At 72.7% G+C, this 54,762-nt stretch carries 54 protein-coding genes, 1 tRNA gene and 1 pseudogene (1 of these 56 only partly in view); 31 read left to right on the top strand and 25 right to left on the bottom strand.

The features are described from left to right. Together topA and EFE23_RS00285 are read left to right on the top strand one after the other, a co-directional pair. A protein-coding gene (gene topA / locus EFE23_RS00290) for a type I DNA topoisomerase (protein ID WP_123238811.1) crosses the window boundary here: on the top strand, positions 1–1,097 show its 3' portion. Its footprint begins 1,726 nt before the window's first position; the window shows 1,097 of its 2,823 coding nt (coding positions 1,727–2,823); its start codon lies beyond the left edge, outside the window; its stop codon occupies positions 1,095–1,097. A 74-nt stretch (positions 1,098–1,171) separates the two neighbouring features. Continuing rightward, positions 1,172–2,404: a CapA family protein gene (locus EFE23_RS00285; protein ID WP_233600789.1), complete on the top strand. Its 1,233-nt coding sequence runs from the start codon at positions 1,172–1,174 to the stop codon at positions 2,402–2,404. Here EFE23_RS00285 and EFE23_RS00280 read toward each other — a convergent pair. Then, a complete protein-coding gene (locus tag EFE23_RS00280; protein WP_123238810.1) occupies positions 2,356–3,684 on the bottom strand; it encodes a D-arabinono-1,4-lactone oxidase in 1,329 nt (442 codons plus the stop codon). The genes EFE23_RS00285 and EFE23_RS00280 overlap by 49 nt on opposite strands. A 225-nt stretch (positions 3,685–3,909) precedes the next feature. On the opposite strand from EFE23_RS00280, the gene EFE23_RS00275 reads away from it, so the two are divergent. Further along, positions 3,910–4,485 carry a TetR/AcrR family transcriptional regulator gene (locus tag EFE23_RS00275; protein ID WP_123238809.1) on the top strand — a complete coding sequence of 192 codons (576 nt, stop codon included), beginning with the start codon at positions 3,910–3,912 and terminating at the stop codon, positions 4,483–4,485. Positions 4,486–4,607: 122 nt separating this feature from the next. Here EFE23_RS00275 and EFE23_RS00270 read toward each other — a convergent pair whose 3' ends face one another. Next, the gene (locus EFE23_RS00270; protein ID WP_123238808.1) at positions 4,608–5,816 is read right to left on the bottom strand and encodes an amino acid deaminase/aldolase; all 1,209 of its coding nucleotides are present in this window, start codon (positions 5,814–5,816) and stop codon (positions 4,608–4,610) included. A 308-nt stretch (positions 5,817–6,124) separates the two neighbouring features. Between EFE23_RS00270 and tmk the strand changes: the two genes are divergently transcribed. The 6 genes from tmk (at position 6,125) to EFE23_RS00240 (ending at position 12,085) form a co-directional block, all read left to right on the top strand. Beyond that, positions 6,125–8,188, top strand: a complete 2,064-nt coding sequence (gene tmk, locus EFE23_RS00265) for a dTMP kinase (RefSeq protein ID WP_233600797.1) — start codon at positions 6,125–6,127, stop codon at positions 8,186–8,188. Next, positions 8,188–9,516 carry a DNA polymerase III subunit delta' gene (locus EFE23_RS00260; RefSeq protein ID WP_123238806.1) on the top strand — a complete coding sequence of 443 codons (1,329 nt, stop codon included), beginning with the start codon at positions 8,188–8,190 and terminating at the stop codon, positions 9,514–9,516. Before tmk ends, EFE23_RS00260 begins: the two co-directional genes overlap by 1 nt. Positions 9,517–9,629: 113 nt before the next feature. Continuing rightward, positions 9,630–9,959, top strand: coding sequence for a YbaB/EbfC family nucleoid-associated protein (locus EFE23_RS00255; protein WP_099162865.1), 330 nt, complete (start codon positions 9,630–9,632; stop codon positions 9,957–9,959). A gap of 1 nt (position 9,960) precedes the next feature. After that, entirely contained in the window at positions 9,961–10,266 is a 306-nt protein-coding gene (locus EFE23_RS00250) for a hypothetical protein (RefSeq protein ID WP_123238805.1), read from the top strand. After that, on the top strand, positions 10,266–10,934 hold the full coding sequence (locus EFE23_RS00245; protein WP_123238804.1) for a hypothetical protein: 669 nt from the start codon (positions 10,266–10,268) through the stop codon (positions 10,932–10,934). Before EFE23_RS00250 ends, EFE23_RS00245 begins: the two co-directional genes overlap by 1 nt. A 296-nt stretch (positions 10,935–11,230) precedes the next feature. Next, the gene (locus EFE23_RS00240) at positions 11,231–12,085 is read left to right on the top strand and encodes a PSP1 domain-containing protein (protein WP_123238803.1); all 855 of its coding nucleotides are present in this window, start codon (positions 11,231–11,233) and stop codon (positions 12,083–12,085) included. Positions 12,086–12,174: 89 nt separating this feature from the next. Here the strand turns inward: EFE23_RS00240 and EFE23_RS00235 are convergent, their stop codons facing one another. Next, a complete protein-coding gene (locus tag EFE23_RS00235; protein WP_123238802.1) occupies positions 12,175–13,911 on the bottom strand; it encodes a metallophosphoesterase family protein in 1,737 nt (578 codons plus the stop codon). A gap of 134 nt (positions 13,912–14,045) precedes the next feature. On the opposite strand from EFE23_RS00235, the gene EFE23_RS00230 reads away from it, so the two are divergent. The 3 genes from EFE23_RS00230 to EFE23_RS00220 all read left to right on the top strand — a co-directional run bounded on the left by EFE23_RS00230 (position 14,046) and on the right by EFE23_RS00220 (position 15,091). Continuing rightward, positions 14,046–14,119 (top strand) — tRNA-Thr (locus tag EFE23_RS00230). Between the two features lie 224 nt (positions 14,120–14,343). Beyond that, on the top strand, positions 14,344–14,766 hold the full coding sequence (locus tag EFE23_RS00225) for a hypothetical protein (protein ID WP_123238801.1): 423 nt from the start codon (positions 14,344–14,346) through the stop codon (positions 14,764–14,766). Positions 14,767–14,797: 31 nt separating this feature from the next. Next, the gene (locus EFE23_RS00220) at positions 14,798–15,091 is read left to right on the top strand and encodes a hypothetical protein (protein WP_123238800.1); all 294 of its coding nucleotides are present in this window, start codon (positions 14,798–14,800) and stop codon (positions 15,089–15,091) included. An 87-nt stretch (positions 15,092–15,178) separates the two neighbouring features. Here the strand turns inward: EFE23_RS00220 and EFE23_RS00215 are convergent, their stop codons facing one another. Beyond that, complete coding sequence (locus tag EFE23_RS00215; protein ID WP_123238799.1) at positions 15,179–16,039, bottom strand: hypothetical protein; 861 nt, start codon at positions 16,037–16,039, stop codon at positions 15,179–15,181. Continuing rightward, positions 16,032–16,571 carry a SigE family RNA polymerase sigma factor gene (locus EFE23_RS00210; RefSeq protein WP_373683946.1) on the bottom strand — a complete coding sequence of 180 codons (540 nt, stop codon included), beginning with the start codon at positions 16,569–16,571 and terminating at the stop codon, positions 16,032–16,034. Before EFE23_RS00210 ends, EFE23_RS00215 begins: the two co-directional genes overlap by 8 nt. Positions 16,572–16,706: 135 nt before the next feature. Here EFE23_RS00210 and EFE23_RS00205 point away from each other — a divergent pair, with 135 nt between their 5' ends. From EFE23_RS00205 to EFE23_RS00190, 3 genes are all read left to right on the top strand, one after another. Beyond that, a complete protein-coding gene (locus EFE23_RS00205) occupies positions 16,707–16,886 on the top strand; it encodes a hypothetical protein (RefSeq protein WP_199736872.1) in 180 nt (59 codons plus the stop codon). 152 nt (positions 16,887–17,038) lie between these two features. Then, on the top strand, positions 17,039–18,004 hold the full coding sequence (locus tag EFE23_RS00195) for a helix-turn-helix domain-containing protein (protein WP_123238798.1): 966 nt from the start codon (positions 17,039–17,041) through the stop codon (positions 18,002–18,004). A 163-nt stretch (positions 18,005–18,167) separates the two neighbouring features. After that, positions 18,168–20,813 (top strand): S8 family serine peptidase, encoded by a 2,646-nt coding sequence (locus EFE23_RS00190; RefSeq protein ID WP_123238797.1) that lies wholly within the window; start codon positions 18,168–18,170, stop codon positions 20,811–20,813. A 399-nt stretch (positions 20,814–21,212) separates the two neighbouring features. Here EFE23_RS00190 and EFE23_RS00185 read toward each other — a convergent pair whose 3' ends face one another. After that, positions 21,213–21,833 carry a pyridoxamine 5'-phosphate oxidase family protein gene (locus EFE23_RS00185; protein ID WP_123238796.1) on the bottom strand — a complete coding sequence of 207 codons (621 nt, stop codon included), beginning with the start codon at positions 21,831–21,833 and terminating at the stop codon, positions 21,213–21,215. Positions 21,834–21,994: 161 nt separating this feature from the next. Between EFE23_RS00185 and EFE23_RS00180 the strand changes: the two genes are divergently transcribed. From EFE23_RS00180 to EFE23_RS00170, 3 genes are read left to right on the top strand one after another with little or no spacing between them, the layout of a single operon-like run. Then, a complete protein-coding gene (locus EFE23_RS00180; protein WP_123238910.1) occupies positions 21,995–22,501 on the top strand; it encodes a DUF2231 domain-containing protein in 507 nt (168 codons plus the stop codon). Then, positions 22,498–23,037, top strand: a complete 540-nt coding sequence (locus tag EFE23_RS00175; protein WP_123238795.1) for an Hsp20/alpha crystallin family protein — start codon at positions 22,498–22,500, stop codon at positions 23,035–23,037. Before EFE23_RS00180 ends, EFE23_RS00175 begins: the two co-directional genes overlap by 4 nt. A gap of 7 nt (positions 23,038–23,044) precedes the next feature. Further along, complete coding sequence (locus EFE23_RS00170; protein ID WP_123238794.1) at positions 23,045–24,217, top strand: glycosyltransferase family 9 protein; 1,173 nt, start codon at positions 23,045–23,047, stop codon at positions 24,215–24,217. Here EFE23_RS00170 and EFE23_RS00165 read toward each other — a convergent pair. Then, the gene (locus EFE23_RS00165; RefSeq protein WP_123238793.1) at positions 24,177–25,028 is read right to left on the bottom strand and encodes a glycosyltransferase family 2 protein; all 852 of its coding nucleotides are present in this window, start codon (positions 25,026–25,028) and stop codon (positions 24,177–24,179) included. The two genes, EFE23_RS00170 and EFE23_RS00165, sit on opposite strands and share 41 nt — an antisense overlap. Further along, a complete protein-coding gene (rfaE2, locus tag EFE23_RS00160) occupies positions 25,025–26,812 on the bottom strand; it encodes a D-glycero-beta-D-manno-heptose 1-phosphate adenylyltransferase (RefSeq protein WP_123238792.1) in 1,788 nt (595 codons plus the stop codon). Before rfaE2 ends, EFE23_RS00165 begins: the two co-directional genes overlap by 4 nt. A 128-nt stretch (positions 26,813–26,940) precedes the next feature. Here rfaE2 and EFE23_RS00155 point away from each other — a divergent pair, with 128 nt between their 5' ends. Beyond that, positions 26,941–27,498 (top strand): type 1 glutamine amidotransferase domain-containing protein, encoded by a 558-nt coding sequence (locus EFE23_RS00155; RefSeq protein WP_123238791.1) that lies wholly within the window; start codon positions 26,941–26,943, stop codon positions 27,496–27,498. Positions 27,499–27,558: 60 nt separating this feature from the next. Next, positions 27,559–29,235 (top strand): MDR family MFS transporter, encoded by a 1,677-nt coding sequence (locus EFE23_RS00150; protein ID WP_123238790.1) that lies wholly within the window; start codon positions 27,559–27,561, stop codon positions 29,233–29,235. Positions 29,236–29,940: 705 nt separating this feature from the next. Here EFE23_RS00150 and EFE23_RS00145 read toward each other — a convergent pair. After that, the gene (locus tag EFE23_RS00145; RefSeq protein ID WP_123238789.1) at positions 29,941–30,432 is read right to left on the bottom strand and encodes an NUDIX domain-containing protein; all 492 of its coding nucleotides are present in this window, start codon (positions 30,430–30,432) and stop codon (positions 29,941–29,943) included. An 83-nt stretch (positions 30,433–30,515) separates the two neighbouring features. Between EFE23_RS00145 and EFE23_RS00140 the strand changes: the two genes are divergently transcribed. Then, on the top strand, positions 30,516–32,165 hold the full coding sequence (locus tag EFE23_RS00140; RefSeq protein ID WP_123238788.1) for a fatty acid--CoA ligase: 1,650 nt from the start codon (positions 30,516–30,518) through the stop codon (positions 32,163–32,165). Between the two features lie 179 nt (positions 32,166–32,344). Here the strand turns inward: EFE23_RS00140 and EFE23_RS00135 are convergent, their stop codons facing one another. The 6 genes from EFE23_RS00135 to EFE23_RS00110 form a co-directional block, all read right to left on the bottom strand. After that, positions 32,345–33,361, bottom strand: coding sequence for an NADPH:quinone reductase (locus tag EFE23_RS00135; RefSeq protein ID WP_123238787.1), 1,017 nt, complete (start codon positions 33,359–33,361; stop codon positions 32,345–32,347). 290 nt (positions 33,362–33,651) lie between these two features. Continuing rightward, a complete protein-coding gene (locus tag EFE23_RS00130) occupies positions 33,652–34,401 on the bottom strand; it encodes a MerR family transcriptional regulator (RefSeq protein WP_199736871.1) in 750 nt (249 codons plus the stop codon). An 82-nt stretch (positions 34,402–34,483) separates the two neighbouring features. Then, on the bottom strand, positions 34,484–35,620 hold the full coding sequence (locus EFE23_RS00125; protein WP_163599575.1) for a glutathione-independent formaldehyde dehydrogenase: 1,137 nt from the start codon (positions 35,618–35,620) through the stop codon (positions 34,484–34,486). Positions 35,621–35,661: 41 nt separating this feature from the next. Further along, a complete protein-coding gene (locus tag EFE23_RS00120; RefSeq protein WP_123238786.1) occupies positions 35,662–36,315 on the bottom strand; it encodes an HAD family hydrolase in 654 nt (217 codons plus the stop codon). Positions 36,316–36,353: 38 nt separating this feature from the next. Further along, complete coding sequence (locus EFE23_RS00115; RefSeq protein ID WP_199736876.1) at positions 36,354–37,196, bottom strand: SCO6745 family protein; 843 nt, start codon at positions 37,194–37,196, stop codon at positions 36,354–36,356. Positions 37,197–37,330: 134 nt separating this feature from the next. Continuing rightward, positions 37,331–37,987, bottom strand: a complete 657-nt coding sequence (locus EFE23_RS00110; RefSeq protein WP_233600788.1) for an FKBP-type peptidyl-prolyl cis-trans isomerase — start codon at positions 37,985–37,987, stop codon at positions 37,331–37,333. A gap of 157 nt (positions 37,988–38,144) precedes the next feature. Between EFE23_RS00110 and EFE23_RS00105 the strand changes: the two genes are divergently transcribed. Further along, a complete protein-coding gene (locus EFE23_RS00105; protein WP_123238783.1) occupies positions 38,145–38,537 on the top strand; it encodes a PPOX class F420-dependent oxidoreductase in 393 nt (130 codons plus the stop codon). 60 nt (positions 38,538–38,597) lie between these two features. Here the strand turns inward: EFE23_RS00105 and ku are convergent, their stop codons facing one another. Further along, positions 38,598–39,629: a non-homologous end joining protein Ku gene (gene ku, locus EFE23_RS00100; protein ID WP_123238782.1), complete on the bottom strand. Its 1,032-nt coding sequence runs from the start codon at positions 39,627–39,629 to the stop codon at positions 38,598–38,600. A gap of 85 nt (positions 39,630–39,714) precedes the next feature. Here ku and ligD (EFE23_RS00095) point away from each other — a divergent pair, with 85 nt between their 5' ends. Both ligD (EFE23_RS00095) and ligD (EFE23_RS00090) read left to right on the top strand, forming a co-directional pair. After that, positions 39,715–40,656, top strand: coding sequence for a non-homologous end-joining DNA ligase (gene ligD, locus EFE23_RS00095; RefSeq protein ID WP_123238781.1), 942 nt, complete (start codon positions 39,715–39,717; stop codon positions 40,654–40,656). Continuing rightward, complete coding sequence (ligD, locus tag EFE23_RS00090; RefSeq protein ID WP_123238780.1) at positions 40,646–41,563, top strand: non-homologous end-joining DNA ligase; 918 nt, start codon at positions 40,646–40,648, stop codon at positions 41,561–41,563. Before ligD (EFE23_RS00095) ends, ligD (EFE23_RS00090) begins: the two co-directional genes overlap by 11 nt. Positions 41,564–41,569: 6 nt before the next feature. On the opposite strand, the gene EFE23_RS00085 is transcribed toward ligD (EFE23_RS00090), so the two are convergent. Then, positions 41,570–41,941 (bottom strand): DUF4267 domain-containing protein, encoded by a 372-nt coding sequence (locus EFE23_RS00085; protein ID WP_123238779.1) that lies wholly within the window; start codon positions 41,939–41,941, stop codon positions 41,570–41,572. 194 nt (positions 41,942–42,135) lie between these two features. Here EFE23_RS00085 and EFE23_RS00075 point away from each other — a divergent pair, with 194 nt between their 5' ends. Then, on the top strand, positions 42,136–42,891 hold the full coding sequence (locus tag EFE23_RS00075; RefSeq protein WP_123238778.1) for a TIGR03089 family protein: 756 nt from the start codon (positions 42,136–42,138) through the stop codon (positions 42,889–42,891). A gap of 199 nt (positions 42,892–43,090) precedes the next feature. Further along, the gene (locus EFE23_RS00070) at positions 43,091–43,963 is read left to right on the top strand and encodes a GNAT family N-acetyltransferase (RefSeq protein ID WP_123238777.1); all 873 of its coding nucleotides are present in this window, start codon (positions 43,091–43,093) and stop codon (positions 43,961–43,963) included. 248 nt (positions 43,964–44,211) lie between these two features. On the opposite strand, the gene EFE23_RS00065 is transcribed toward EFE23_RS00070, so the two are convergent. Both EFE23_RS00065 and EFE23_RS00060 read right to left on the bottom strand, forming a co-directional pair. Next, on the bottom strand, positions 44,212–44,478 hold the full coding sequence (locus EFE23_RS00065) for a hypothetical protein (RefSeq protein WP_123238776.1): 267 nt from the start codon (positions 44,476–44,478) through the stop codon (positions 44,212–44,214). Then, a complete protein-coding gene (locus tag EFE23_RS00060) occupies positions 44,475–44,714 on the bottom strand; it encodes a DivIVA domain-containing protein (protein ID WP_123238775.1) in 240 nt (79 codons plus the stop codon). The genes EFE23_RS00065 and EFE23_RS00060 overlap by 4 nt, the downstream gene beginning before the upstream one ends. 388 nt (positions 44,715–45,102) lie before the next feature. On the opposite strand from EFE23_RS00060, the gene EFE23_RS00055 reads away from it, so the two are divergent. Next, positions 45,103–45,330 (top strand): winged helix-turn-helix domain-containing protein, encoded by a 228-nt coding sequence (locus tag EFE23_RS00055; RefSeq protein ID WP_199736870.1) that lies wholly within the window; start codon positions 45,103–45,105, stop codon positions 45,328–45,330. Positions 45,331–45,810: 480 nt separating this feature from the next. On the opposite strand, the pseudogene EFE23_RS00050 reads toward EFE23_RS00055, so the two are convergent. The 4 genes and pseudogenes from EFE23_RS00050 to EFE23_RS00035 all read right to left on the bottom strand — a co-directional run. Beyond that, a pseudogene (locus EFE23_RS00050) lies at positions 45,811–46,131 on the bottom strand (DNA repair helicase XPB); the annotation flags it as partial. A gap of 4 nt (positions 46,132–46,135) precedes the next feature. Beyond that, the gene (locus tag EFE23_RS00045) at positions 46,136–46,579 is read right to left on the bottom strand and encodes a type II toxin-antitoxin system HicB family antitoxin (protein ID WP_123238773.1); all 444 of its coding nucleotides are present in this window, start codon (positions 46,577–46,579) and stop codon (positions 46,136–46,138) included. A 13-nt stretch (positions 46,580–46,592) separates the two neighbouring features. Continuing rightward, positions 46,593–46,748, bottom strand: a complete 156-nt coding sequence (locus EFE23_RS27975; protein ID WP_148058392.1) for a toxin-antitoxin system, toxin component, HicA family protein — start codon at positions 46,746–46,748, stop codon at positions 46,593–46,595. A 270-nt stretch (positions 46,749–47,018) separates the two neighbouring features. Further along, positions 47,019–48,698: a DNA repair helicase XPB gene (locus EFE23_RS00035; RefSeq protein ID WP_123238772.1), complete on the bottom strand. Its 1,680-nt coding sequence runs from the start codon at positions 48,696–48,698 to the stop codon at positions 47,019–47,021. 174 nt (positions 48,699–48,872) lie between these two features. Between EFE23_RS00035 and EFE23_RS00030 the strand changes: the two genes are divergently transcribed. Beyond that, the gene (locus EFE23_RS00030) at positions 48,873–49,742 is read left to right on the top strand and encodes a L,D-transpeptidase family protein (protein ID WP_123238771.1); all 870 of its coding nucleotides are present in this window, start codon (positions 48,873–48,875) and stop codon (positions 49,740–49,742) included. Positions 49,743–49,823: 81 nt separating this feature from the next. Continuing rightward, positions 49,824–50,060 (top strand): hypothetical protein, encoded by a 237-nt coding sequence (locus tag EFE23_RS00025; RefSeq protein ID WP_123238770.1) that lies wholly within the window; start codon positions 49,824–49,826, stop codon positions 50,058–50,060. A 4-nt stretch (positions 50,061–50,064) separates the two neighbouring features. Here the strand turns inward: EFE23_RS00025 and EFE23_RS00020 are convergent, their stop codons facing one another. Next, on the bottom strand, positions 50,065–52,539 hold the full coding sequence (locus EFE23_RS00020; protein WP_123238769.1) for a helicase-associated domain-containing protein: 2,475 nt from the start codon (positions 52,537–52,539) through the stop codon (positions 50,065–50,067). Between the two features lie 61 nt (positions 52,540–52,600). On the opposite strand from EFE23_RS00020, the gene EFE23_RS00015 reads away from it, so the two are divergent. Beyond that, on the top strand, positions 52,601–53,224 hold the full coding sequence (locus EFE23_RS00015) for an HAD family hydrolase (RefSeq protein ID WP_123238768.1): 624 nt from the start codon (positions 52,601–52,603) through the stop codon (positions 53,222–53,224). Positions 53,225–53,255: 31 nt separating this feature from the next. Further along, a complete protein-coding gene (locus EFE23_RS00010) occupies positions 53,256–53,642 on the top strand; it encodes a cold-shock protein (RefSeq protein WP_088997128.1) in 387 nt (128 codons plus the stop codon). Here EFE23_RS00010 and EFE23_RS00005 read toward each other — a convergent pair. After that, positions 53,603–54,433, bottom strand: a complete 831-nt coding sequence (locus EFE23_RS00005; RefSeq protein ID WP_123238767.1) for a 1,4-dihydroxy-6-naphtoate synthase — start codon at positions 54,431–54,433, stop codon at positions 53,603–53,605. The two genes, EFE23_RS00010 and EFE23_RS00005, sit on opposite strands and share 40 nt — an antisense overlap. Positions 54,434–54,762: the final 329 nt, after the last annotated feature.

The raw sequence follows: 54,762 nt of genomic DNA, 5'->3' as shown, positions 1-54,762 counted from the left end.
TGGACGAGATCGCCGGTGGCGACCACGCGGCGGTGGACTTCCTCACCTCCTTCTACTTCGGCAGCGCCAACGGCACCGGCGACCAGGCGATCGCCCACGCCGGCGGGTTGAAGAAGCTGGTGACGGAGAACCTCAGCGACATCGACGCCCGCAGCGTCAACTCGATCCCGCTCTTCACCGACGACGAGGGGCGTGAGGTGGTGGTGCGGGTCGGCCGGTACGGCCCGTACCTGCAGCGGGCGCTGCCCGGCGAGCAGCCCGCGCCGGCCGGTGAGGGCGAGGAGGGCGGCGCCCAGGGTGACCGGGCCCCGATCCCGGAGGGGCTGGCCCCGGACGAGCTGACCCCGGAGAAGGTGCACGAGCTGTTCCTCGGCGGCGGGGGCGAACGCAAGCTCGGCGACGACCCGGCCACCGGCGAGCCGATCCTGCTCAAGTCCGGTCGGTTCGGCCCGTACGTGGCCAGCGGCGAGCGGAAGTCCTCGCTGCTGCGGTCGCAGTCGCCGGACTCGCTCACCCTGGACGAGGCGCTGAAGCTGCTCAGCCTGCCCCGGCTGATCGGCACCGACGCCGAGGGCCACGAGGTCGTCGCCAACAACGGCCGCTACGGCCCGTACGTCAAGCGCGGTGACGAGTTCCGCTCGCTGGACTCGGAAGACAAGATGTTCACCGTCACGCTGGACGAGGCGCTCGCGCTGCTGGCCGCCCCGAAGACCCGCCAGCGGCGGGCCGCCGCGCCGCCGCTGCGGGAGATGGGTGCCGACCCGCTCACCGAGAAGCCGCTGGTGATCAAGGACGGCCGGTTCGGGCCGTACGTCACGGACGGCGAGACGAACGCGTCGCTGCGGCGCGGGCAGACTCCGGAGGCGCTGACCCTGGAGGAGGCCTCCGAGATGCTCGCCGAGAAGCGGGCGAAGGGGCCGGCCCCGAAGAAGAAGGCGGCGAAGAAGGCCGCCCCGGCCAAGAAGACGGCGGCGAAGAAGACCGCCGCCGCCAAGTCGACGGCCGCCCGGAAGACGACCACGGCGAAGGCGACGACCGCGAAGAAGGCGCCGGCGAAGAAGGCGGCCCCGAAGAAGGCGAGCAGCACGGCCGAGTGACGGCTGTTCCCCGAAGGGGTTGATCGTCCCTTTTCCGGCCCGCCGGCTCGGCGGCGGCCGCCTAACGTGAGGGCATGTCGCTACGCGCAGTGCCGCGTCGGGCACTGCTCGGCGTCGGCGTGGTCCTCGTGCTGCTGGTGGCGGCCCTGCTCGGCGCGCGGGCACTGGACCCGGCCAACCCGGTGGCCCGGAACGCCGGGCCGTCGTCCGGACCCGCCACGGCGGCCGCTCCCACGTCGACCGGGAAGGGCGCGCGGCCCCGGGTGCTGCGCCTGGTGGCCGCCGGTGACGTGCTGGTCCATCCGGAGGTCACCGCGCAGGCGCGCCGGGACGCCGCCCGCACCGGCCGGCCGGGCGGTCTGGATTTCGGCCCGATGTTCGCCGGGGTCGCCCCGGTCGTCGGCGGCGCCGACCTCGCGCTCTGCCATCTGGAGACACCGCTGGCCGACCCGGCCGGACCGTTCTCCGGTTATCCGTCCTTCAACGTGCCGCCGCAGGTGCTCGGCGGGGTGCGGCAGGCCGGCTTCGACGGGTGTTCGACCGCCTCGAACCACACCCTCGACCAGGGACCGGACGGGGTGGCCCGGACGCTGCGGGCGCTGGACGCGGCGGGGCTCGGGCACACCGGCAGCGCCCGGAGCGCCGCCGAGGCGGCCACCCCGCGGATCTACCAGGTCGGCGGGGTCCGCGTCGCGCACCTGGCGTACAGCCTGAACTTCAACGGGCTGACCCGCCCGGCCGGCCAGGAGTGGCTGGCCAACCTCATCGACCCGCCGGAGATCCTGGCCGCCGCGCGCCGGGCGCGGGCGGCCGGCGCCGACATCGTCGTGCTCAGCCTGCACTGGGGTACGGAGTACCAGCACCTGCCCGACGCCGACCAGCAGGCCTGGGCCCGGCAGCTCATCTCCTCGCCCGACGTGGACCTGATCCTCGGCCACCACGCCCACGCGGTGCAGCCGTTCCAGCGGTTCGGGGACAAGTGGGTGGTCTTCGGGATGGGCAACGAGCTGGCCCGGCACGCCGAGCCGGTGGCGGACAACCGCGAGGGGGTGATGGCCCGGGCGACCTTCACCGAGGTGCGCCCCGGGCACTGGACCGTGACCCGGATGGAGGCGTTGCCGACCTGGACCGACCTCGCGCCGGAGCTGCGGCTGGTCGACCTGACGGCGGCGCTCACCCACCCCGGCACGGCCCACCCCGAGTACCGGGCCGCGTACGACCGGGTGCTGGGGTACGTGGGCGCGCTCGGGGTCGGCGCTCAGGCGGTCGCGCCGGACGGCGCCCCGCCGAGCACCCGGTCGAGGTAGGCGTTGGTGAAGAGCCGCTCGGGGTCGAGGCGGTCGCGGACGGCCAGGAAGTCGCCGAACTTCGGGTACGCGGGGGCGAGCGAGGCCGCGTCGCGGTAGTGCAGCTTGCCCCAGTGCGGCCGGCCGCCCAGGTCCGTCGCCACCTCCTCGAAGGCCCGGAAGTACGGCTCGTAGGGCACGCCGACGTACTGGTGGATGGCGATGTACGCGGAGTCCCGCCCGTAGGAGTGGGAGAGCCAGATGTCGTCGGCGGCGGTGAACCGCACCTCCACCGGGAACTGCACCTTGAACGGCAGACCGGCCACGATCCGGCGCAGTGCGGCCAGTGCCTCCGGCAGGGCGGCGCGGGGGAGGCCGTACTCCATCTCCACGAAGCGGACCCGGCGTGGGGTGCAGAACACCCGGTCGGAGCGGCCGGTGTAGCTGCGTTCGGTGAGCGCCCGGGCGGAGACCGCGCTGATCCCGGGGACGAGCGCGGGCACGGCGCGGCCGAGCCGGCAGGCGCCCGCGAAGACGGTGTTGGCCAGGAACTCGTCGTCCAGCCAGCCGCGCCACCGGGGCAGCGGCCGGTCGTCGGCGGGCGTCCGGTCGTTGGTCTTGACCTGGACCCGGGCGGTGTACGGGAACCAGTAGAACTCGACGTGGTCGTGCTGCTCGACCAGCCCGGGCAGGTCGGCCAGCACCGCGGCGAGGGCCGCCGGGCGTTCGTGCGCGCGTAGCACGAAGGCGTCGACGCAGCGCAGGGTCAGGTCGACCAGGATCCCGACCGCGCCGAGCCCGACCCGGGCGGCGGCGAACACGTCCCGGTGCTCGTCGGCGGAGCAGTGCAGCACCTCGCCGGTCCCGGTCACCAGGGTCAGCCCGACCACGAAGGTGGAGAGGCAGCCGAGCTTTCCGCCGGTGCCGTGGGTGCCGGTGGAGAGCGCCCCGGCCACCGTCTGGGCGTCGATGTCGCCGAGGTTGGGTAACGCCAGGCCGTGCGTGGCGAGCAGTTCGTTGAGGGCGTGCAGAGTCATGCCAGCCGGTACGGTGACCAGTCGACGGGCGGTGTCGACGTGGACACCGGTGTCCAGGTCGGTCAGGTCGATCCGGTGTCCGTCGGTGAGGGCCGTCCCGGTGAACGAGTGCCCGCTGCCCGCTGCCCGGACCGTCCGGCCGGCGTCGGCGGCGGCGCGGACCGCCGCGGCGACCTCCTCGACGGTCCGGGGCCGGACCACGAGGGCGGCGGTGCTGCGCTGATTGCCGGCCCAGTTGGACCAGACTGCTGGCGTACCGGACATGCGCGCTCCTCGAGATGAATGTGAACTGACTTCATATCAGGAACGTTCTTACTGGTAAATACCGCAATCGGTGTCCGCTCGTTGTACCGGTAGTCACGGTCTCGTGACGTGCAGATATGTTCATCCGTCGAAGGGGGGTGGCGCCGAGTGTCCACACCAGCCGCCACGACCGGGCCGCTGCGCCGGGTACCGGTGCAGGGTCGAAGTGTCGCGCGCGTCCAGCGGATGTTGGACGCCTGTGCAGAGCTGGTCGACGAGGTGGGGTACGAGGGGCTGACCACGACTCTGCTCGCCGAGCGCGCCGAGGTGGCGATCGGGTCGGTCTATCAGTTCTTTCCGGACAAGCGGGCGATCGTGCAGGCGTTGACCCTGCGCACGATGGAGTCCTACCTCCAGCGGCTCGACGAGCGGTTCGCCTCCGACGACCTGACCCACTGGTGGGACGGTGTCGACGCGGCGATCGACGAGTACATCTCGATGCACCGCACCGTCCCGGGGTTCCGTACCCTGCACTTCGGCGACGTCGTCGACATGCACCTGCTCGATGAGCAGCGGGACAACAACGGGGTCATCGCCGACCAGTTGGCCCGGGTGCTCACCGAGCGCTTCGGCCTGGCCGGCGTGCCCGACCTCCAGTTCCACCTGGAGGTGGCGGTGGAGGCGGCGGACGCGCTGATCAAGCTGGCGTTCCGGCGCCGGCCGGAGGGCGACGAGCGGGTGCTGGTCGAGGCGAAGGCGCTGGTCCGGGAGTACCTGCACCGGCAGGTCGACGAGCGGACCGAGGCCGCCCGGCCGAGCTGAGCGGTGCGGTCGCCGCCGGCACCGGGGCGGCGACGAACGAAAGGTGCGATGCCCGGGGGCGACCGGGCAGACGACGAACGGCGGGTTCCCGAGGTGCGCCGGGGCCCGCCGTCACCGTTTGCTCACAGGAAGGCGTGGCCCTCGCCGCGGTAGGTTGGCACGGTCGCGACCACCGTGTCCCCGTCGACTAGGTGCATCTCGTTGACCCGCTCGCACAGCTCGCCGGCCTTGGCGTGCCGGAACCAGACCCGGTCGCCCACCCGCAGCCTGGTCGCCGCCGCGCCGGTGAGCGGGGTCTGCACCTCGCCCGCGCCCTCTGCGCCGAGCAGCTTCAGGCCCGCCGGCAGCCACGGCCGGGGCAGCCGGCTGTCGGCGGCCGGGCCGGAGGCGATCCAGCCGCCGCCGAGCACGGTGGCCAGCCCGGGTCCCGGCCGGCGGACCACCGCGCAGGCGAAGAACGCCGCCGGGGTCGGGCGCCAGGCCCGGTACGCGTCGAAGAGCGTCGGGCCGTACAGACCCGATCCCGCGGTGATCTCGGTGACCGCGGGGTCGGCGCTGGTGGCGGCCACGCTCCCGGTGCCGCCGCCGTTGACGAACTCCAGGTCGGCGTGCTCGCGTACCGCGGCGACCGCCGCCGCGCGCCGGGCCAGCAGTTCCCGGTACGACCCGCGCTGGGCGACCCGGATCGCGGTGCCGAGGACCGCCTGGCCGGGCGGGGCGTCGCCGAGCCCGGCGATCTGCGCCTCGTACGACATCAGTCCGACCAGCCGGAAGCCCGGCCGGCCGGCGACGGCGGCGGCGAACGCGCCGGCGGCCCGGGGGCTGTGCACCGGGGAGCGTCGGACCCCCACGTGCATCCGGCCGCCCATCGGTCGCCAGGAGGCGTCCAGGTCGAGGCAGACGCGCAGCGGTGGCCGGCGCCCGGGCGGGCACACCTGGTCGACGAGGTCGAGTTGGGCGGGGTCGTCGACCATCAGGGTCACCGCGTCGGCGAGCGCCGGGTCGGCGGCGAGTTCGGCGAGGGCGTTCCGGTTGGCGGTCGGATAGGCGACCAGCACGTCGTCGCTGACGCCGGCGCGGACCAGCCAGACCGCCTCGGGCAGGGTGAACGCCATCACGCCGTGCCAGCCGGGGCGGTCCAGCACCCGGGTCAGCAGGTCGCGTACCCGGACGGACTTGCTGGCGACCCGGACCGGCTTCCCGGCGGCCCGGTTGACCAGCGCGTCCGCGTTGGCGTCGAAGGCGGCGAGGTCGACCACGGCGTACGGCGGGTCGAGGTGGGCGGTCGCCCGTTCGAGACGATCGCGAAGTTTGTCACTGTCGGTGGCCACGTTTGCACGCTAACTGTCTGGACGTCAATGCGAAATACCCTCGCGTCTGTCCGGGCTGCGGTCGGCGGCTCCCGCGGCCTAGGCTCAGCGAGCAGGCGAATGTCGCGGAGGGGGACGCTTCTCGCCGCGACTAGAGTGTTCCACCGGAGAGGCCCAGCTCTGGGCCGGCACGTGGAGGTACGGCCATCGAAAGCCAGAAGAACGGCGAGTCGCCCGGCGTGTCGTCGTCCGGGGCGCAGGCCGACCGGTCCGGCGCCGCCGCCATCCGCTCGGTGCTGCGCATCCGGCCGTTCCGCCGGCTCTGGATCGTGCTCGGCGCGGCCTCCTTCGGCGACTGGCTCGGCCTGCTCGCCACCTCCGTCTTCGCCGCCTCGCAGGTGTCCGGCGACACCGCCAAGGGCGCCGCCTTCGGCACCACGATCGCGATCCGGCTGCTGCCGGCGCTGCTGCTCGGCCCGGTGGCCGGCGTCTTCGCCGACCGGTTCGACCGGCGCTGGACGATGGTCATCTGCGACGTGCTGCGCTTCCTGCTCTTCGCCTCCATCCCACTGGTCGCCCTCACCGGCGCCAGCGGCGGGATGGTGGTCACCTGGGCGCTGGTGGCGACCTTCCTGATCGAGACCATCACCCTGATGTGGATCCCGGCCAAGGAGGCCGCGGTCCCCAACCTCATCCCGCGCGCCCGGCTGGAGACGGCCAACCAGCTCACCCTCATCACCACGTACGGCCTCACCCCGATCGCCGCCGCGATCGGCCTGGCCGTGCTGGACCGTAGCATTCGCGGGGTCACCGGCGGAGTGATCCCGTCCTGGGCCGAGCCGGCGCAGCTCGCGCTCTGGTTGAACGCGTTCTCCCGGCTGGCCACGGCCATCGTGGTGGCGGTCGGGATCAAGGAGATCAGCCAGACCCACGCCGACGAGGCGGAACGCACCGAGCAGAGCATGCTGCGCCAGTTCACCGAGGGCTGGAAGTACATCGGCCAGACCCCGCTGGTCCGGGGCCTGGTGCTCGGCATCTTCGGCGCGTTCGCCGGCGGCGGCATCGTGGTCGGCACGGCCAAGTTCTTCGCCGCCTCGCTCGGCGCCGGTGACGCCGCGTTCTTCCTGCTCTTCGGCGCGATCTTCATCGGCCTGGCGATCGGCATCGGGGCCGGCCCGCTGATCGTCCGGGACATGTCCCGACGGCGCTGGTTCGGCATGAGCATCGTGCTGGCCAGCGCCTCGGTGCTGGTGCTCGCCTTCGCCATCCACCTCTCCATGGCGATGCTCGGCGCGGTCCTGGTCGGCACCGGCGCCGGCATGGCCTTCCTGGCCGGCACCACCCTGCTCGGCGGCGAGGTCGCCGACGAGGTACGCGGCCGGGTCTTCGCGGTGGTGCAGATCGGCACCCGGCTGGTGCTGATCCTGGCCATCGCGCTCAGCAGCCTCCTGGTCGGCGTCGGCGGCTCGCGCAAGCTGACCATCGCCGACCTCGGCATCTCGGTCTCCTCGACCCGCCTGCTGCTGCTCGTCGCCGGCGCGGCCGGCATCTTCGCCGGGATCAGCGCCTTCGGCCAGATGGACGACAAGAAGGGCGTACCGGTCCTGGCCGACCTGTGGGGCTCGATCCGCGGCCGCCCGCTGATGCCGGCCGAGCACTTCGTCTCCAGCGGGCTCTTCGTGGTCTTCGAGGGCGGCGAGGGGGCCGGCAAGTCCACCCAGCTCGCCGCGCTCGCCGACCGCCTCCGCGAGCAGGGCCGGGACGTGGTGGTCACCCGGGAGCCGGGCGCCACCGCGGTCGGCGAGCGGATCCGCTCGCTGGTGCTGGAGAACGCCGGTGACGAGGCCCCGTCGGCGCGCGCCGAGGCGCTGCTCTACGCGGCCGACCGGGCGCACCACGTCGCCACCGTGGTCCGGCCGGCGCTGGTCCGCGGCGCGGTGGTGGTCAGCGACCGGTACGTCGACTCGTCCCTGGCCTACCAGGGGGCCGGCCGTACGCTGCCGGTGCAGGAGGTCTCCTGGCTCTCCTCGTGGGCGACCGGAGGGCTCAAGCCCGACCTGGTGGTGCTCCTCGACGTCGACCCGCACACCGGGCTGTCCCGCGTCGAGTCCCGCAACCAGGGCGCCGACCGCCTGGAAGCCGAGTCGATCGCGTTCCACGAGCGCGTCCGGTACGCCTTCCTCGACCTGGCCGCCGCCGACCCCAAGCGCTACCTGGTGCTCGACGCCTCCCGGCCGGCCGAGGAGATCGCCGAGGCGGTGGCCCGGCGGGTGGACGAGTTCCTGGTCGACCCGGCGGGCATCGTGCACCCCCGCCCGGCTCAGGGCCCGGACACCACGGTCCAGCCGGAGTTATCCGACGCGGAACTGGTGACCATGGAGCGCCCCACCTGATGGCGGACGTCTTCGCCGACCTGGTCGGGCAGGACGAGGCGGTGGCCACGCTGCGCCGCGCCGCCGCCTCGGCCGACGCCCTGCTGCGTGCCGCCACCGCTGCGCCCGCCGGTCGGGTCGCGGGCGGGGACGACGTCGGCGACGAACTGGACGCCCTCGCCGACGAGTTCGACGACGAGCCGAGCACCGACCCGGGAGCGGCGGGCGCCGCCCCGGCCGCGGCGACGGCCAGCGGCGAGCCCGGGGCGGGGATGACCCACGCCTGGATCTTCACCGGGCCGCCCGGCTCGGGCCGCTCGGTCGCCGCCCGGGCCTTCGCCGCGGCGTTGCAGTGCGTGCACGGCACCGGCTGCGGCACCTGCCCCGGCTGCCACACCACGATGACCGGCACGCACGCCGACGTCCGGCTGGTGGTGCCCGAAGGGCTCTCCATCGGCGTCGGGGAGATGCGCGCCCTGGTGCTCCGGGCCGCCAGCACGCCGTCCGGCGGGCGCTGGCAGATCGTCATCATCGAGGACGCCGACCGGCTCACCGAGGCGGCCGGCAACGCGCTGCTCAAGGCGATCGAGGAGCCGCCGCCGCGGACCGTCTTCCTGCTCTGCGCCCCGTCCACCCACCCAGACGACATCTCGGTGACGATCCGGTCGCGCTGCCGCGTCGTACCGCTGCGGCAGCCGCCGGCCGGCGCGGTGGCCGAGGTGCTGGTCCGCCGGGACGGCATCGCGCCCGACGTGGCCGCCTGGGCCGCGGCGGCCGCGCAGGGACACGTCGGCCGGGCCCGGCGGCTGGCCCGCGACCCGGAGGCCCGGCAGCGCCGGGACGCGGTGCTCGCGGTGCCGCGCCGGCTGACCGGGGTGGGCGCCGCGTTCGACGCCGCGTCCGCGCTGATCGAGGCGGCCGAGGCGGAGGCCGCCGCGTCGGTCGCCGAGATCGACGAGGCGGAGCGGACGGCGCTGCAGACCGCCCTCGGGGCGGGCGGCACCGGCCGGGGCGCGGCGGGTGCCATGCGCGGCGCCGCCGGCCAGCTCAAGGACCTGGAGAAGCGGCAGAAGTCGCGGGCCACCCGGGCCCAGCGGGACGCGCTCGACCGGGCGCTGGTCGACCTCGCCGGCTTCTACCGGGACGCGCTGACCACGGCGCTGCGGGCACCGGTCGCCCCGGTGCACACCGACACCGCGGCGCTGGCCGAGGCGGGCGCCCAGCGGTGGGACGCCGACGGGGCGCTGCGCCGGCTGGAAGCCGTGCTGGAGTGCCGGGCGGCGATCGAGGCGAACGTCAAGCCGCGGATCGCGGTGGAGGCGATGATGCTCGCCCTGTGGAAGGGCTGAGCCCCCTTATCCACAGGGCATCGACAGGTGTTGTTGACTGCGGTACGGTCCGGTGTGCCGCAGTAACGGCGGCAGCACGCTCAGTGAGGGGTCAGCCCGGGAGGAGACCGCCGATGCCGCGGGGGGAGATCGACGAGGCCTGGATCGAGGAGGCGGTGCGGCGCTACCGGCGCATCGAGACCCTCCAGGCCGAGTTCGACCAGGCGGTGGCGACGGTCGAGGTCACCGTCCGTTCGCCGGACGGGCTGGTCGAGGTGGTGGTGACGGCCGGCGGCCGGATCACCGACGTGCGGTTCCTCGGCCCGCTGCACCAGCGCAGCCCGCGCGACGTCGCCGGCTCGGTGCAGGCCGCGGTCACCGCCGCCGCCGACGCCGCCCAGTGGGCCCGGGAGAAGCTGCACAACGAGACCTTCGCGGCGTACCGGCCGCTGGCGGGAGCCTGACATGGAGACCCTCCGCGCCCTGGCCGCGCGCCTCGACGAGGCCAGCCTCGCCCTCGGCACCCTGTCCCGCACCGTGACCGCCACCGACCCGGCCCACCCCGCCTTCGGCACCTACGCGGCCGGCCGGCCCGGCGAGGTCGGCCGCGCGCTGCACCGGCAGTGGACCACCGCCACCGGGGACCGGGCCCGCGAGGCCAGCGCGGCCGCCGCCCGGCTGGCCGCCGCCGCGGCCGCCCTGCGCAGCGCCGCCGACCGCTACGCGGCGACCGACGAGTCCGTCCGGCACCGGTTCCGCCGGGAGGCGTGATGGACGCCCTGGACCGCCTCGCCGAACCGGGGCTCGACCTGCTCACCCGGGTCGACACGCTGCTCGCCGCCGGCGCCCCCGAGGGGCACCGCCTCTGGCCGCTGCTGCGCCGCCTGCAGGTGCTTCCCGGCGAGGCCGTGGGCCAGTTCCTCGAGCTGCACCCGGCGCCGCTGGCCGACGCCGGCCACGCGGTGCGCCAGCTCGTCCGCGGGTACGACGACGCCTGCGCGCTGCTCGCCGACCCGGTCGCCTGGTCCGGGCCGGCCGCCTCAGCGTACGACGAGGCCCGCGGCGCGCTGCTCCGGCACCTCGACGAGGGGCCGGAGAGCCTGGTCGGGCGGCTGGAGTCGACCGCCGGCTACGCCGACGCGCTGGCTGACTGGGTGGAGGGCAGCCGGCTCGCCCTGGCCCGGGCGCTGGCCGACGTGCTGCGTTCGGCCGAGGCGGTCACCGTGCACGCCGCCACCCGGCCCGGAGTCGACGCCGGGCAGGCCGCGGGACTGGCGGCGGCCGAGATCGCCGCCCGGGTGCTGGGTGTCATCGGCGTGGCGTACGACGGCGCGGAAAACCTGCTGCGCCAGTGGGCGCCGAATCTGGCGGAGACGACCTGGCGGGATCGGCCGCGCGGCGCGCCCCACTTCGGCGGGGCCACCCGGATCGGCCGCTGACCCGGTCTACCGGAGCCCGACACGGGCCACGGCGCCGCGCCGAACCGGCCGTGGCCGGGCTCCGGCGGCGACGCCGTGGCCTTCCCCTGCACCCCCCGCAGGTCTGCCTTCACTCAACGCGGTCGGCCGCCGTTTGTCCTCCGACTCGCTCATGTTTCAGCCGTCCGGGCGAGGACAACGGCACGACGGGGCGAATGTGGTTCGGTCGAGTCGACAATCGTGAATCGCTGCACCGGGTGACCGGACGGCGACGGGCGGCCGGGCCGGAACCGGTCGAAGGTCGTAGGGTGAAGAGCATGGGCATGCTCTGCGCGGTCAGCTTCAACCGGTACGGGCGCCTCTACTACCTCGACCCGGGTGAGCTGCGCCCGCAGGTGGGCGACAAGGTGCTGGTGCCCACCGACGATGGTCCCGAGGTGGCCGAGTGCGTGTGGGCCGCGCAGTGGGTCAGCGAGGACACCGCCGGTTTCCCCCGGCTGGCCGGGCTGGCCGAGGAGGAGGACCTGCGCCGCGACGAGTTGCTGCGCCGGCGCAAGGCGGACGCCAAGGTCGCCGCCAAGCGGCTGATCCGTGAGCACGGGCTGCCGATGAAGGTGGTGGCCGTCGACCACGTCCTCGCCACGCCGGAGACCGGCAGCGACCGCACCACCATCTACTTCACCGCGCCGCACCGGGTGGACTTCCGCTCCCTGGTCCGCGACCTGGGGGCGACGCTGCACTGCCGGGTCGAGCTGCGGCAGCTCTCCGCCCGGGACTCGGCCCGGGTGCAGGGCGGGATCGGCTCCTGCGGCCGCGACCTGTGCTGCGCCACCTTCCTCAACGACTTCGAGCCGGTCACCATCCGGATGGCGAAGGACCAGGACCTGCCGCTCAACCCACTACGCATCTCCGGCGCCTGCGGCCGGCTGATGTGCTGCCTGAAGTACGAGCACCCGCTCTACCAGCGGTTCCAGGAGTCCGCCCCGGCGATCGGGAGCCGGGTTTCCACACCCGAGGGCGACGGCAAGGTCGTCGGCCACAGCGTGCCGAGGGACTCGGTCACGGTCCGCCTGGACGCCGACGGCTCCCGCTGCGCATGCAGCCGCGCCTCCCTCTGCGCCCCCCGCCAGGCCCACGACCAGCACTACACCCCCCGACCACCCACCCCCTGACCGCGCGTTGATCATGGAGTTAGCGGCGAAGTGGATCTCCTCTGGTGCCGCTAACTCCATGATCAACCGGAAGTCGGGGGGTTGGGCCGTCAGCGGAGGACGATGGGGGGTTCGGCTAGGCGGGGGGTTAGGGGGGTTTTGGGGAGGATCCAGGAGGCGGTGGGGGACTGGTCGGGGTTCAGCTGCCAGGCGTGGGCGACCTCGTCGACCGCGATCGGATAGATGGTCAGCGTGCCGTCCGGATCGAACCGGAACCGGAGGAACGCCTTCGAGTCCTCGATGCCCTGCGCGGCGAACAGCTCGTTGACGTTCACCCCGAACGAGCCCGCCACCAGCAGGTAGAGCGCGACGAGCTGGCTGGCGACCAGGCCGCTCACCGGGCCGTACAGCACGGCCGCGGCGGCTGCCGGCAGCGGCCAGGGCCAGTCGTAGAAGGGCAGCTTGAGCCAGAGCCAGGTGCCGGCGGCGGCCAGCGCCACCTGGGCCAGGCCGTGCGAGACACCGAGGATCCAGTGCCGGGCGTGCCGTTTCCCCCCGGCGCTGGGCGGCTTGGCGAAGAATGCCGCGCCCAGCATGGCCACCACCACCATGATCACCAGCGGGACGCTGAGCAGCCGTTGTTCGGCGGTGCCGACGTGGTTCGCCGTCACCCCGGCCATGGCCAGCATCAGCAGCGTGTGCAGGGTGCCGAGCAGCGTGGTGAAGCCCGGGTTGCGGAACGGCAGCCGGGCGAAGATCCCCCAGCCGTAGCGGCGCGAGCGGGCCTTGTCCGGATAGCGGGCCGCGAGGTCGTACTCGCGGGTGCGGCTGGCGCGGCGGGCGAGCGTGTCGCGCGGCGGCACCTCCAGCCGCTCCGGCAGCTCGTGCGTCGGGTACAGGTAGGCGCCGCCGCCCCCGCAGGTGATGAGCTGCCGTTCCGGGCCGGTGTAGCGGGCGTAGTGGTGCAGGTCCCCGGAGACCAGCAGCCGCACCTGCGCGCCGGTGGGGGCGATGATCGTACGGATGAAGTAGTCGATCGAGTCGTACGCGGTGGGGTGGTCGACGGCCTTGACCCAGGTGGGTGCCGGCACCGCCAGGATGACCTTCGAGCGTGGGGTGAGCTTGCGGGCGACCTCGTCGAAGTAGGTGAGCTGCGGGTCGTCCAGGTACGACCCGGACTGGTCGTCGAGGCCGAGCAGCCACCAGTCGGCGGGCAGTTCCATCGCGAAGTACGAGCGGGACTGGCCGGTGCCCCAGCCGGCGAAGTGCCGGTCCCGGGAGCGGACGAAGAGCCGTAGGAACGCGGTGAGACCGTCGTACCAGTCATGGTTGCCGGGGACCGCGAAGAGCGTCGGCCGCTCGGGCGGCGACACGGGCAGCGCCGCCTGGTACGGCCCCTTGCAGCGGTCCTCGTACGCCGCGTAGGACGCCGACGGGTAGACCTCGTCGCCCCCCATCACCAGGGTCTGCGCCCGGGGCAGCCGATGCCCGTCGACCTCCAGCTCCGGCTGGGCCAGCAGGTACGCGACCGAGTAGGTGGCGTCGAAGCCGTCGCCCAGGTCGGCCACGTAGTCCAGCCACAGCCCGCCGTCCGGCCCGACCTGCCGGAACGTGCCGTCCCCGAAGGCGTTCTGCAACTCCCGCTTGTCCAGGTACGCCCCGAACAGCATCGCCAGCAAGGTCCGTAGACCGGTCTGGATCAGCAGCAGCGGCGCGAGCCAGGGCACCGGCTTTCGCGGCGTGAACCCCAGCTCCAGGGGGTCCAGGCTGCGTGGCCGGCGGGTGGCCCGCTCACCGGGATGCGCCTCGGGGATCGACTGCGGCGGTGGCACGTGGTCGTCGCTCACCCGCCGCAGGGTAGTCCTCCCGGAACGCGAACACCCTCCCCGGAACGTACCGGGACCACCCCGATGTCCGGATCACCGGGCGGGGGGATCCGGTTCGGCTTCCGGCAGGCCGTGCCGTACACTTGACGATCGTTGCCGCCTTAGCTCAGTCGGCTAGAGCGACGCACTCGTAATGCGTAGGTCGACGGTTCGATTCCGTCAGGCGGCTCGGGGAGATGCCCTGACCAGCAGGACCGCTGGTCAGGGCATCATCTTTATCTATGCGATTTGAACCGCCCCCCGAAAACCCCCCGGTAACGCCTGCGTGCGATCAGGTTCGGCATGCGTGTGCCGTGGCGTGTTGGCCGCTGTTCGTCTGATCATCAGCGCGGGTCCACACCGATGGTGTGCCCCGTCGGTCAATCCGGTTGCAGGGCTGGTGATGATGTCCTCGTGGAGCATCAGCCCCGGTTCGGTCCAGGCTTTGTCGAGGAACATCGGCGCCGCTTCGGCACCCGGCCGCGTTCCGCTCGGCAGCTGACCTACGACATCGCCGTCGAAGACGAGTACGCGCCGTGGCGCGCCTGGCTCGGCGAGCAGCTTGATCTGCTCGCCGCGACGGAGGCCGCCGAGTTCGAGCGAGAACTGTGGCTCGACGAGAGTCACTGGCCGTGCATCTTCGAACTTGCCACCGGTGCTGCGCTTCGAGCGGTCGGTTTCACCGTCGTCTACGAAAGCAAGCACGGTGCTCTCACCCCTGACTGGACCGTGCTCGACGCCGACTGGAAGCCGGCCATGTTCGTAGAGGTTCACACCGATCAGCCGGCGAGGCAGACCTTCGGCCAGATCCGCGGTGGCACTACCTCGACCAGCTGATCAGGCGAATCCCGGTGGGGTCGTCCTCGCCTTGGCCGCTCGCGGCAACTTGCCGCCAAGACCGGCCGAGAGCGGCATCGCGGGACTTGTCGACGCGCGCAGGCTCGCCGCCGCCGTCGACGCCAAGGTCAGCAAGTACACCGACATCATCGACGCACACGACGTACTGTTCGTCGTCGCGGTCGGCGCGAATCTGATCACCGGGCTGAAGTTGACCAAAGTCGACAATCTTCTCGCTGGTGAGCGGACCATGACGTTACAGTTCAACCCTGAGGACACGCATATTGGCTCGTACCGCATGGACCTCGCGCATCCGCCCCGATGAACGATGCCCGCCCGTTTGTCGGGGCTGCTGTGGATGTCGAACAGGACCACCGAGCCTTTCCCGGCAATGGTTCGTGACTTGGGGCCCTCATTTCCCCCCGGTGTGGTCTCTAAATCCTGCGGGGGCGGCCAGGTCGAACACCTTCTGGTTTTCGGGACTGCGTTTCAGCCAGCTAAACACGACGGACTCGGTGCCCTCGTTGAACCTGCCCGACTTGCTGATCTTCTCGCGGTAGGGCAGGTAGGTGACGGCATCCACCCACAACTCCATGGCGACCGGGAGGCGGTTGACGTCGGCGGTCAGCTTGAGGCGCAGCCGCACGGTGTCGTGGCCGTCTACTGTCTCCCTGCCCATGACCTCCAGTGAGCCGTTCGCGACGGCCTCCCTGATGCTCATGGGGTCAGCCGCTGGAAAGTCCTGAAAGGAGTCCACGGGTACCCGCAGTTCGGCAGCAGATCGATGATCGTCAGTCCAGGTGCGGTTCTGATAGTCGATCTGGAACCAGCGCGCGCCGCCACCCGCCTCGGGCGTCTCGGTCGCGGAGCTGGCCAGCGACCCGTTCACGTACAGATCGATCCGCCGGCGGCCGGTCGCCGGTTCGGTCCATTCGTCCATACGGCCGTTATCAGCCCAGGTCGAATGGGCCAACACGATGTAGTCAGTGCTTCGATCCAGCGCGTCGGTCACCTGAGTGCGGACGTACCCCACGCTGACCATACGCGGATCGTCGTTCACCCCGGACGTCTCGGTGCCGGCGGCACCCAATGCGACCACGAGTCCCACGGCCGCAGCAACCGCGACTGGGGCGATCGCTCCGGCCCGTACCATCAGATTCCGCCGTGAGCGGGTGCGCAGACGATCGGTCATGCCGGGTTCGGGGTAAACGTCGGACAACTCGTTTCGCAACAGCGTGCCGAGTCGCTCGCCGAACTGGTCGTCATCAGCCATGATGCGTCCTCGCAATCCGGTTGTTGTCGTTGTCAGTCAGCAGCTCGCGGAGCCTGCCCAGGCCGCGTGAGGTGTAAGACTTGACCGTGCCTGAGGACATCTTCAGCAGATCGGCTGTCTGTTCCACGGTCAGGTCCTCGAAGTACCGCAGCACGATGACCTGCCGCTGCCGGATCGGCAGGCGCGCCAGCGCCTCAACGACCGCCCGCCGTTCGGCGACCTGGTGGTCGTGCGGGCCGATGGTCCCGACAGTGTCCGGGACGGAATCCAACGGTTTCTCCCGCGGACGGCGCATGAGCCGCCGTATTCGGTCCCGGGACAGGTTCAGCAGCACCTTCCGGACATAGATTTCGGGCGCCTCGCGCGCCGTGCGCCATCGCCGCGCGGTCCGCAGCAGCGCTACCTGGAGAAGGTCCTCGGCGTGCCCCCGGTCACCCGTGAGCAGATAGGCGGTCCGCAGCAGCGGGGTGGAACAGCGCTCAACGAAAGCCTCGAAGGCGGGATCTTCCCTCATGCCTCTCAAGAACTCCATCCCACGAAGGCAGGTTGCACTCGACGCCGACGAATCTGGCGTGTTGGCTGCCGGTTCTCTTCCTGGCGTCCGCGCGGACCGCGCGGTCGTCGCGCGACGGGTAACTTGCGAACGGACGAGATGAGGAGGAGACAGGTGACTGCTGGTGGCTTCTCGTCCAAACGGCTGGCTCGGGTGCGGGAGCTGCTCGAGCGTCACGTCGACTCCGGCTTCGTCCCGGGTGCGGTGGCCGTCCTCGCCCGCCACGGCGAGGTGCATATCGAAGCGGTGGGCCATCTCGCGTTCGAGGGGGCGGGGTCGAGGACGCCAACGTGACGGGCGTGCTCATCGCCCGGGCCGCGGGCGTGGGCGGCGCCGGGCCGGCTCCGGGCCCGTCCCGCCCTGCGGACGGCGTTTCGGCGCGCGCGAGAACTGCTGCATAATCGCAGCTCACGAAGTGGGTCGGGCCGCTGAGCGGAGGAACGGGGATGCTGGAGGCCGTCGGCGTCGAGCCCGACGAGGAGCAGGTCTACCTGGCGCTCGCCGCCCGGCCGGCGGGCGACGCGGAGGAGCTGTCCGAGCGGACCGGGCTCCCCGGTCCGGCGGTCCGGGGGGCGCTGGCGGGCCTCGCCGCCAAGGGTCTGGTGGACCTGCCGGCCGACCAGGCCGACGTGATCCGGGCGGCACCGCCCGATCCCAGCCTCAAGCTGCTGGCGCTGCGCCGGATGGACGAGCTCCGCCGGGCGCAGACCGTGATCGCGGAGCTGGCCGAGCGGTTCCATGCGCGGGACGCGTGGCGCGGCACCGAGGCGGTCGAGGTGGTCCGGGGCTCCCGGGCAATCGCCGAGCGTTACGGCATGTTGCAGCGCGAGGCCACCCAGGAGATCTGCTCGCTCGTCCGGCGACCGGCCGTTGCCGTGCCGGCCAGCAACAACATCGGGCAGCGGGACGCGCTGCGGGCGGGGGTCCGCTACCGCGTGGTGTACGACCGGGACCTGCTGGACCCGGCGAGCGCCCAGATTCCGCTGCTGCTCGAAGAGTGGGCGGCGCTCGGCGAGGAGATGCGGGTGGCCAGCGTCCCGTACAAGATTGCGATCTTCGACCGGCGGCGGGCGGTGCTGGTGCCGCCGGACGCTGCGGCCGAGGAACCCGTGGTCTTCCTGATCCACGCCCGCCCGCTGGTGGACTGCCTCGCCTGGATCGTGGACCGGATCTGGGAGTCGGCGCTGCCGGTGCCCGTCGCGCTCTCCGAGGCCACGGACGGGTCGCTGGCCACCGACGACCGGCGGTTGCTGGCGCTGCTCCTGGCCGGCTACACCGACCAGGCGATCGGGTCGCAGCTGGGAGTGAGCATGCGCACCGTGCAGCGCCGGGTGCAGCGGTTGCTCACCGTCGCCGGGGTGCAGAGCCGGATCCAGTTGGGCTGGCAGGCCGCTCGACGCGAGTGGATCTAGCGGGCCGCGTCCCAGAACGTGGGAGGGCGTCCGGGGAGACCGCGCCGAGGCGCTGACGGATTTACGCCATGGCGTTGAACTGCCAGGTCAGAGGCCTGATGAGCCGGGTGCCACCGGTGGCAGTGTGTGCGCGTCAACCCATCCCAGCCACGAAGGATGTCGAGTGACCTCCCCTGCCAAGCGCACCCGCCGAGCTGCCGCCGCACTGGCCACGACACTTGTTGTCGGCGGACTCACCCTGTCCTCCCTTCCCGCCCACGCCGAGCCCGCCACCACGCCGGGCAGCGTCGCCGACAAGCTCGGCAGCCACGACCGGGCCCTCATCGCCAGGTACGCCGCCCAGTTCCGTACCCGCGCCGTCCCCGCCGACGCCACCCAGCCGGTCCCCGACTTCGTCACCCTGATGCTCGCGGTGAAGTCGGGCAGCACCGACGAGGCGGCCCGGCAGCTCACCGAGCTGGGCGCCGACGTCACCCGGACCGACCCGGAGATCGGCTACGTCAAGGCGAACGTGCCGTTCGCCCTGGTGGACCAGGCCGTCGCCCTCGACAGCGTGCTCCGGGTGGACGCCGACGAGCTGCTCAAGCTGGAGGAGACCACGGCCGGCGCCGGCGCCGGCGGCGTCGGCCAGCCCGGCGAGCTGCCGCCCGCGCCGTCCGCGGCGACCCCCGACGACAACCCGTACATGCCGACCCGGGAGACCCGCTCGGTGGCGTTCAAGACGGACCACCCCAGCTACGACGGGCGGGGGGTGACCATCGGCATCATGGACACCGGCGTCGACCCGACCCACCCGGCGCTGGCCACCACCACGACCGGCGAGCGCAAGCTGGTGGACACCGTCGCCGGCAGCGACCCGCGCAACCTGATCGACATCCTCTTCGACCGCACCTGGATGACCATGACCGCCGGGAACAAGGTCACCGGGCCGACTGTCGACAAGTACGACATCACCTGGACGCTGCCCGACGGTGGCAGCGACGACATGTACCTGACCCGCAGGAACCTCGCCATCTCCGGCTACGTGGACCCCACCCTCACCGGAACGCTGGGTGTCGCCTACCGCGAGTCCGACAACGCGGTCTGGATCGACCTCAACCAGGACTACGTCTTCACCGACGACGAGCTGTACCGGCCGTACCGGGAGAACCACCAGATCGGCTACATCGGCACCGACGACCCGGCGACCGCGGTCAACGAGCGCCAGCCCTTCACCGTCGAGGCCCGGCGCCTCAGCTCGGCGCTGATCGGTGTCAACATCAACACGCTCGACGAGGCCCACGGCACGCACGTGGCCGGCATCACCGCCGCGAACGGGATCCTCGGCGGGCGGATGAACGGCCAGGCGCCCGGCGCCAAGCTGGTCTCTATGCGGGCCTGCACCCACAGCGGCTGCTCCAGCGCGGCTCTCACCGACGGCATGGTGAACCTGGCCACGAACTACCACGTGGACGTCATCAACCTGTCCATCGGCTCCAGCCCCGCCCTCAACGACGGGCAGAGCGCGATGGCGCTGCTGTACGACCGGCTGATCGACACCACCGGGGTCCAGATCTTCTCCTCGGCCGGCAACTCCGGCGCCGGCACCAACACCGTCGGCGACCCGTCCTCCGCCGACACCGTGGTCAGCGTGGGCGCCTCGGTCTCCAAGCAGACCTGGTGGGCCAACTACGGGTCGTTCGTGACCCAGGCGCGGGCGGTCTTCCCGTTCTCCTCGCGCGGCCCGCGTGAGGACGGCGGCTTCAAGCCGGACATCACCGCGCCCGGCGCGGCGATCGCCCCGACCCCGAACTGGATCGCCAACAGCGTCGTACCCGACGCCGGGTACACCCTGCCGGCCGGGTACTCGATGCTGCAGGGCACCTCGATGGCCTCGCCGCAGGCCACCGGTGCCGCCGCGCTGCTGCTCTCCGCCGCCCGCCAGAACGGCGTCAGCGCCACCCCGGCCGAGCTGCGGCGGGCCATCTACTCCACCGCCGACTACAACAAGGACGAGCCGGCCATCGCCCAGGGCCGTGGCGAGTTCAACGTGGTGCACGCCTGGCAGTACCTGGCCAAGGGTGTCGCCGACACCGACGAGGTCACCGTCTCCGCGCCGGTCTGCACGGTGCTCTCCGAGAAGCTCGCCACCCCGAACACCGGCAGCGGCCTGTACAACAGCTGCGCGCCGGGCAGCGGCGGCCAGGCCGTCGGCGAGTCCCGCACGTACGACGTCACCCTGACCCGCACCAGTGGCCGGGACGGGACGCAGGACTACGTGCTGGGCCTTCAGGGCAACGACGGCACCTTCACCGCGCCCCGCAAGGTCAGCCTGGCGAAGAACGTCCCGACCGTGGTCAAGGTGACCGCCGCCCCGGGCAGCCAGGGCATCCACAGCGCCGTGCTGACCATCGACAACGCCTCCACCCAGGCCGTCGAGCAGTCCGCCATGCTGGCCGTCGAGGCCGCCGCCCCGCTGACCCCGGGTGTCACCTGGTCCGTGGCCGGCACCGTCGACCGTAACGACACGCTGATCTACAGCGTCGCCGTCCCGGCCGGCGCCACCGACCTGACTGTCAACCTCGCCGGCCTGGCCGCCGGCAGCCAGACCCGCTGGTGGGCGTTCGGGCCGGACGGCCTCGAGGCGGAGAAGTCCAGCGCCGGCACCATCTACTGCTACGCCAACTACCAGGACGGCAACGGCTGCGACCCGTTCACCCGCAGCTACGCCAAGCCGAAGCCGGGCGTGTGGGAGTTCGTCGTCGAGGCGCGCCGCACCAGCCCGCTGCTGGGGAACCCCTTCCAGCTGACGGCGTCCGTCACCCAGTGACGTGACACACCGGAGGCCCCGGGTCGACACGTGTCGACCCGGGGCCTCCGCACGGAGGGGGAGAGCTCAGCCGGCCTCGCGGTCCGGGCTCTCCAGCCGGAAGAAGTTGCTCTGCCTCCCGTCGGAGCGCTCCTCCTGGTAGATGAAGTTGAGCCGCCGCTCGTCGAACGCGCGGAACCACTCCTCCCAGCTGATCTCGCGGAGCCGCTGCTCGCGGTCGCCGGCACAGTTGGTCGACCTTGAGTCGGGCGATCTCGCTCTCGTTGATGTCCGGGGTGTTCGGGGTCTGGTTGCCCGGCGGGTTCGTGGTCGCGGCCGATCCGCTGCCGCGCCGCGAGCTGCTCTTCGTGGGCATCATCCCCAGCCGCCCGCCCAAACGTGCGGCGGCGGCCCGGCCGGTCAGGAGTAGAGCGTCTTCAGGTACTCCGGCCCGTAGCGGTGTTCGAGGCTCTCCAGGGTCTCCGCGGGCGCCTCGACCTCCTTGATCAGGCGGGCGCGGGACGGCAGCAGGTCCGGCTGCCACGTCTCCGGTTGCCACAGCTCGGAGCGGAGGAACGCCTTCGCGCAGTGGTAGAAGATCTGCTCGATCGTCACCTCGACCGCCAGCACCGGGCGGTGCCCCTTGACCGTCATGTCGTCGAACCACGGCGCGTCGCGCAGCAGCCGGGCCCGGCCGTTGATGCGCAGCGTGTCGGTGCGCCCGGGGATCAGGTAGACCAGCCCGACGTGCGGGTTGGCCAGGATGTTGCGGTAGCCGTCGGCCCGCCGGTTGCCGGGCCGTTCCGGGATCGCGATGGTCGTCTCGTCCAGCACCAGGGTGAAGCCGGGCGGGTCGCCCTTCGGCGAGACGTCGCAGTTGCCGTCGGCGTCCGCCGTGGCGACCAGGCAGAACGGCGACAGCGCCAGCCATTCCCGGTCCCGGGCGTGCAGCGCCGTCCGCTCCTTGGTCAGCGCCCGGGGCATCGGCGGCCCCAGCAGCTCGCGCAGCTCCTCCGGGCTGCTGATCTCCTGTGTGGTCACGCCTGCCTCCCCCGTCGGTCGACCGTGACGGCGATTCCGGCCCGCACGCGGCCGGTTTCCGTCATCGTCAGCCTAGGAGAGCGCGGCCAACGCGAGGTTTGCCCCCCGGGCGGCCGGGTACGGCTGAACCCGCAGCGCGCCCGCGACCGATGGAGGCGGAGATGGAGAGCCGGCTGAAGGTGCTCGGGCACCCCGTGCACCCGATGCTGGTGATGTTTCCGGTGGCCCTCCTGGTCACGGCGGTGATCTTCGACGTGGTCGACACGGTGGGCGGGCCGGACTTCCTGGGCGAGGTCGCGTACTGGAACATCACCGTCGGCCTGATCGGTGGCCTGCTGGCCGCGGCGGCCGGCGCGGTCGACCTGCTCACCCTGCCCACCGGCACCCGCGCCAAGCGGGTCGGGCTCACCCACGCCGCCGCCAACGTGGCGGTGATCCTGCTCTTCGCCGCCGTCTGGGTGGTCCGGCTCAACGCCGACTCCCGGGCCGCCGGGGGCGCCCTGATCGCCATCGAGGTGGTCGCCGTGGCGATCCTCGGGATCAGCGCCTGGCTCGGCGGCGAGCTGGTGGACCGGCTCGGCGTCGGCGTGGACCCGGAACACGACCTGAACGCCCCGAGTTCGCTGCGACCCCCCTCGACCCATCAGCGGATCGGAGACGTGCGATGACGGAACAGAGCGGCGGCCGGAGCTGGCGGGGACGCCAGCAGGGCTGGGACCCGATCGGGGAACTCCAGTCGTTGCGGGCCGAGCTGAGCCGCCTGGTGGGTGGCCGTTCCGGCAGCCCGGACGTCGAGCTGACCGAGGTCGCCGGCGGCTGGGAGGTGATCGTCCGGCTGCCCGGTGTGGCGCCGGAGGAGGTGGCGGTCGAGCTGGACGACCGGGAGCTGTGCGTACGGGCCCGCTCGGAGGCCGAGGTCAACGCCGACCAGGGCATCCCGGGCGGCTTCGAGACGCGCGGCTTCGAGTACCGGGTGGACCTGCCGTCCCGGGTGGACCCGGACCGGATCGACGCGGTGATGGACCACGGCCTGCTCCGGGTCCGCCTGCCCCGGGCGACCCGGCCCGCGCCGCGCACCATCACCGTCGGTCGCACCGGCCCCCGGACCACCCCCACCGGGGGTACGCCGACCCTGGCCGACCCGGCCGCGGACCGGGAACTGCACCACCCGGACACCACGGTCGACGAGCTCGACCGGCCGTAGGAGTCCCGTGACCACCCCGTCCAACAGCTCGGCGCGCCGGGACCTGCAGCCGTCGTCCGTGCTCGGTCCGGTCGGCGAGCGGGTGCCCGACGTCGCGCGGATCGCCGTGCTGCGGGCCAACGCACTCGGCGACCTCATCTTCCTCCTGCCGGCGCTGGAGGCGCTGCGGGCCGCGTACCCGGAGGCGGAGATCGTGCTGCTCGGCGCGCCGTGGCACGCGCAGCTCTTCCGTGACCGCCCCGGCCCGGTGGACCGGGTGCTGGTGGTGCCGCCCGCGCCCGGGATCCGCGACCCGGGCCCGGACGAGCCGCCCTCCGCCATGGACGACTTCCTGGCGGCGGCCCGGAAGGAGGGCTTCGACCTGGCGTTGCAGCTGCACGGCGGCGGGGGCAACTCCAACCCGATCATCGCCGGGCTGGGTGCCCGGGTCACCGCCGGCCTGCGGGCCGAGGACGCGCCGCCGCTGGACCGCTGGATCCGGTACGTCTACTACCAGCACGAGGTGATCCGCTACCTGGAGGCGGTGGCCCTGGTCGGGGCCCCCGCCACCACGATCACCCCGGCCCTGGCGGTGACCGATGCGGACCGGGTCGAGGCCCGGGAGGTGCTGGGCGAGCCGACCCGGCCCCGGGTGGCGCTGCACCCGGGCGCGACCGACACCCGGCGGCGCTGGCCCCCGGAGCGCTTCGCCGAGGTCGCCCGGGCGCTGGCCGGTGACGGGTACGAGGTGCTGGTCACCGGCACGCCGGCCGAACAGGAGACGGTCGACGCGGTGGTGGCGGCGGCCGGCGTACCGGTCCGACCGCAGGTCGGCACGCTCAGCCTCGGCGGGCTGGCCGCCTGCTACGCGGGCTGCGCGCTGGTCGTCTCCAACGACACCGGGCCGCTGCACCTGGCCGGCGCGGTCGGCACCCCGACGGTGGGCGTCTACTGGGTCGGCAACCTGATCAACGGGGCCACGCCGTTGCGGGTCCGGCACCGGCCGATCGCCTCCTGGACCACCCGCTGCCCGGTCTGCGGCATCGACTGCACGCCCGGGATCTACCCGCACCGCCCCGGCGACGGGGACTGCCCGCACCGCGACTCGTTCGTGGCCGACGTCCCCGTGATCGAGGTCCTGGAGGCGGCCCGCGAACTGCTCACACCACCGCCTCCCACGCCTCCATCTCCCGTTCCGTGACCGTGGTGGGCGACTCCAGGTGGTAGGCCCCGCTGGGCAGCACCCCCGCGCCGCCGTACCGCTCCAGCACGGCGATCTGCGCGGCGACGTCCTCGCCCTGGTGCCGCTCGTGCACCCGGCGCCAGAACTCGAAGCCGCCCGAGTCGATCAGCTTCGCGCGGTCGTACAGCACGCACCCGCCGACCCAGGAGACCTTGTACGCCCGCCACGCGCCCGGCGGCAGCCGCAGCTTCTCGGTCACGTGCAGCAGGTTCGCCGCCGGGTGGATGGCCGCCCGCTCCCACTCCGGCGTGCCCGGGCGGATCCGCTCCGGCACCGGCCGGCCGTGCCACTCCTCGTAGTGGGCGTGCGACTCCGGCCGCACGTCGTCGGCGTACGAGAGGCCGTGCACGGCGTTGCCGACGAACCCGCAGCCCAGCTCCCGGATCGCGGTGACCAGCCGGGCCAGCGCCCCCGGCTCCAGCCAGACGTCGTCGTCGAGGCAGAGCACGTACCGGGCCGCCGACCGGCCGAGCAGGTAGGCCCGGTGCTCGGCCAGGCCGCGCCGGGGCAGTCGCCGGGTCAGCAGCACCGGGTGGCCCCGGTGGCGCAACGCCCGGACCATGGTGGCCGCCGCCGGGTGCGCGTACGCCGGCCCGTCGTCGGACTGGTCGCTCACCACCACCCCGAAATCGGGTACGCCCTCCTGCGCGGCCAGCCCGGAGAGGGTGACCGCCAGTTCGGCCGGGCGGTTGCGGGTGGGGATCAGCACGTCGAGCTGACGGGGCCGGCGGAACCCCTCCGGCGTCCCCGGGTCGAGCGGTCGGTTCACGCCGGCCTGCTCTCACCGACCGTCGGGTTGCCCGACTGCGCCCGGATCCGGTCGATGATCGCCGAGGTGGAGCGGTCCGGGACGTACCCGAGGGTGCGGACCTGGCCGCCGAGCCGGCGGACCAGCGGCGCCTCCGGGACCATCTCGGGCGGGTAGTCGCCGCCCTTGACGTAGACGTCCGGGCGGACCGCCTCGATCAGCCGGGCCGGGGAGTCCTCCTCGAAGATCACCACGTGGTCGACGCACTCCAGCGCGGCGAGCAGGGCGGCCCGGTCCTCGACCGGGTTGACCGGGCGGTCCGGTCCCTTGAGCCGTCGTACGCTGCCGTCGGAGTTCACCGCCACGACCAGCAGGTCGCCAAGCGCGCGGGCCTGGGTCAGGTAGCGGACGTGCCCGGGGTGCAGCACGTCGAAGCAGCCGTTGGTGAAGACGATCGAGCGGCCGGCTCGCCGGTGCTCCGCCACGATCGCGGTGAGTTCCTCGGCGCCGACCAGGGTGGGGTGGTCGGCCCCCTCCACCCCGGCGCCGAGCGCGTCGAGCAGGTCTTCCCGCCGGCACACGCAGGTGCCGGTGTCGGAGACGGTGATGGTGGCGGCGAGCTGCGCGAGCTGGGCGGCGGTCGGCAGGCTCGCCGCCGCGGCCAGCGCCAGGGTCATCGCCGCCAGGTACGCGTCCCCGGCGCCCACCGCGTGGCTGGCCGGGACCGGGGTGCTGTGGCTGCGCCGCGGCTCGCCGTCGGCCCCGCCGACCACCGCGCCCTCGGTGTCCAGGGTCACCGCCACCACGTCCGCCCCGGTGTGCGCGCGCAGCTCGGCCAGGCGCGACTCGGCCAGCACCGCCCGGTCCACGCCCTCGCCGACGCCGGCGTTCACGGTCACGCCGGTACCGGTCACGCTGAGCCCGTCGCCGGTGAGCGCCACCCGCTCCTCGCCCGGGGTCGGCTCGCCGGTCGGCCCGTGGCTGTCGCGGTCGGTGCCGGCCCCGCCCGGTGCCGCGCCGACGACCAGCTCGGACGGGCCGTCGCCGGCGTCGCTCTGGTGGTCGAGGTGCAGGCCGCCGGCCGGCGCGGGGGCGCGGCTCGCCGTGTTGAAGCCGGCCGCGGCGCGGGCCAGCAGCCGGGTCGCCTCGGCGAAGCTCGGGGTCACCACGGTGGGGTTGAGGCCACGCCAGTCGGCGAGGTCGTGCGCGTCGAGGGCCACCGTGGCGTACCGGTCCCGGTTGGCGACCAGCCAGGCGCGGACCGGCGCGGGCAGCGCGCCCAGGCCGTAGTCGCAGACGACCAGGGTGAGCGGCTGCCCGTGCGCGGCGGCCCGCAGCTCCTCGGTGGCGCAGTGCAGCGCGGTGAGCAGCCGGGCCACGCCGTCGTCGTCGAGCCCGTCCTCCGGCTCGCCGGAGTCTTCGCGGAGCAGGATCTGGTTCCCGGCGAGCATCCGTCGCTTCACCGGCGTCGGGCGGCCGGGCTGGTTCACCGTACGGTCCCAGACGCTCGCCCGGTCCAGGCAGTCGTGCAGCTCGTCGCCGGCCACGTCGGCGCCGACCGGGGCGACCAGGGCAGCCCGGCCGCCGAGGGCGGCGACGTTGACCGCCGTGTTCGCCGCACCGCCGGCGGCGGAGATGCGGCGGCGCAGGGTGAGGACCGGTGCCGGGGCCTCCCGGCAGAGCCGCTCGGACTCCGCGAACCGCCACTCGTCCAGCATCGCGTCGCCGACGACCAGCACGGGTCGCCCCTGCCAGCTGGCCACGACGGTGGCGAGCCGGCGCTCTTCCGCTGCTGCTCCTGCCATGTCTCTCCGGATCCCCCGAGCGGGTCCGGCCAAACCTGCCCGGCCGAGGGGTGGGCCACCTACCCTGTCCGGTTTCGGCCCGCCGGCCGTGGGAACCGGATCAGGTGACCCCGGAGAGGAGAAACACCATGGCAGCGACACTGCAGGGCAAGCGGATCGCGTTCCTGGCCGCCGACGGCGTCGAGGAGGTCGAGTACACGAAGCCCCGGGAGGCGGTGGAGGACGCGGGCGCCCGGGTCGAGCTGGTCTCGTCGCAGCCCGGTTCGATCCAGTCCTTCAACCACCTCGACCAGAGCCGGCAGTACCCGGTCGATGTGACGACGAAGGAGGCGGACGCCGGGGCGTACGACGCGCTGGTGCTGCCCGGCGGCGTGGCCAACCCGGACTTCCTGCGGACGGACCCGGAGGCGGTCCGGTTCGTGAAGTCGTTCTTCGATGCCGGCAAGCCGGTCGGGGTGATCTGCCACGGCCCGTGGACGCTGGTCGAGGCGGACGTGGTGCGCGGCCGCCGGATCACCTCGTGGCCGAGCCTGCGCACCGACCTCACCAACGCCGGCGCCACCTGGGTCGACGAGCAGGTGGTGACGGACAACGGCCTGGTCAGCAGCCGTAAGCCCGACGACCTGCCGGCGTTCTGCGCCAAGATCGTCGAGGAGTTCGCCAAGGGGAAGCATGCCCCGCGCTGAGGCTCCGACCTTCCTCTCCCGCCGGGGGCATGATCCGCTCTCGGTGGGAAAGGAAGCGGAATGACTGCCCAGGCCCACGGTCGTCCCGTGCTGCACCCCCGCCAGATCCGCCTGCTGATGTTCGGCCTGATGACCGGAATGCTGCTGGCGGCCCTCGACCAGACCATCGTCGGTACGGCGCTGCCCACCATCGTCGGTGAGCTGGGCGGGATCAACCATTACTCGTGGGTGGTCACCGCGTACCTGCTCGCCTCGACCGCCTCCACGCCGCTCTACGGCAAGATGGCCGACCTGTACGGCCGCCGTCCGGTGTTCCTCTTCTCAATCGGCACATTCCTGCTCGGCTCGCTGCTGGCCGGGTTGTCGCAGAACATGACCCAGCTGGTCGTCACCCGGGGCGTGCAGGGCCTGGGCGCGGGCGGCCTGATGACATTGGCGTTCACCATCATCTCGGACGTGGTCTCGCCCCGGGAGCGCGGCCGCTACCAGGGGCTCTTCGGTGCGGTCTTCGGCCTGTCGTCGGTGGCCGGCCCGCTGGTCGGCGGGTACTTCGCGGAGACGAACTGGCGCTGGATCTTCTACATCAACGTGCCGCTGGCCATCCTCGCCATCGTGGTCTGCTACCACGTCATGCGGCTCGTCCCGTTCCAGCGGCGGGAGCACGCCGTCGACTGGCTCGGCGCGGCGCTGCTGGTGGCCGGGGTGAGCTGCCTGCTGCTGGCGCTGAGCTGGGGCGGCAACCAGTACGCCTGGGGCTCCGGGGTGATCATCGGGCTGTTCGTGGCCGGCGCGGTGCTGGGGGTTCTCTTCGTGCCCCAGGAGGCCCGGGTGCCGGAGCCGATCCTGCCGCTGCGGTTGTTCCGCAACGGCACCTTCACGCTGGCCAACCTCGCCGGGTTCGTGCTCGGTCTGGTGATGTTCGGGTCGATCATCTTCATCCCGCTCTATCTCCAGATCGTCAAGGGCGCCTCGCCGACCCGCAGCGGTCTGCTGATGCTGCCGATGATGGCCGGCATCATCGTCACCTCGATCCTGACCGGCCGGGCGATGAGCCGGCGGGGGCGGTACAAGTGGTTCCCGGTGGTCGGCTCGGCGGTGCTGGTCGCCGGCATGCTGCTCTTCCGGCAGCTCCAGGTGGCCACGTCGCTCTGGGCGGCCTTCGGCTACATGGTGGTGATCGGCGTCGGGCTGGGCCTGTGCATGCAGTCGCTGATCCTGGCCGTGCAGAACGCGGTGCACCCACGGGACCTGGGCGCCGGCACCTCGTCCGCGACGTTCTTCCGCTCGCTGGGCGGCTCGTTCGGCGTGGCGATCCTCGGCGCGGTGCTCTCCTCCCAGCTCACCGGCCAGCTCGCCGACCGGCTGCCGGCCGCGATCGCGCAGCTGCCGCCGGAGCAGCGGGCGGCGGTGGCGGCCAGCGGGGGCGCGAGCATCTCGATCAACGACCCGAAAACGATCCTCGCCCTGCCGGGCCCGGTCCGCGCCGCGATCCAGGCCGCGTTCGTCGAGTCGCTGCACCTGGTTTTCCTGACCACCGGGCTGATCGCCATCCTCGCCGTGCTGGTCACCCTGGCCCTGCCGAATCGTGAGCTGCGCGGCGCCGGCCCGCAGGGCGCGACCGGCGGCGCGGACCCGCTCGGCGGCAAGGCCCCCGCCCCCGGTGGCAAGCCGCTGACCAAGGAGTCGAAGGAGGAGGCCGCCGCCGACATGGAGGCCAAGTCCCAGACCATGCTCTGAGCGAGTGCAGGCCGGGCCGGACGGGTTGCCCCGCCGCACGGCCGAGGTCGGGGTTGGGGCCGGACGGGCGGGGCCGGGTTGCCTCGCCGCAAGCTGCGTGCGGGCTTCCCGTCCGCCCGCCGTGGTGGCTTGTTCGGCAGGGGCGTCCCCGCGCTGGCCGACCTCGCTGGCGCCGCGGCCGACGCCGAGCGGCTTGCACGTCCGGGTCGGCTTGCACCTCCGGTCGGTGGCGGCGTGATCTCAGGCAGCGGCCCTGTCGGTGGGTGGCGTGCTCTGGGGCAGCGACCCGGCCGGCACTGCGGTTTCAACCGACATGTCTCAGAGACATGATTATGTCGGAACGACATATCGCTCTCAGGCAGCCGGTCGCCCCGGCCGCGACAGGGCCGGGCACGACACGCTCGGGCCACAACACGCTGGCCCACGCCGCACCGGCTCACAACACGCTGCCCCACAACACGCCGGCCGACGACAACGCCCGGGCCGCGATGCCCGCCGCGGCCGCGGTGCACGCCCGGCCGTCGATGCACGCCCGGCCGTCGATGCACGCCCGGTCGCGACACATGCCCGGTCGCGACACACGCCTGGCCCGGCGCACGCCAGACCGCCGCACACGCCCGGGGCCAGCATCGAGCCGCAAGAGGCCCGGCATCGATACACGCCCGACCGCGCGACGACCGCGCGCCAGCATCGGCTCGACCGGCGCTACTTGAGGATCAGGCGGTTGGTCTGTTCGAAGACGTCGAGGTCAGCGAGGGTCTCGATCACGCTGGAGGAGAGCGGGGCGGGCAGTTCCTCCGGGTGGAAGAAGCCGGCGTCGATGGTCTCGTCGGTCAGCCGGGCCAGTTCCCCGTCCCACTCCTCGACCCGGAACGCGGTGGTGAACACCTGGTACGTGTGGCCGTACATGTTGGTGTGCGTACGGTCCGGGCCGGTGTAGAGCGCGAACGCGCTGACCCGCAGGGCGCGCAGCCCGGTCTCCTCGCGTACCTCCCGGACGGCGCAGTCGGCGATCGACTCGCCGAGCTCCATCGCGCCGGCCGGCAGCGCCCACTGGCCGTTGTCGGAGCGCTGGATCAGCAGCACCCGGGCGGCGTTGTCCCGCACCACGGCCCGGGCGCCGACGAACATCAGGGTGCGGTCACCGGCCAGGGCGCGAAGCTGTCCCACGTACGAGTCGGCCCACGAGATGCTCACCCGGACAATCTACGCAGCCTCGTCGGTCGGGTCGGCCGTTCCGGGGCTTCCGGTGTGTGACCGGCGCCACTAGCTTGTTACCCATGCGTAGCACGATGATGGACGCCCCCCTCCAGGTCGCCCGGATCCTCGAACACGGCTCCACCGTGCACGGCACGGCGGAGGTCGTCACCTGGACCGGCGCGGAACCCCGCCGGATGTCGTACGCCGAGGTCGGCCGGGCCGCCGCCCGGCTGGCCCACGCGCTGCGCGACGAGTGCGGGGTGACCGGTGACGAGCGGGTCGCCACGTTCATGTGGAACAACAACGAGCACCTGGTGGCGTACTTCGCCGTGCCGAGCATGGGCGCGGTGCTGCACACCCTCAACATCCGACTCTTTCCCGACCAGGTCGGCTACATCGCCAACCATGCCGAGGACCGGGTGGTGCTGGTCGACGCCACGCTGATTCCGCTGCTCGCCCGGGTGATCGGACAGATGACCACGGTGCGGCACGTGGTGGTGGTCGGCGGCGGCGACCCCGCCCCGCTGGTGGCGGCGGCCGGCGACCGGCTCGCCGTACACCATTGGGACGCCCTGCTGGCCGACCGGCCGGACCGTTACGACTGGCCCGAGGTGGACGAGCGGGATGCGGCGGCGCTCTGCTACACCTCCGGGACCACCGGCAACCCCAAGGGGGTCGCCTACTCGCACCGGTCCATCTACCTGCACTCGTTGCAGGTGTGCATGCCGGAGGGCTTCGGGCTCGGCCCGAAGGACCGCGAACTGGCCATCGTGCCGATGTTCCACGCGATGTCGTGGGGCCTGCCGTACGCGGCGTTCCTCTCCGGCGCGTCGCTGATCATGCCGGACCGGTTCCTCCAGGCCGAGCCGATCGCCGCGATGATCGCCGCCGAGCGGCCCACCCTGGCCGGCGCGGTGCCGACCATCTGGACCGACCTGCTGGCCTACCTGGACAGCCACGACGTGGACATCTCCTCGCTCAAGGAGGTGATCGTCGGTGGCTCGGCCTGCCCGCCGTCGCTGATGCACGCCTTCCACGACCGGCACGGGATCGAGGTCATCCACGCCTGGGGGATGACCGAGATGTCCCCGCTCGGCTCGGTCTCCCGCCCGCCGGCCGGCGCGACCGGCGACGAGGCCTGGCGGTACCGCTACACCCAGGGCCGGATCCCGGCCGGCGTCGCCGCGCGGATCGTCGGCCCGCTCGGCGAGTCGCTGCCCGCCGACGGGACCTCCGTCGGGGAGCTGGAGGTCCGGGGGCCGTGGGTGACCGCCCGGTACGTCGGTGACGACACCCCGGACGAGGAGAAGTTCCGGGACGGCTGGCTGCGGACCGGGGACGTGGGCACGCTTTCGCCGAACGGCTACATCACGCTGACCGACCGGGCGAAGGATGTCATCAAGTCGGGTGGGGAGTGGATCTCCTCGGTAGAGCTGGAGAACGCCCTGATGGCCCACCCGGCGGTGCTGGAGGCATGCGTGGTGGGCGTGCCGGACGAGCGCTGGGACGAGCGGCCGCTGGCCACCGTGGTGGTCCGCGAGGGCGCCTCGGTCACCGCCGAGGAGCTGCGCGAATTCCTGGCGAAGGCGGTGGCGCGCTGGCAGCTGCCGGAGCGCTGGGCGTTCATCGACGCCGTCCCGAAGACCAGTGTCGGCAAGTTCGACAAGAAGGTGGTGCGCTCCCGGTACGCGGACGGCGACCTCGAGGTGCGCGAACTGACCGCGCCGTAACACTTTCCGGCGTACCGTCGCCAACACGGGTAGGGACAAGCTTTCAAGCATCCCTCCCCAGAGGGCGGCCCCGGCGTTCGCACCGCGCCGGGGCCGCCCGTCCATGCGGGGCGACCCGCACAGTCATTCTCGCGAAACTTGTTCGCCTCTGTCCTGATGTCGGAGAAATCCGTTTCGCGTTATCCGGCCTCGCTCGTGGACACCAGCACCTTGCCGACCGCGCCGTCCTGCACCGCCTGGTGCGCCGCCGCGGTCGTCGCCAGCGAGTAGTGGTGCAGCGGCAGGCCGCCCTCCTCGCCGACCCGGATCGCGCCCTGTGCCACCGCCGCCGCGATGTCGGTCACCGCCTGCGCCTTCGCGGCCTTCGGCGCGGTGTAGATCAGGACGAACTGCCAGCGGGCGTTCGGCACCATCAGCGGCCGGATCGGCAGGGTCACCTGGTCACCGCCGTCGTCCGCGTAGACGCAGACCGCCCCGCCGGTCCGCAGGATCTGCACGTCGTAGGCGGCGTTGCGGGCGGCGGAGACCTCGACGATCGTGTGCACCCCGTCGGGCGCGATCTTGCGGACCTCCTCGACCATGTCCTGCTCCCGGTAGTTGATCACGAAGTCGGCGCCGGCCGCTGCCGCGAGCTGCGCCTTCTCCGGGGTGCTCACCGTGGTGATCACGCAGGCGTCGGCCCAACGCGCGAGCTGGATCGCCGCGTTGCCCACCGCACCCGCCCCGCCCTGCACCAGCACCACGTGATCGCTCAGCGCGCCCGCGTGCAGCTTGTCCGGCATGAACTCGCCAGCGGTCAGGCAGCGGTGCGCGGTCATGAACGGGATGCCCAGACAGGCGCCCAGGTCGAACGAGGCGGACCCCAGCCGGACCGTGTGCCGCACCGGAACCACCGTGTACTCCGTGGCCGTGCCCCAGGGCCGCTGCCAGGCCGCCTCCCAGAGCCACACCCGCGAGCCGATCAGGATCTGGTCGACGCCCTCGCCGACCGCCTCGATCACGCCCGCGCCGTCCTGACCCGGGATCTGCCAGCCCTCCGGCAGCGGCCAGTTGTGCCGGGCCTTCCAGTCCGTCGGGTTCACCCCGGCCACCGCCACCCGCACCAGCACCTCGCCCGGGCCCGGCTCCGGCACGGGCCGCTCGGCCAACTGGAGCACCGAGGCGTCTCCGTTGCGCTCGTACACGATCGCCTTCATCGCCGTCCCCTCGCCGTCACCACGTGCGCCACCGGGTGCGCTACCCGGCCGCTCCCTGATCATTCCGATCCGGCCGTCCCTGGGAAACGTACAACCCGGTAGTCGGCGACAGGAGGCCGGCATGTGGGACGTACCGGTGGTCGATCGCCGGCCCCCACCCGCGGGCCCGCCACGCCCAAAATCCGCGCTATTCCAGGGAAAGAGTGGCCTCACGAGCAGGCGAGGCCACTCTTTCCCTGAAACTGGCCCCTCGCTGCCGGGGTGGTGCGGGGCGCGGGGGGCCGCGGGGCTCAGCCGGCTGTGGCCGACCGCTTCACGTAGTCGATCAGCTCCGGGGACGGGCCGCCGAACTGCTGGGCGATCTCCGTGCTGTTCTCCGCCTGCATCCGGTAGAGCGAGTCCCGCAGCCCCGGGTCCCCGCCGTGGAACGCCTCCAGCAGCTCCATCCAGCGCTGCGCCAGCGCCCGTACCCGGGGCTCCGCCGGGTCGGTCCCGGCGTCCAGTTCCGCCTGGACCTGGGCGATCAGCCGCGGCCACTCCTCCTGTACGCCGCGGACCGCGTCCTCGCCGAGCCGTTCCCGCCGCTGCGCCAACGCGGCGAGCTGCTCCTCGGTGAAGTAGTTCCTGATGGTGTCGTCCACCGTGGTCACCTCCTGGATCAGGGCGAGCAGGTCGACGGACGGGGCGCCCCCGGCGGCGCGTACGGCCGGCACCAGCGCGGCCAGCCGGTCGCGCAGCCCGCCGAGCGCGGCGAGCTGCCGTTCCACATGGGCCAGGTGCTCGCCGAGCAACTCGGCCAGTGCCGGCGCACCCGTGCCGTCACGGTCCAGCAGCGCGCCGATGGTCTCCAGCGGCAGGCCCAGCTCGCGCAGCGCGACGATCCGGTACAGCCGGTCCACGTCCCGCTCGTCGTAGAGCCGGTGCCCGGTCGAGGTGCGCGCGGAGGGCCGCAGCAGCCCCACGTGGTCCCAGTGGTGCAGGGTCCGGACGGTCAGCCCGGTACGCCGGCACAGCTCGCCGATCCGCCAGGTGGACGCCACGTCCCACTTCCTCTCGCGTCACCGCGCCCTGCGGCGACGGGGACCGACGCTATGACCTGACGTCGCGTCAGGAGCAAGTCGTTCAGCCGCCCGGCTTGAGCACCACCTTCGAATAGCCCGGCTCGCGCCGGTCGAAATGCTGGTACGCCTCCGGCGCCGCGTCCAGCGGCAGCTCCTTGCTCACCACGAAGCCGGGTTCCGCGCGCCCCGCCACGATCAGGTTGCGCAGGTACTCGTTGTACGCCTTGACGTTGGCCTGCCCGGTCCCCATCCGCAGGCCCTTCTCGAAGAGCTTGCCCATCTTGACCAGCAGCTCGCCGCGGGCCGAGTGCTCGTCGGGGGCACCGGGGTCCTCGGCCAGGTAGAGCCCCACCACGCCGATCGCGCCGGTCGGCCGGACCACGTCGATGAGGCTGTTCAGCACCCGGGCGGGCTGCTCCTCGCCGCTCGGGGCGGACGCCTGGTAGCCCACCGCGTCCACGCCCTTGTCGGTGCCCACCCCGTCGGTCCGCTCCTTGATCTGCTCGACCGGGTCGCCCTTGGTGAAGTCGACCGGGGTCGCGCCGATCGACTCGGCCAGCCGCAGCCGGTCCGGCACCCGGTCCACCACGAACACCTCGGCGGCCCCCATCAGCAGCGCCGAGTACGCGGCCATCAGCCCCACCGGCCCGCCGCCCATCACGGTGATGTTCTCGCCGGGACGCAGCCCGGTCATCGCCACCCCGTGGTAGCCGGTGGGGAAGATGTCGGCGAGCATCGCGAAGTCGTTCTCGTGTTCGGGGCCCGGGGGCAGCTTCAGGCAGTTGAAGTCGGCGAACGGCACCCGCAGGTACTCGGCCTGCCCACCCCGGTACGGACCCATCGACACGTAGCCGTACGCTCCGCCGGCGAAGCCCGGGTTGACCGTGAGGCAGAAGCCGGTCTTCCCCTCCCGGCAGTTCCGGCAGAACCCGCACGCCACGTTGAACGGCATGGACACCCGGTCGCCCTTGCGCAAACTCACCACACCCGGGCCGGTCTCGACGATCACGCCCATGTTCTCGTGGCCGAAGACGATGCCCGGCTCGGCGGTCGTCCGGCCCTCGTACATGTGCAGGTCGGAGCCGCAGATCGCGGTCGTGGTGATCTTGACGATGACGTCGTTCGGGTCCTCGATCCGCGGATCCTCGACCTCGTTCACCGCGACGTCGTGCGGCCCCTGGTACACCACAGCCTTCATGTCACCGACCGTAGGCGGGCCGGAGCGGCCGGGGAGGCGGTTCAGCCGAGCCACTCCACCACGTCCGGGTCGAGCGCGTCGATCGAGGGCAGCAGCACCGTCGCGAGCCGCTCGGCGTCCGGGTCCAGCGGGTACGACCCGTGCGGCACCGCCACCACCCGCATCCCGGCCGCCGCCGCCGAGCGGACCCCGTTCGAAGAGTCCTCGACGGCCACGCACCGGGCGGGATCCACGCCGAGCCGGTCCGCCACCGCCAGCCAGACGTCCGGCGCCGGCTTGCCCCGGGCGGTCTCCTCGGTGGAGAGCGTGGCGCCGAAGGCGTCGCCCAGGCCCGTCGCGGCCAGCGCCGCCGCGATCAGCCGGGTGGGGGAGGAGCTGGCCAGCCCCAGCGGCCACCGCGCGGCCATCCGGCGCACCACCGTGTCCGCGTCGTCGATCAGGGGTACGCGTTCCGCGTACCGCCGGCTCATCTCCGCCACCACCTCGGCGGCGACCTGCTCGGCCGAGCGGTCGACGCCCAGCTCGCCGCTGAGGTACGCGGCCCACTCGCCGGTGCTCATCCCCATCAGCCGGCGCTGGGTGTCCGGCCGCCAGGTGCCGCCGTGCGCGGCCACGTACGACCGCCGGACCTCCTCCCAGACCGGCTCGGAGTCGACGATCACGCCGTCCAGGTCGAAGAGCACCGCATCCACCATGCGGCCCATCCTGCCGCACCGGCCGCCACCCGCGGGGGTCAGCCGGTCGGGGACGCCGAGCGCTGCGCGGGCAACCCGATCGGGGCCTGCGGCGGGATGATGGTGCGGCACCGGGTCGCGATCGGCTCCAACAGCTCCCGTACCCGCGCCGTACCCTCCTCGCCCAGCGCCCGCCACGGGCCGGCGGCGGCCCGGTCCGTGGCCTCCTCGACGGCCCGGAACGTCGCGGTGCCGTGCTCGGTCGGCTCGCCGTCGGCGGTCAGCCAGCCCTTGTCGATCAGCCGCCGCTCGGCGGCGACCCACTCCTGGTCGGTCCAGCCGCGGGCCCGCTGGTGGAACTCGCGGGACTGGTCGACCCGGCACCGCCAGGCGACCACCTCGAGCGGGTCCAGCCCGGTGGTGACCAGCGCCGCCACGTGCCCGTCGCCGCGGTGCTCGCGCAGCGTGGTGGCGGCCTGCCAGAGCCGGGCCAGCGGGTACTCGCCCCGGGGCAGGGCGGCGTTGACCGCGCCGAGCACCCGGCCGGCGATCTCGACCCGGCCGGCCGCCTCCTCCAGCAGCTCGGCCGCCTCCACCAGGTGCGCCTCGGGCAGCTCGTAGGTGAACTCGGCGAGCGCCTGCACCGCGCCGGTGAGCCGGGCACGCAGCGCCTCCTCCGGGGTGGCCAGCCGCCACACCGAGGGCAGGGCCCGGGCCACCATCGGCGGCGCGAAGCTGAAGAACGCGGCGATCACGGCCGGCGCGTCGACCGGGCCGAGCGGGGCCGCCCGGCCGGCGAAGTAGCCCCGCCAGTAGCCGCGCAGCCCGACCGCCTCGTAGGCGGCGCGGGCGCGCGGGTGGAAGTAGGTCACCGCGTGGACCGGCTCGAAGAGCGTCCACATCACCCGGGCGAACCCGGGGTCGTCCAACGCCGCCACGTGCACCTCCGGCTCGGTCAGGTCGTCGCGGGTGGGGGCCACCCGCGATGACCATGAACCTACTGCCGGTGGGTGAACGGGCGGAAGCCCTCTGTGACCTACTGCGCGGCGAGCACGTCCACCACGAAGCGCAGCGGACCGGCCGGGCGGCCGCCCGACGCGTCGTTGCCGTACGCCAGCGCGGCCGGGATGTCCAGCTGCACCCGGCTGCCCACCGGCACCCCGACCAGGCCCTGGTCCCAGCCCGGGATGACCTGCCCGACGCCGATCGGGAAGGTGGCCGGCGAGCCGTTGTTCCAGGAGGCGTCGAACTCCTTGCCGTCCTTGTAGAACACACCCACGTAGTTGGTGGTGATCTGCTGGCCCTTCTTGACCGCCGGGCCGGTGCCCTTGATCAGGGTGGTCACCGTGAGCTTCTTCAGCTCACCCTTGCCCGCCTCGACCTTCGGGCGGGTGGCCAGCGCCGGGTCGGCGCCCTCGGGCAGCGCGGGGGCGGCCACGCTGGGCTCGACGATCGAGCTGGCCGACGGGCTGGCGTCGGCCGCGGGCTTCTTGTCGTCGTCGCCGTTGTTGAGCCAGACGATGCCGCCGATCAGGGCGGCCACGGCCAGGACACCGACGAACGCGCCGAGCATCGACTGCCGCCGACGCCGCGCCTCGGCGGCCTTCTTCGCCGCCAGCTGAGCGGCCAGCCGCCGCTCCGCCTTGGTGCCCGGGCCCTGGCCCGCGGACCGGTTCTGCACGCGCTCGCTCACGTCGACTCCCTGCTGAGTGGGGTGGGTGCGCCCCCGGCGGGCCGCCGCCGAGGCCAGCGCACACGGTACCCGCCCGGACGCCCGCAGTGCTCCTACGGCCGGCCCGGATCGGACAGGAGGTGGGTCGGCGGTGATTTCCGGGAGTAGTTTCACGACCATGGCGATCCTCACCGAAGAAGACCTGGCCCTGCTCTCCGAGCCGCAGCTCGCCCACGTGGCCACCATCGAGGCCGACGGCACTCCGCACGTCACCCCGGTCTGGGTGGACACCGACGGCGAGCACATCGTGTTCAACACCGCCAAGGGCCGGCAGAAGTACGTCAACATGGCCCGGAACCCGGTGGTCGCGGTGTCGATCGCGGACAAGGCGAACGACTTCCGCACGCTCTGGGTGAAGGGCACCGCCGAGTTCGTCACCGAGGGCGCCGACGAGCACATCGACCGGATGGCGAAGAAGTACCTCGGGCAGGACACCTACCCGTTCCGCCGCCCCGGCGAGGAGCGCGTCATCGTCCGCATCACCCCCACCGAGAAGCTCGGCCGCGGCTGAGGTGAAAGGAAGGGCCCCCGCTTAACGCCTGGCGTATTAAAAGGGGCCCTTCCTAACAGCTCAGGCGGTCTTGCGGGGGGCGGCCTTCTTCTCGGCCGCCTTCTTCGCCGGGGCCTTCTTGGCGGCGCTCTTCTTCGCCGGCTCGGCCTTCTTCGCGGCTGCCTTCTTCTCGGCCGTCTTCTTCGCGGGGGCCTTCTTGGCCGGGGCCTTCTGCTCGGCGGCCTTCTTGGCGGGCGCCTTCTTCGCCGCCTTCTGCGCGGAGCGGGCCGCCGAGATCGGGGTCGGCTCGGCCCCGCCGCCGGCCGGCGCCTCGCCCCGGGCCGCCCGAGCCCGCTCGACCGACGCCTTCAGCGCGGCCATCAGGTCCACCGCGGCGGCCGGCGCGGCCTCTTCCTCCTCCGGCTGGACCACCTCGCGACCCTCGATCTTGGCGTCGATGACCTCCTGCAGCGCCGCCCGGTAATCGTCGGTGAAGGCGTCCGGCTCGAACTCGCCGGCCATCGAGTCGATCAGCGAGCTGGCCATGGCCAGCTCCGGGGGGCGTACCTTCAGGTCCTCGTCGAGGAAGCCGAAGTCGGGCTGGCGTACCTCGTCCGGCCAGAGCATCGTGTTGAGCAGCAGCACGCCCTCGCGTACGCGCAGGGTGGCGAGCTGCTCGCGCTGGCGCAGCGCCACCTTGACGATGGCCACCCGCTCCGAGTCGGCCAGCGCGTCGCGCAGCAGCACGTACGGCTTGGTGGCCGAGCCCTCCGGCTCGAGGAAGTACGCCTTGTTGTAGAGGATCGGGTCGACCTGCTCGGCGGGGACGAACTCCAGCACGTCGATCGCGTGCGAGGTGGTCAGCGGCAGGTCGGCGAAGTCCTCGTCGGTGAGGATGACCATCTCGCCGCCGCCGATGTCGTACCCCTTGGCGATGTCATCGTAGGTGACCTCCTCGCCGCAGACCTGGCAGGTGCGCTTGTACCGGATGCGGCCGCCGTCCTCGCGGTGCACCTGGTGGAAGCGGATGTCCTTCTCCTCGGTGGCCGAGTAGACCTTCACCCCGATCGACACCAGGCCGAACGACACCGCTCCTTTCCAGATCGCCCGCATCCCGCGCTCCTCTCCCCGGTTCTGACCAGAATCGCAAATGATCGAACGACCTGCACGCTCTTCCGCGTGCAACTACAGTCAGGAGGTGCCCGGCGCGCCGCTGAAGCCGATGCTCGCGATGACCGGGCCGCTCCCGGCCGGTGCCGGCTGGGCGTACGAGTTCAAGTGGGACGGGGTCCGGGCGCTCGCCGACATCGTCGGTCACCGCCAGCATCTGTACGCCCGTTCGGGCGTGGACATCACCGTCGCGTACCCGGAACTGATCACCCTGGCCGAGCAGGTCGACGACGCCCTGCTCGACGGCGAGGTGGTGCTGTTCAACGAGGTCGGCCAGCCCTCGTTCACCGCCCTCGCGGAGCGGATGCACGTGCGGAACGCGGCGAAGGCGGCCCGGCTGGCGGCGACCATGCCGGTCACGTACATGATCTTCGACCTGCTCCGGCTGCACGGCGAGGACCTCACCGGACGGCCCTACCGCGAGCGGCGGGCGGCGCTGGAGTCGCTCGGGCTCGGCGCCGCCCGGTGGGCGGTGCCGCCCGCGTTCCCCGATGGCCCGGCGACCTACGAGGCGGCCGGCGAACACGGCCTGGAGGGGGTGATGGCCAAGCGGGTCGACTCGGCCTACCGGCCCGGGGTGCGCTCGCCCGACTGGGTGAAGGTCAAGCTGGAGGTGACCGGCGACTTCGTGGTGGGCGGCTGGCGGCCCGGCGCGCGGAAGATCGGTGGCCTGCTGGTCGGGGTGCCCCGGCCGGACGGGCGGCTCACCTACCGGGGCCGGGTCGGCGGCGGGATCGGCGCGGCGCTGGAGCGCGAGCTGCTGCGCGAACTGGAACCGCTGCGCAGCGGTGGGTCGCCGTTCGCCGGGGACGTGCCGCGCGAGGATGCCCGGGGCGCGATCTGGGTAACTCCCCGGATCGTGGTGGAGGTGAAGTACGGCCAGCGCACCCCGGACGGGCGGCTGCGCTTCCCGCGGATCCTGCGGCTGCGCCCCGACAAACCCGCCGAGGAGGTCGACGATGCCGGCTGAGCGGCTGAAGGTGGACGTCGAGGGGCGCGCGCTGGAGCTGTCCAACCTGGACAAGGTGCTCTATCCCAAGGCCGGTTTCACCAAGGGCGAGGTGATCGACTACTACACCCGGATCGCCCCGGTGCTGCTGCCGCACCTGGGGGACCGGGCGCTCACCCGGATCCGCTTCCCCAACGGCGTCGACGGCGGGTCGTTCTTCGAGAAGAACGCCCCGGCCGCGACCCCGGAGTGGGTACGCACCGAGAACCTGCCCGCGCCCGGGTCGAGCAAGGGGCGGGAGACCATCGACTACGTGGTCTGCGACGACCTGCCCACGCTGGTCTGGCTGGCCAACCTCGCCGCCCTGGAGCTGCACACGCCGCAGTGGAAGATCGGCGAGCACCCGGACATGATGGTGGTCGACCTGGACCCGGGCGCGCCGGCGGCGCTGAAGCAGTGCTGCCAGGTGGCGCTGCTGATGCGGGACCGGCTCGCTTCCGACGGGATCGACAGCTACCCGAAGACGTCGGGCAAGAAGGGCATGCAGCTGTGCTGCCCGATCGCCGGCACGCAGTCCTCCGATGACGTGTCGGCCTACGCGAAGCGGATCGCCCAGGAGTTGGAGCAGGCGCACCCGAAGCTGATCGTGTCGAAGATGGCCAAGAACCTGCGCCCGGGCAAGGTCTTCATCGACTGGAGTCAGAACAACGCGGCGAAGACGACGGTGGCGCCGTACTCGCTGCGCGCCCAGGCGGTGCCGTCGGTGTCCACCCCGCTGACCTGGGACGAGGTGTCCGCCGGCGCGGCCGGGAAGCGGCCGTCGACCCGCCCGTACACGGCCGACGAGGTGCTCAAGCGGGTGGCGAGGCAGGGCGACCTGCTGGCCCCCCTGCTCGACGGCGGCCCGGAACTGCCGGCTGTTTCGTAGGAGGGACTAAAGGGCGAACAGCAGGGCGGCGTCGAGCAGGATGACCACGGCGGTGGCGAAGTGGATGCCGAAGGCGACGGCCATCGTGCCGCCGTGCCGGAGCACGATGAGGGTGTCTCCCAGCGGGTTGAGTGCGACGACCAGCATGTACCAGGCGACCGCGTCGGCGCTGGTGAAGGCGATCAGGGCGAGGCCGAGCAGGCCGTAGCTGAGGTCGCGCAGGCCCTTGATCGTGAGGTAGGCCGAGTCCCCGTCCGGTTTGGCCGGGACGCCGTAGCCGGCGGCCGAGGCCTGAGGCGCGAGAAGGAACCGGGCGCCGATGAAGACGCAGAAGAGGCTGAGGACGACGGCGAGCCCGTAGGCGATGGCGCTGAGCATGTCCGGCTCCGAAAGCTAGCAGTGCTAGAGGCAAGAGCGAGGCTAGCGGGGCGACGGTAGATTAGCTAGCAGTGCTAGAGGAATGGCCGACTGCGGCGGAAGGAGCACGAGCGGCGGTTGGCGCTCCTGGTGGACCGATTCTGCCGCTGACGCTGGATCGTTAGGGTGGGCGGACCGGCAGGGAGGAGCGCCCGATGGCTGTCCACACGCCCGTAACCGTTCCGGCCGACGCGCCACGCGCGGCCGACCTTCCGCTGCTCGTCTACTACGACGACGCGACCGGGGAGCGCACCGCGCTGACCGCGCAGCAGCTCGGCGGGTGGGCGGCGCGGAGCGCGGCGCTGCTGCGGGACGGCTGCGGGCTCGGCCCCGGCAGCCGGGTCGCGGTGCTGCTGCCGCCGCACTGGCGTACCGCGGCGATCCTCGTCGGCGCCTGGTCGGTGGGGATGTCCGTGTCGTTCCGGCCCCGGGCCACCGCGGGGCTGCCGGTGCTTGAACCGGGCGGCGACCGGCCGTACGACGCGGTGTTCGTGACCCCGGAACGGCTCGACGACTGGCTGGAGGACGTACCCGAGGGGGCGCACCGCTACCTCGTCGGCACCGGGCCGGGGCCGCTCGCCGAGGTGCCGGTGGGCTGGCTCGACTGGTCCGCCGAGGTGCGTCGGCACCCCACCACCCCACCCGACTACGCCGCCGTCCACCCGGGCGACCCGGCCACCCCGGACGGCACCAGCTACGGCGCGTGGCGGCGGCTCGCCGCGGAGATCGCCGAGCAGCTCGAGCTGCGGGCCGGGGACAAGCTGCTGGTTGACGCGGCCGAGCACGAGCAGCCGTTGAAGTGGCTGCTCGCCCCGCTCGCGGCCGGCGCGTCGGTGGTCATCTGCGCCAACCTCGACCGCGCCACGACCGACGCCCGGGTCGCCGCCGAGCAGGTCACCCGGGTGCTCTGACACGTTCGACAACGGCTGCGGCCTACCGCGCCGGTCGCCGGACCCCGTCGGTCTCAGGTGTCGTCTCGACCAGCGTGCGATGCGGCCGAGCACCGCCGCACGCTACGCCTCGAAATCCGTTGACAGTGGGAGCGGCTGGCGGGCCTACTGCCGATCGGCGCCGACGACCCGGGGCGGCGGCAGGGAAGGGCAGAGGATCATGGTGACGGTGGATGCGCTGGTCTGGAGAGAGTTCGGCGAGGAGCACCTCGCGGAGCTGACCGGGCTGGCCGAGGCGTGCCTCGCCGTCGACGGCGGGCTGCCGCTGTTCACCACAGCGCCGCTGCTGCGGGCGCGGCTGCTCCAGACCCGTACCCTCGGCGCCTGGCACGACGGCCGCCTGGTCGCGGCCGTGAGTGTGGGCAGCGACCGGCAGCCGGCCACCGGCACCGGCCTGGTGCATCCGGCCTGGCGCGGGCGGGGCCTCGGCGGGCGGCTGCTGAGCTGGGCGGAGGAGCAGGCCGGCGACGCCGACCTGCTGCTGACCACCGAGACCTGGACCCCGGAAGCGGACCCGCTGTTCACGGCGCGTGGCTTCGAGCGGACCTTCACCGAGTGGGTGCTCCGGCACGCCCTCACCACCATGCCGGAGGTCGCGCCGCCGGACGGCGTCCGCACCGAGCCGGTGACGCTCGACGCCGAGCTGTTCGAGACCTACCGCGCGTCGTTCGCCGACCGGCCCGGCTTCGTCGAGCCATCCGCCGAGGACTGGCTCGGTGAGCTGCGCGACGACGACGGGTACCGGCCGGACCTGTCCATGATCGCCCGAGGCGCCGACGGCAGCGCCGTGGGGTTCGTCAACGTCATCGACAACTGGATCGACCAGGTGGGCGTCGTCCCCGGCTGGCGGGGGCGGCGGGTCGGCGCGTACCTGATGGGCGGCGCGCTGCGCGGTCTCGCCGCCGGCGGCGCTCGGGAGGCGTGGCTCTGCGTCAACGACGACAACCCGGCCGCCGGTCTGTACCGGCGGCTCGGGTTCCGCGACGCCGGCCGCCGCGCCCGGTACCTGCACCGCGGCACGTCGCCCGACTGAGGGCGCTTGGCGGGTCGCCTCACTGGTAGAGGCGGCCCGGCCGGGTGGAACGGCTCGGCTTGGTGATCACGGCGTCACCGCGTCTCCGGCGTACCATGATGGCTTTTGCCCTCTTTTTCAGCGGGGTGAGGATTCTGTCCTTCATCGCGTGGCCTCTCTTCTCTGTACGTCGGCCCTTCGCGGCTCGCATGCCTCCACCGCCTACCCGACAGGGCGGAGGGCATTCGGCAGCGCCGACCGGGTCGCCCTCAGCGGCGGCCGAGCCAGGGCGCGCGGCGCGCGCAGGCCGTCGTGTGATCCACCGGCAGTGCGCACCGCCCGCCGCCGGGCAGCGGCCGGTCGCAGAAGACCCAATGGCGTACGCACTGCTCGTCCTCCGCCGACACGGTCACGCCGCCCGGCTCCACCCGGGCGCTGAGCTGGGCCAACACCCGGGCGGCGGTACGCGCGAAGATCCGGGCGCGGTGCAGGTCGGGCGCGGTCACCGGCAGGTGGATCACCCAGCGGTCCGTCATCGGTAGCGGCGGTTCGCCGCCTGCGCGCTCTGCCAGGCACGCAGGGCGTTCTTGATGCGGACGTTCTCCTCCTGGACCGCGACCAGGGCGGTCTGCGCGACGGCTAACTCGTCGGCCACCCGATGCAGGAACGTGCGGATCTCGACCGGGTCGAGGCCGCGTCGGCGGACGTTGAAGCAGCGATCCCGCACCTGCCAGGGGTGGAGCGGGGTGCGGTTCATCGGCGTCTGGTTCATCGCCGTTGGATGGGGATCGTGGGGCCGGCGGGTCAGCCGGCGGAGCAGGTTGCGCACGAGGTGACCGCCCTTCGTGGAGGCCGCGGATTCGGTGGGAGAGGGGCGGCCTCCGCCGCTTGCGATCGGCAGAGGCCGCCCCGCCGCACCGGGGAGCGCGGAGGGTGTGAGGTCTCGACGGCGATGCGAGACCGGTACGAGAGGCGCCAACCGACCGCAGCAGCACCGCATCACCGAGAGCGACGCTACCGACACCTCTCACCTCTGGCAACGCTCTCTTACCTGTCGAATCTGGCTGTCGCTCCTGCCTGCTGCTCCTACGTCAGTTGTTGCCGCTGTTTCACCTGTTGCTCGATACTGGGAGGGCCAACCGACTGCAAGGGGCCTCCACGTGCCGATTCCGCCGACCATGCGTGAGTTGATCAACGATCTGCTGAGACGGATCGAGGAGGGCGAGTTCCTGCCCGGGTCGCAAATTCCGTCTACCCAGCAGCTGTCCGACCACTACGACGTGTCGGTGTCGACGATCCACCGGGCGGTGGCGACGCTGCGGGAGCAGGGTGTGCTGGTCGGCCGCCCGGGTCGCGGCGTCTTCGTCGCGGAGCCCACTCAGCGGTGACCTGACTGGACCGTTGGTGACCTGATCCGCAGTCCGCTCGGGATTCCGCGCCTTCGGGGCCGCGAGCTTCTGATCTGGCCAGCGCGCCGAGCGGTAGTAGGCGCTGAGGCACGTGCGCTTATCGGCTAGGACAATAGGTCAACTTCGGGGCGTGGAGCCGGGCTCGAACTCGGGTCATGCCCGGTCGGCGGACGACGCCCACAAGAACGCCCCTTAAGCCCTCCGTGCACCTTTGAAGGGTCCCTTGAAGGCAGCACGCGGCCGCGCGAGAGTTGCATCGGCTGCTCTCGCTCTCCGGCCGCCAGGCCTGCGGGTCTGACGGCTGGCGCGGATCGCGGGGTGCTTGGAGGGCTGCAAAACGACCATCGACCCAGGTAAGCCGGGCAGCCGTCGCCCGGCCCGCCACTGTCCGAACCAGTGTCAAGGTCCGCATGGTGGCGGGCCGGGCGGGGCCGGCTCCCTGGGAGAGTGGGTCGACGGTGAGCCATATGGCAGATTGGGAACCGCTACAACCGCTGGGCGTGCTCGTGTTGGCAAGGGAGCCACAATCCAGCCCTGCTGCTCGATGTCCTTCCACGGCGCGTGGTACCGCTTCGGGCCGATCAGGCTGAACACGTCGCCCTCCCGGCCGTCCTCGCGTACCAGGGTCGCGGTGAGGCCGAGCCGGCGGCGGGCCTGGAGGTCCGCGGTGAACCGGAAGATCGGCGCGGGCAGCAGGTGCACCTCGTCGTAGATGACCAGGCCCCAGTCGCGGGCGCCGAACAGGTCCAGGTGGGTGAACGCGCCGCCGCGCCGCGAGGTCCTGTCAAGCGGCAGCGCTCTCCTGCTCTTGCCTGAGCCTGGCGTTGCCGCCCTTGCTGATTCCGGCGGCATCACCAGCCACAGCCTTCTTCGGTGCTAGCTGCGACACGCGCTGCGGGGAGATGCCAAGTAGCGCGCCTGCGTCGCGGACTGTGTAGCCCTTTGCGAGTAGTGCACGCGCGGCGGTGACGGTCGCCTCCTCGGCGGACTCTTCGGCCTTGCGCAGAGCGCTGCGCGCCTTGCGGGCGCGAGTCACCTCTTGTGGCAGGTCGGGCTGCACCTCGACGTCGAAGCTCTGCGGGTCCACGTCGAGCATGAGGGCGATGGCTTCACGTGCCATGCCTTCAACCTGGTCGAGGCGACGAGCCTGAGAGAACACGCCCTCGATCTCCGGCACGCTGATCGCCCACCAAGCGCCCGAGCGTACGCATCTGGCGGTGTACTTCATCGACGCCCCCCTTTTACCTCAAGCCCAGGCTGCGCAGGATACCCCGCGCCGTGAGTTCGTTGATCTCCTTGTGTCGAGGTATGACGACGTTCCGCGGGCCGAATCTGAAGGTCACGCCGGCATCGGCAGCTGCCTTGCTGATCTTGTTGATCAGGTCAACCCGCTTCACGCGGCTAGTCTAGGCTACTAGATGAAGTAAGTAGAGCACCCTAGACTTAATTTCTCGAAGGGGGCCATGTCGGGCAACCCGACGCCAGTCCTGAGATCACCCACTACACCTACCGCGTCGCCTGATCGGCCGACGATCAAGCTTTCGCCGCCACTTGCGCGGAGTTCCCGTCCCTCTCCCGGCTGGCGCCGTCGCAGGTTGAGGCCCTGCAGGGGCTGGAGGATCTGTTGCGCCGGGTTGTCGCCGACATGAAGGAACAGGGCGAGGAGGTCAGTCGAACGACGGCAGCGAGGGGCCGAGGACGTCGTCGGCGTCCACGATGGTGTAGGCGTATCCCTGCTCGGCGAGGAAGCGCTGGCGGTGGGCCGCGTACTCGGTGTCGATGGTGTCCCGGGACACGACGGTGTAGAAGTGCGCCTGGCGGCCGTCGGCCTTGGGCCGGAGGACCCGCCCGAGCCGCTGCGCCTCTTCCTGCCGCGACCCGAACGTCCCCGACACCTGGATCGCCACCGCCGCCTCGGGCAGGTCGATGGAGAAGTTGCCCACCTTGGAGATCACCAGGGTCCGGATCTCGCCGGACCGGAACGCGTCGAAGAGCCGCTCGCGCTCCTTGTTGGTGGTCGAGCCCTGCACGATCGGCGCGTCGAGGTATTCGCCGAGCTGGTGGAGCTGGTCGATGTACCCGCCGATGACGAGCACCTGGTCCTCAGGGTGCCGGTCGACGAGGGCGCGAACCACGGGCAGCTTGGTGCGGGCGGTCGCCGCCATCCGGTAGCGCTCCTCGGCCTCCGCGGTCGCGTACGCCATCCGCTCGGCGTCGGTGAGGGTGACCCGTACCTCGGTGCACTCGGCCGGGGCGATCCAGCCCTGCTGCTCGATGTCCTTCCACGGCGCGTCGTACCGCTTCGGGCCGATCAGGCTGAACACGTCGCCCTCCCGGCCGTCCTCGCGTACCAGGGTCGCGGTGAGGCCGAGCCGGCGGCGGGCCTGGAGGTCCGCGGTGAACCGGAAGATCGGCGCGGGCAGCAGGTGCACCTCGTCGTAGATGACCAGGCCCCAGTCGCGGGCGCCGAACAGGTCCAGGTGGGTGAACGCGCCGCCGCGCCGCGAGGTGAGCACCTGGTACGTGGCGATGGTGACCGGGCGGATCTCCTTGCGCTCGCCCGAGTACTCGCCGATCTCCTCCTCGGTGAGCGAGGTGCGGGCCACCAGCTCACGCTTCCACTGCCGGCCCGCCACCGTGTTGGTGACCAGGATCAGCGTGGTCGCCTTCGCCTCGGCCATCGCCGCCGCGCCGACCAGGGTCTTGCCGGCGCCGCAGGGGAGCACCACCACGCCGGAGCCACCGGCCCAGAAGGCGTCCACGGCCTCCCGCTGGTAGGAGCGCAGGGTCCACGGCTTGCCGCCGTCCTTGCCGGCCTCGGCCAGGTCGATCGGGTGCGCCTCGCCGTCCACGTAGCCGGCCAGATCCTCGGCGGGCCAGCCGAGCTTCAGCAGCGCCTGCTTGAGCCGGCCCCGCTCGGACGGGTGCACCTGGATGGTGTCGTCGTCGATCTTGTTGCCGAGCATGCCGGCGAGCTTCTTGCTCTTGGCGACCTCGATCAGCACCAGCCGGTCCAGGGCGCGCAGCACCAGGCCGTGCACCGGGTCGTTGGCGAGCTGGAGCCGGCCGTACCGGTCCATGGTCTCGGCCACGTCGACCAGCAGCGCGTGCGGCACCGGGTAACGGGAGTACTTGATCAGCGCATCGACCACGCCCTCGGCGTCGTGGCCGGCGGCCCGGGCGTTCCACAGGCCCAGCGGGGTCAGCCGGTAGGTGTGCACGTGCTCCGGCGAGCGTTCCAGCTCGGCGAAGGGCGCGATCGCCATCCGGCACGCCTGCGCGTCGGGGTGATCGATCTCCAGCAGCAGGGTCTTGTCCGACTGCACGATCAGTGGTCCACCGCTCACGCCAGCGTCCTCTCCCATTGCCGGATCTCCTCGCCCGCAGCCCGGCTGACCTGCCGAAGGCGGACCATCCAGTGTTGCACGGGTGAAGGTGTCCGGAAAAAGTCACGCCAGGAAGGCAACGTGACAGTCTTCCCGTACGTCTAGCAAGCGGGACAACTGTCCAGGGGAGGGCCCATGAAGCGTGTCCGGTTCAGCGTACGGGTCGTCACCCTGGCTGCGGTCGTGCTGGTCGGCGTCGGTGCGTGCGCGCTCGATCCGCGGAGCGACAGGTCCGGGGCCGCCGCCCCGGCGCCCGTCGCTCAGGCGGAGCGAGTATCGGGGGCGAGCGCGGTGCCCACGCCGGACCAGACATCCACGTCCCCGTCGGCGGAGCCGAGCCGGACGGCCACGCCGAAACCCAGCCGGACGGCGAAACCCACCCCCACGGCCAAGCCCAGCCCGACCGGGTTCACCGGCTGCCCGCAGGGCGAGCACCAGCGCGCCGTGGAGACGTACCTGGCCCGGCTGGGCGGGTTCGGGACGGTCACCGTGGACGGCAAGCAGTCCGCCGCCGACTGCGCCGCGATCAAGAAGTTCCAGCGTCGGTACGGGCTCAGCCCCGCCGAGGGCCGCGCCGGGCCCAGCACGTACGACGTGGCGAAGCGGCTGGCCAGCACCGACGTGCACCGCTGCAAGGCCGGTTCCGGGCTCACCTTTTGCGTCGACCTGACCCGGCAGACCGTCTGGGCGATGCGCGGCGGCAAGGTGGTGCTCGGTCCGACGGTCACCCGCACCGGCATGGCCGGGTACGCCACCCCGTCCGGCACCTACTCGGTGGCCAACCGCAACCTGAAGGAGTGGTCCAACCCGTACGAGGTGTGGCTGCCCTACTGGCAGCGGTTCAACGGCGGGATCGGGTTCCACGAGACCACCACGTACCTGCACGACAAGTCGATCGGCTCGCACGGCTGCGTCAACCTGCTGCACCGGGACGCGGTCCGGCTCTGGGAGCTGGGCTCGATCGGCACCCGGGTGGTCGTCTTCGGCCGCCGACCCGGCACCTGACTTCAGGGTTTTATCCCCTGTCCGTCCAGTCACTCCGGTGTCACCCTGGAAGCGGGTCCGGACGGGGCGGGAGGGACTGGCATGACGGTCGACCACGAGGTGCTCCCCGAGCGGGACCGGCAGTCCGAGCACGACGTGTCCACCGCGGTCCTGGTCGGATACGCGACGGCCGCCGTCGCCCTGTTCGGCTGGTTCCTGTTCGGGTTGCTGGTGCAGCGGCAGGGCTTCGTCGACTCGGTCGGTGAGTCGGCCGGCGCCGGGTTCGGGCTGCTGCTCGCCGTCTCCGTGATCGGCGCGTTCCGCCACAACGGGCGGTAGCCGATCAGTCCTCCAGCACCGCCGCGGTGATCCGGTGCAACGCGAAGGTGTGCAGCATCTCCGTGCGCTCGTCCTCGGCGCGCAGGTAGCCCGCCCCGATCGACACCGGCCGGACCAGCCGGGACGCGGTCGCCCCGTGCGCGTCGACGTAGCCGACCCAGACCAGCGCCTTGTCCCGTACCGCCTGCTGGAGCACCGCGAGCGCGTCGGAGTGGGTGTGCGCCGGGGCCGGGCCGGTGGCCGCTCTGCTGCCGCGGACCACCGCCGGGGCCCGCCGGGCCGCCCGCGCCGCCGCCTCCCCGCGCCGGATCTGCTCCACCACCCCGAGCAGCCGGGGCAGCGGCAGCCTCGGCGCCGCGAGCGGGTCCAGGCCGCGGCCGGCGGCCGGCACCCGGGCCGGCGCCCGCCGGGTCTTCGGCCGGGAGAGCACCGCCGAGCCGCTGGCATCCTCCGGTACGGGCGCGTACCCGGCCTCACGCAGCGCGGTCAGCATCCGCTGCACCTGGTACGGGGTGACCAGCACCGTCGGGGCGATCCGGCGGAACGCCAGCGGCTCCAGCCGCTTGTCGGACTGCACCTCGGTGAGCAGCGCCTCGTCGTCGCTGCGCACGTACCCGCCGGCCGAGCCGACCCGCAGGCCGCCGTGTTTGCGGGCCACGTCGTCCACCAGGTACGTCAGCCCCTGCGGCACCGGGGTGCGGGACCGGCGGCGGAACAGCGAGTGCAGGTCGTCGGCGGAGTAGCCGGCGTCCAGGGCGCGCCGGACGCTGGCCGTGGTGACCCGGTGCACGCTCGCGCCGCCCGCCGACTCGTGCTCGGCCACCACCTCCAGCTCGGCGGCGAGCGCCGGGTCGGGCGGACCGGGCACCACCACGGTCAGGTCGGCCTGCACGAGGAAGTGGTCCACCGGGGCGGGGAGCAGGGCGTCCAGCGCCCGTACGGCGGTGGACGGCTCGCCCGACTCGGCGTCGGAGCGCAGCCCGAGCGGGTCCTCGGCCCGCTCGTCGGCGTCGGTCAGCTCGGCCAGCAGCAGCCGCCCGTACGAGGTGAGCGCGCCGAGCCCGGTCACCCCGAGCTGGGCCGCCTCGGCCAGCACCTCGCGGTGCGCGGTCTCCCGCCCGCGCGCCCGCCGGGGCGCCCGCCAGTCCAGCAGCTCCAGCACCTCGTCCGGGGTGGGGGCGGTCGCCGGGGGCAGGTCGGCCAGCACGGCGAGCACCGAGCGGCGGGCGGCCGGCGCGCCGGCCCGTTCCGCCTCGGCGGAGAGCACCGAGATCGGCCGGTCCCGGTCGTCGCGCTGCCCGACCAGGCCCGCCTGGCGGGTCATGGTCAGCCAGGCCCGGGCCAGCTGCTCCCAGCGCTGGGCCAGCGAGGCGGCGCGCCACACCTCGTACCCGGCGGTGGGCAGGATCTGCTGGTCGCCGCCGTACCGGGCGTGGCTGGACCCGGTCAGGTCCAGCTCGCCGACCAGCCCGGCCGCGTACGCCACCTCGAAGAGCAGCGCGGCGATGCCGTCGTCCAGGCCGAGGTTCCGGGCCATCCGGCGCAGGTCCCGCACGCCGACGCCGCCGGAGCGCAGCACCGGGGCCGGTTCCTCGCTCAGGCTCTCCAGCAGCGCCTCGGTGTGCCGGACCACCTCCATGGTCTGCCCGGCCCCGGCCGAGTCCACGGCCTTCGCCTCGCGGGCCGGGGTGGCCACCACCGGCGGGCTGGTGCGCAGCGGCCCCAGCGGGCCGCTGTCGCGGCGCAGCAGCAGGCCCACCTCGCGGGGCAGCTCCACGGTCCCCGCGCCACCCTTGCCGCCGGACATCCGGACGAGCAGCCGGTGCTCGACCAGCCAGCGGATCGGCGAGCCGGTCGGCGCGCCGCCGTTGACCAGGTCCGGGGGGAGGGCGTCCTCCGTACCGGTGGCGGGGGCCTCCAGCGCGCCCGCCGGCACGGTGCCGATCGGCGGACCGGCGGCCAGCCGGTCCAGGATCGCCCGGGCCGAGGGCGGCGCGGCCAGCAGCGTCCGCCGCAGCTTCGCCGGGTCCGCGCAGAGCGCCGCCGCCCGGGGGTCCAGCTCCGTCGCCGGCCGGCCCAGCCCCGCCGGGTACGGGGCGACCTCCTCGACGCCGCCCACCACGTGCAGGTCGTGCTCGGGGCCGTACAGCAGGAAGAGCGCACGCAGCCGGTCCACGGCGCCGCGGACGGCGGCCGGGGCGGGCGGATGCGAGCCGGCGGTGGCCATCGCCAGGACGGCCTCGACGGTGGTGCCGCCGCCCTGCGGGTCCCGGGTGAGCCGGGCGGCGTCCAGGATCTGGAGGGTGAACTGGTCCAGCCCGTCCAGTGCCCGGGCGACGGAGACCCGCGACTGGGCGCGGATGGCGAGCGCGGAGACGTCGGCCGGCACCGGCACGACGAGGTCGGGCCGCAGTTGGAGGAGGGCGGCCAGGGACTCGTCGGGGAGCGTCCGCAGATGGTCGGCGAGTGAGGTGGTCATCGTCGTTCCACGCTAGCCCGGCCGGGGCCGGTCGCGCCCCTCGGACGGGTACGTTCTCGGCATGCCCCCACTGATGGTCGGCTTCGACCTCGACATGACCCTGGTTGACTCCCGCCCCGGCATCGCCGCCGCCTACCGGGCGTTGACCGCCCGCACCGGGGTGCCGGTGGACGCCGAGTTGGCGGTGTCCCGGCTCGGCCCGCCGCTGCGCACCGAGATCGCGCACTGGTTCCCGCCGGAGCGGGTGGAGGAGGCGGTGACCCTCTACCGCGAGCTCTACCCGGCGTACGCGATCACCCCGACGGTGCCGATGCCCGGCGCGGCGGCCGCGCTCGACGCGGTGCACGCCCGGGGCGGCCGGATCATGGTGGTCACCTCAAAGATCGGCCGGCTGGCCAAGCTGCACCTGGACCACCTCGGGCTGGCGGTGGACGAGCTGGCCGGGGACCTCTTCGCCGAGCAGAAGGCGACCGCCCTGCGGGAGCACGGCGCGACCTGCTACGTGGGCGACCACGTGGCCGACATGGCGGCGGCCAAGACGGCGGGAATCCCAGGTGTGGGAGTGGCGACCGGACCCTGCACGGCGGACGAGCTGCGGGCCGCCGGAGCCGACCTGGTGCTGGATGATCTCACCGGATTCCCGGCGGCGCTGGACCGGATCATCCGGCTAGCCTTGGAGGGGTAGAGGCGTTCCAGAGCGAAGCAGGGGTTATCAGGTGCCGACGGGTCGAGTGAAGTGGTATGACGCGGCCAAGGGATACGGGTTCGTCACCAGCGACGAGGGTGGCGACGTGTTCCTGCCCAAGGGCGCGCTACCGGCGGGTGTCACCGACCTGAAGGGTGGCCAGCGGGTCGATTTCAGCGTGGTCGACAGCCGCCGCGGCGCCCAGGCGATGGGCGTGAAGCTGTTGGAGGCGCCGCCCTCGGTGGCGGAGCTGCGCCGCCGGCCGGCCGAGGAGCTGCACGGCCTGGTCGAGGACATGATCAAGGTGCTGGAGGCGAAGGTTCAGCCGGACCTGCGCCGGGGTCGCTTCCCGGACCGCAAGACCGCGCAGAAGATCGCTCAGCTGGTCCACGCGGTGGCGCGCGAGCTGGAGGTCTGAGGGACGAGCCCGGCGTCGGCGGCCCGGCCCAGCAGCGCCTCGACAGCGGCGAAGCCGGCCGCGCCCAGGTCGGCGGTGAATTCGTTGACGTAGAGGCCGATGTGCCGGTCCACCACGTCGGGCTCCATCTCCTGCGCGTGGGAGAGCACGTAGTCGCGGCTGGCCTCCGGGTCGGCCCAGGCCTGGCGTACCGACTCGCGGATCCAGCCGGCCGCCTCGACCGGGTCGACCGCGCCCTTGCGGGCCAGGATCGCGCCGAGCGGGATCGGCAGGCCGGTGTCGCCCTCCCACCACTCGCCGAGGTCGACCAGGGCGGTCAGCCCGTGCCGGGGGTAGGTGAAGCGCGCCTCGTGGATCACCAGGCCGGCGTCGTACCGGCCGGCGGCGACGCCCGGCATGATCTCGTGAAACGGCACGACCTCGATCCGCGCCGGCGGACGCTCGGCCGCCCAGAGCCGGAACAGCAGGTACGCGGTGGTCCGCTCGCCCGGCACCGCCACGGTCGCGCCGGCCAGGTCGGTCCGGTCCCCCCGGGTGAGCACCAGCGGGCCGCAGCCCCGGCCCAGCGCGCCGCCGCAGGGCAGCAGGTGGTAGTCGTCCAGCAGCCACGGCAGCGCCGCGTAGCTCACCTTCACCAGGTCGAACGCCCCGCGCTCGGCGGCCGTGTTGGTCACGTCCACGTCGGCGTAGGTCACCTCGACCGCCGGTGCGCCCGGCACCCGGCCGTGCACCAGGGCGTCGAAGACGAACGTGTCGTTGGGGCAGGGGGAGATCGCCAGGGAGAGCGCCACGCCCCCACCGTAACTCCGCCCCGCGGACCCTCGGCCACCCCCGTCCGGCGCTGTGACCCGGGCACCTCTTCATCGCCTGCAAACTTGATGTCGTAGATGGATCGGGGCGGGCGACGGCGGATGACGGATCGGTCAGCCCGAGGCGGTAGCGGTTTGCGGGGGCGGCCGGGCGGTTCCGCGGCCCGGTCCTGCCTGGCGTGGCCGGTGCCAGCCGGCCCGTACGGCCATCGGCTCCTGAGGGTGTCGGGGTCGGGCACCGGCACCTCAGCCTGGCCGAGTCGTTGACGTCATCAAGTTTGCAGCGGCTCACGAGACCTGTCCGTCCCCAG

The sequence above is a fragment of the Micromonospora solifontis genome, assembly GCF_003725545.1.
GTDB classification, from domain to species: domain Bacteria; phylum Actinomycetota; class Actinomycetes; order Mycobacteriales; family Micromonosporaceae; genus Micromonospora; species Micromonospora solifontis.
Note: the sequence above shows the minus strand (reverse complement) of the source record. Positions and strands in the feature narration are given on the sequence as shown.

Bases quoted from the DNA above. Each gene is read 5' to 3' on its own strand.
- EFE23_RS00285 (WP_233600789.1), top strand. From the start codon at position 1,172: ATGTCGCTACGCGCAGTGCCGCGTCGGGCACTGCTCGGCGTCGGCGTG.
- EFE23_RS00280 (WP_123238810.1), bottom strand. From the start codon at position 3,684: ATGTCCGGTACGCCAGCAGTCTGGTCCAACTGGGCCGGCAATCAGCGC.
- EFE23_RS00275 (WP_123238809.1), top strand. From the start codon at position 3,910: ATGTTGGACGCCTGTGCAGAGCTGGTCGACGAGGTGGGGTACGAGGGG.
- EFE23_RS00260 (WP_123238806.1), top strand. From the start codon at position 8,188: ATGGCGGACGTCTTCGCCGACCTGGTCGGGCAGGACGAGGCGGTGGCC.
- EFE23_RS00255 (WP_099162865.1), top strand. From the start codon at position 9,630: ATGCCGCGGGGGGAGATCGACGAGGCCTGGATCGAGGAGGCGGTGCGG.
- EFE23_RS00250 (WP_123238805.1), top strand. From the start codon at position 9,961: ATGGAGACCCTCCGCGCCCTGGCCGCGCGCCTCGACGAGGCCAGCCTC.
- EFE23_RS00245 (WP_123238804.1), top strand. From the start codon at position 10,266: ATGGACGCCCTGGACCGCCTCGCCGAACCGGGGCTCGACCTGCTCACC.
- EFE23_RS00240 (WP_123238803.1), top strand. From the start codon at position 11,231: ATGGGCATGCTCTGCGCGGTCAGCTTCAACCGGTACGGGCGCCTCTAC.
- EFE23_RS00215 (WP_123238799.1), bottom strand. From the start codon at position 16,039: ATGGCTGATGACGACCAGTTCGGCGAGCGACTCGGCACGCTGTTGCGA.
- EFE23_RS00210 (WP_373683946.1), bottom strand. From the start codon at position 16,571: ATGGAGTTCTTGAGAGGCATGAGGGAAGATCCCGCCTTCGAGGCTTTC.
- EFE23_RS00195 (WP_123238798.1), top strand. From the start codon at position 17,039: ATGCTGGAGGCCGTCGGCGTCGAGCCCGACGAGGAGCAGGTCTACCTG.
- EFE23_RS00180 (WP_123238910.1), top strand. From the start codon at position 21,995: ATGGAGAGCCGGCTGAAGGTGCTCGGGCACCCCGTGCACCCGATGCTG.
- EFE23_RS00175 (WP_123238795.1), top strand. From the start codon at position 22,498: ATGACGGAACAGAGCGGCGGCCGGAGCTGGCGGGGACGCCAGCAGGGC.
- rfaE2 (WP_123238792.1), bottom strand. From the start codon at position 26,812: ATGGCAGGAGCAGCAGCGGAAGAGCGCCGGCTCGCCACCGTCGTGGCC.
- EFE23_RS00155 (WP_123238791.1), top strand. From the start codon at position 26,941: ATGGCAGCGACACTGCAGGGCAAGCGGATCGCGTTCCTGGCCGCCGAC.
- EFE23_RS00150 (WP_123238790.1), top strand. From the start codon at position 27,559: ATGACTGCCCAGGCCCACGGTCGTCCCGTGCTGCACCCCCGCCAGATC.
- EFE23_RS00140 (WP_123238788.1), top strand. From the start codon at position 30,516: ATGCGTAGCACGATGATGGACGCCCCCCTCCAGGTCGCCCGGATCCTC.
- EFE23_RS00135 (WP_123238787.1), bottom strand. From the start codon at position 33,361: ATGAAGGCGATCGTGTACGAGCGCAACGGAGACGCCTCGGTGCTCCAG.
- EFE23_RS00125 (WP_163599575.1), bottom strand. From the start codon at position 35,620: ATGAAGGCTGTGGTGTACCAGGGGCCGCACGACGTCGCGGTGAACGAG.
- EFE23_RS00120 (WP_123238786.1), bottom strand. From the start codon at position 36,315: ATGGTGGATGCGGTGCTCTTCGACCTGGACGGCGTGATCGTCGACTCC.
- EFE23_RS00115 (WP_199736876.1), bottom strand. From the start codon at position 37,196: ATGTGGACGCTCTTCGAGCCGGTCCACGCGGTGACCTACTTCCACCCG.
- EFE23_RS00105 (WP_123238783.1), top strand. From the start codon at position 38,145: ATGGCGATCCTCACCGAAGAAGACCTGGCCCTGCTCTCCGAGCCGCAG.
- ku (WP_123238782.1), bottom strand. From the start codon at position 39,629: ATGCGGGCGATCTGGAAAGGAGCGGTGTCGTTCGGCCTGGTGTCGATC.
- ligD (WP_123238780.1), top strand. From the start codon at position 40,646: ATGCCGGCTGAGCGGCTGAAGGTGGACGTCGAGGGGCGCGCGCTGGAG.
- EFE23_RS00085 (WP_123238779.1), bottom strand. From the start codon at position 41,941: ATGCTCAGCGCCATCGCCTACGGGCTCGCCGTCGTCCTCAGCCTCTTC.
- EFE23_RS00075 (WP_123238778.1), top strand. From the start codon at position 42,136: ATGGCTGTCCACACGCCCGTAACCGTTCCGGCCGACGCGCCACGCGCG.
- EFE23_RS00070 (WP_123238777.1), top strand. From the start codon at position 43,091: ATGGTGACGGTGGATGCGCTGGTCTGGAGAGAGTTCGGCGAGGAGCAC.
- EFE23_RS00065 (WP_123238776.1), bottom strand. From the start codon at position 44,478: ATGACGGACCGCTGGGTGATCCACCTGCCGGTGACCGCGCCCGACCTG.
- EFE23_RS00060 (WP_123238775.1), bottom strand. From the start codon at position 44,714: ATGAACCAGACGCCGATGAACCGCACCCCGCTCCACCCCTGGCAGGTG.
- EFE23_RS00045 (WP_123238773.1), bottom strand. From the start codon at position 46,579: ATGAAGTACACCGCCAGATGCGTACGCTCGGGCGCTTGGTGGGCGATC.
- EFE23_RS00030 (WP_123238771.1), top strand. From the start codon at position 48,873: ATGAAGCGTGTCCGGTTCAGCGTACGGGTCGTCACCCTGGCTGCGGTC.
- EFE23_RS00025 (WP_123238770.1), top strand. From the start codon at position 49,824: ATGACGGTCGACCACGAGGTGCTCCCCGAGCGGGACCGGCAGTCCGAG.
- EFE23_RS00020 (WP_123238769.1), bottom strand. From the start codon at position 52,539: ATGACCACCTCACTCGCCGACCATCTGCGGACGCTCCCCGACGAGTCC.
- EFE23_RS00015 (WP_123238768.1), top strand. From the start codon at position 52,601: ATGCCCCCACTGATGGTCGGCTTCGACCTCGACATGACCCTGGTTGAC.